Source organism: Paraburkholderia atlantica (assembly GCF_000092885.1).
GTDB classification, from domain to species: Bacteria; Pseudomonadota; Gammaproteobacteria; order Burkholderiales; family Burkholderiaceae; genus Paraburkholderia; species Paraburkholderia atlantica.
This window is the reverse complement of record NC_014120.1, coordinates 346,029-401,920: the sequence shown is the minus strand read 5'-3', so window position 1 is coordinate 401,920 and position 55,892 is coordinate 346,029. Positions and strand designations below refer to the sequence as shown.

Genomic DNA, 55,892 nt, shown 5'->3' with positions numbered 1-55,892 from the left:
ACTGGAGAGTGAAGTGGAGATGGAAGTCGAGAACGACGCGATTGTTCTGCGCCGTCCGAAGCACAAACCCCGTGAGGGTTGGGCGGAAGCGAGCAAGGCTGTGGCCGAGAGTGGCGACGATGCATTGGTCATGGGCGAGTTTTCGAATGCCGATGACGCGGAGCTTGCATGGTGATGCGCGGGGAAGTCTGGTTGGTCGCGCTCGATCCGACTCTTGGTAGCGAGATTCAAAAGACGCGTCCCTGTGTCGTCGTTTCGCCCCCCGAAATGCACGACCACTTGCGCACAGTCGTCGTCGCGCCGATGACTTCCAAGGGGCGTCCTGCGCCGTTTCGGATTCCCGTGACGTTCAAGCGCAAACAGGGCTTGATCCTTCTGGATCAGATTCGCGCAGTAGACAAGGTGCGCCTGGTCAAGAAAGAGGGCACAGTGGCCGATAAGACGTTGTTGGACACCCTGCGAACCTTGCAGGAAGTCTTTGCAGAATAGGGAAAATCGGAAAACGACATGTACACCGTTGACGACTTGGAAAGGGCACGTGCTGCCGTGGCAAACGCGGAGCGCCGCCTGGACGATTACGACGGAAACAACCCGAACAAGCATCGAACCGAGGTGGCCGAAGCGAGGGAGCATGCGTACAGGGTCGAACGAGCGCTGAAGCGGGATCGCCTGATACCGCTGACACCGCACGACGAGGTGGAGTTGGCTTTGGACGAGAAGTACCCGAGAGCAGGAAGCAAGACCACGGTCGAATACGAGGGCAAGCGATACGTCAAGACGTTTCGTCCCGGCGCGCGAAGCTTATCTGGCGGCGTCCGTTTTTGGATTGAATCTTGGGCTGAGGCCAGCTAAGAATTTCTAAAACGACGGCAAGCCGTCTTAGGAGAGCGACATGAAGACAGTGCCGGTTTTTAGCGCCACTATCCTGCTGGCAGCTTGCGCGACGGCGACAGAAACTACGGTCCCGATGGGCGACCTGCATATACGTTGAATTGCTCGGGCGCGGCGCTGTCTTGGGGCGAGTGTGAATCGAAGGCTGGCAATATCTGCGGAACGCGCGGATACGCGGTCGTCTCACGCAGCAGCGACCAAAATTCGACTGTCGGCGCGGGTGCTGGCGGGCTTTTTGGATCGAGCGCCAACAGCCGGTCGATGACCATTCAGTGCAAGAGCTAGGAAAATCGGAGAACGCAATGTCAGTTCAGCAACGGACCGCGGCATCCAGTTTCAGCGGGACCGACGGCGCGGGATGGTTGACGTTTCCAAACCGGTACGAGTGCGCGCAGTGTGCCTACGGGGTTACGTTCAGTACAGCAGCGTTGGGAGCGGCGAGCGCCCATCGCTGGCAAGGCGTCCGTGTGTCAAAGCTTCACAGCAAGTTTGTCGGCGCTTTTGACGACGTGAGCAAAGCATTTTGCGACGGAGATCCAGAGCGCTTCGTTTTGGACTTTCACTGTCCGAAGTGTGCGATCGCCACGACCATCGGTTTTGAGCAATACGAGTTTCACATGGCGGCCTACAAGTATCGACCGCTGCTCGTGTGGACCGCGAACACGTATCCATAACGGCTAGGAAAACAGGAAAACACATGAAACTACATGCCGTCATCGTTTGTGCGCCGACCATCGTTGATATCGGTTTGGCGAATGCGCAAGTCCCGATTGCCAAGCCCGAAAAGATGGCTGAGCTTGTATCGCAAGTTCAGGCGACCGCAGACAAAATCGCGGCGGTGCCGAAAGTCAGCAGCGCGGCGCACGCGCAAGCTGGCCGCTACGTTGCGACGGACGCAGATAGTTCGGCTTCGCAACTGGTATCGCTCGATGGTCGAACCGTGAAGTGGAACGCCACTGGCGATTTCCCGCTGCACAATGCGGCCCGGTTGAACGCCAGGGGACAACTCGCCACGGCTGCAAATCTCGATGACGCCTTCGAGCGGGTCGCGAAGCTCGCGCACGAAGAAAAGCCCGAGGCACCGGCTCTGTTTGCCTGCGCGTACCAGCATGGCACGGTAGCTCTGGAAGTCCGCGAGGTCGGTCAGCCTGAATGCGGCAAGCGGCTCAACTGACATCGGAAAATAGCGCGGCAATTTTCGCGTGCGCGAAACAGGAAAACGAAAAGAAGATCATGAAATCAAGCTACCGAGGCATCTACGCCCACACGCTGGCCAACGGAACGATCCACGAGATCCAATGCGCAGACGCCACAGGTAACGGCATCACGTTACCCTTAGCGGAGTATCAAGCTCGGAGCATTCAGCCAGCGGCCGAATCTCTCCCGGATCAGCATCGTTATGCCGACGACTGCAAGATTCATGAGATCGCGCTTAGGGCTATCTACCCGGCTGCTGCGGCGATCTTTGGTCGTCCAACAGGACACCCGGATTCACGGGTCGATATGGAAACTATTAGCAAAGCAGTGGAAATCGTTGCGCGCCTCGGTGGCACAGTGAGAAAGATGCCGATCGTGCCAGGAAACCCAAGCATGGGTGAGCAGCCAGTGGTGTGGGACGGCAGCGGACACGCTGTTCCAAACAACGTGCGCGTCGTCTAGGCAAACGGGAACAATGAGAACCGCCGCATACATCGTTGCGCTCGTTGTGGCGATCGCATATGGTTGCAGCCAGCATCAAGCGTCGGACGACGCTAAAGAGTCGCAGTTGTCGGCCGCTCGTGCCGCGAACGAACAGATTCAGATGGCGATTGCAGAGAGCAAATGCGGCAACTCAGAAGGGCCGCAAGGCCTGTGGAGCACTTGAAGCAAGCGCAAGCAGACGTTGACAACATGATATATCGCATAAATGGCGGTAACGAACAAGCGAAGCGGAAAACATGAGCGGAATATGAAGAGAGATTGGGACTTGCTGCGCAAGCAGCTGACCGACGTAGAATCAGGCCATGACGTGCTCGCGGACTTTCCAGACGCGCCGAAATGGACAGATGACTTGACGTGGGAAGCCTACGATCAACTCGCCAAAGAACACCGGTCCGTCGAGGAGCGGCTTGCGGGACACCTGGAGTTGCTCATCGACAGTGGCTATGTTGATGGGCTTCAGGTCCTTCGTGGTGCGGACGGTCGCTTTGCATACGGCAGGTCCGGGCCGCGCCTCACAATGGCCGGCCACGATCTACTGGATACCATGCGATCCACCACGATCTGGGAATCAATTCAGCAGACCGCCAAGACCAAAGGCATTGAACTCACGTTCGACGCGATCAAGGCGCTTGCAGGCTACGCTTTGAAGCACGCGTTGGGCATATAGGAAAGCAACATGACTAACTTCAGCATCTGGCACTGGACGATCTTGGTGCTCCTGCCAATCATCTACCTTGTCCCGGCTGCGCGGATTCTGCGCAAGGCGGGCTTTTCGGGCTGGCTCTGTTTGCTGCTGCTGGTGCCGCCTGTCAATCTGGTCATGTACTGGATTTTTGCCTTCGTTCGCTGGCCTGTTGAACGCACCGCCGAACGGACTACGGCATAGCATCGGAAAACAAACGGATACCTTGAAAACTGCAGGACACGTAGGCTGATAGGGTTGGCGGCATCTGCGATAGCGCTCGACTTCTGCTGACCCAATGCCGACGAGCCACGCGGATCTGGGCGATAACAATCAATTAAATTCGAAGGGGTTTTATGCTGCAAAGCGCGAGGGTTCAGCGATTCAAGTCCATCTCTGATGCTACGGTCCCGCTCGGGCGCGTAACGCTTCTTGTTGGCCCCAACAATGCCGGCAAAAGCAGCTTTCTCCATGCTATTCAGTTCGGAGTTTCCGTCGCTCAGAGCCTGCGCCTAGACAACGTTGCGATATGGAACGGCGAAGACCTATCGGGCAGCCTTGCTGCGCAGCAGCTTGTGTATACGCCGCTTCGCGACGTCCATGCACTAGCAGCAGGAGGGAATCTCCGGCAGGACGCGAACCAAGCTATTTCGGTAGCGCTGACGACAAGCGATATCGGTTCTGCGACCATCCAGGTGAGACGAGGGAAAAACAAGAACATCGCGGTCAGTATCCAAGGCAGCGCTCTCGGCAAGCGGCTTGAATCAATGGAGCGGCCATTCAGCGTAGTCGCGCCCGGGTTGGCAGGTATTCCTGCGTTCGAAGAGTTTCGATCACCGGGGATAGTGCAGCGAGCAGCAGCAAAAGGGGATTCCAATAGCGTATTTCGAAATGTGCTCTGGCTTTTGAAACAAGATGCGGCTGCTTGGCAAACATTTAATGCTCGCCTCGAGTCGATTTTTGGCGGCCTTAACATTGATGTATCATTTGATGCTGCCGTCGACGAATTCATTTCGGCGCAGGCAGTCAAAGCGGACAGCAATCTGCCGATCGACTCTTGCGGTACTGGTGTTCTCCAAGCGATACAGACGCTCGCGTACATAGGTGTCTACAAGCCAAAGCTTCTCATCCTTGACGAGCCAGACTCGCATTTGCATCCGGACAATCAACGTCGTATGGCCCGTCTGCTCGACTCAATTACCCAGTCGTCGGACCTCCAGGTGTTGATTTCTACACACTCGCGCCATTTTCTTGACGAGTTTTCTGACCTAGGAGCAACGGTCCACTGGTTTTCCGAAGGCAGTATTCATGCAGACAATACGGATCGAGTGTCGTTTCTACTGGGCCTCGGAGCGCTTGACGCTGGAGATCGCCTTCGTAATGGAAGAACGCCTCTCATAGTGTTGACTGAGGACTCCAAGCAAGAGGGCCTTCGAATTCTGCTACAGGCGTCAGATTTGGGAGACGATGTATGTCAAGTCTGGTCGTATGCCGGCTGCAGTAACGTCCAGTCGGCCAAAGTCTTAGCGAGCTTTATCCGCGATCACGCGCCTGGTACGGTGGTTTTGGTACATCGAGACCGGGACTACCTGACTAACGAAAAGGCCGAAACATATTCGCGAAACTTGACTGAAGCCGGGATGGAAGTGTTCCTGACTACCGGCACCGACGTCGAAAGCCACTTTCTAAACGTTGAACACATCGCCTCGCTAGTTCCAGAAATTGACAGAGCTGTCGCCCAACAAGTGATTGACGAAGCTACTGCTGAGTCGCGTGCGGCATCGGTAGAGCGATGCATCAATCACTGGAATAACGATGCGCAACGAGACCGAAACAAAGGCGGTGGAGAGGTCAACGTTGGTCGTATCGCGGCGGAAGCTAACGCGGCGTACGACGGAGACCCAATCCGCTATCGCTACGGGAAGCGTGTTCGCGGCGTGGTTGCATCGAAGCTTCAGGCCTTAGTCGGCCGGAACATCGACATCGTACAAGCGTCGGCTGCGTTGCGTGTTCCCCAGCTTCAAGAGATTGCGCGCCAGCTTGCGGGCGGTGCAGACGCAAACGATTAGGAAAACGCGAAAATGCGTCGTCGCGCGGAGAACAAGTTGACTCGCCTGCTGTCCGTAGCTGTCTCGTGTTTCCTTACTTCCTTATGCGTTTCGGCTCGTGCGGATTCGTGTGACGAAGACACGTTGCAAAGCAAAGATGACGACGGCACGTACCTGATCATGCAGTCGGGAGCCGTCTATGAAGTATTGGCGGGAGATAACGTCGACAGTGCGCTCTGGTTGCCTGCGGAAGACGTGATGGTGTGTTCACGGACGATTGTGCATCAGGGGCGGTCGGTACTGATCTACGACATCATCAACAAAGACGAGAACGAGAAGGTGAGCGCGGTCCGTCGTCACTAACGCCTTCCCATAGTAAAATTCGCCGCCACGAGCGGCACTGGAAAACAGCGCGCCGCTAGCGCGCCTTCCCAAAAGGTTGAAATGAGTAAAGCGAAATGCATGACGGAGATGGTCCAGCCAGAGATTGATGACGGAGGCCCGACCATCGAAAGTCCGTATTTTCTGGCTGGCCTGTTGGCCGACGAGGCGGACTCGATGACGGACAAGCGGCAACTGGCTGAAGTACTCGCAAAATGGGCTGTCGCCTACGCGAAAACGTGGGACCAGGCGGTGCAGGAAAGGCGAGCGAACGATGCGAAGGCACCGCGATAGGAAAACGTTCCATGACAGACACGCTACGCTGCGCTTCCTGCGGACGACTCGATGGGCCTCGGCCTGAAGGGGCGGATTCCGTCGTTGCTCATGACGGAAAGCGGTATTGCTCGTGGTGTGCGGCAGTCCGTGAATCGCCGTCAGGATGTATGTCGGTGCAACTGCCCAGTCCGGGCTGCATGACCGACAGCGGTAGCGATGACCCTTTAGCGGCGTGGAACGACTGCTACAACGTTAAACCGAAGAAGCGAATACTGAAGGAAGTCGCCAAAGCGGAAGTTCAGCGGGCCTGGCGAGACTGGTCCGGTGACAAGCGGTCTTCGGCAGCTAAGCCATTGTTTTACTCATGGCTTTGTCGGCATCGCCCTTACTTCATGACGTTTCGCACAAGTGGCGACCGCTGGCAAGACATAATGAGTTGGATCGTCCAGTGCCAGGATGGCAGAACCGACGACCCTAAAAGCAACGGCCGTTGAGAGCTAGGAAAATTACCCATGCTTCGCGCGACTCAATGCTCGACCGAGGTCAAGTTCGTTACGGACTGCCCCAATGACATGAAATCCAACATGATGCACCGCTGCCTTGCAGCGATTGAGACGGGTCGAACCGCAGCCGTGCCGCCTCTCTACCAGCAGTGGGTTACCGTGACCGAAAAGCGAGTTGATGGCTTGATGCTGCCGTTCATCGGATTCGTCCCTGACGAACGTATCGCTCAGATTCGTGCGCGCCTTCGTCGGGCCTTCGGCAAGTAAATGCACTGGGAAAAGAACGCGGACCGCTTATGGATGATCTGCCGGATAAGTTGAGGCGCAATGTAGTAGTGCTGTCGGCTGCAATCGTTGCAATCACCGTGTTTAACCTGACGTTCAGGCCAACCGGCACGCTACTGGGTTTCGCCGAGGTCGGCCATCTTACGCCGCTGAAAATCTGGCTTGCACTCTCGGCCGTGCTCGCCTATATGTTCCTGCGGTACTGGTTCTATGAGGGCACCGACCAAGAGCGTGCGCTGCTAGCCCAGGAGTTCCAGGGCCGACGCTACGCCATGATCAAGCGCCACCTAGAGCGTGCGCTCGAGCGGCATCTCGTGCACAGTCAAGCGCTTGCCTGTGTCACCGATTTCGGCAAGTTTCCGGACGCGCAGCTGGCGGTGTGTTTCGCGGACCGCGGGCCCGCAATGCGGGCCGACGCCGTCGCGACCGTGGAAGCAGATCAGCATTCGCCTTGGCGGGGAAAGGTTGGATACACGTTTGATCTCCAGTGGTCCACTGGCAATCACTACAGCAGCAGCGGCGGTCAACGTTTCGACTTCCATCTGGCGCGGTGCTTTGCGGTGTGGACCGTGCTGCGATGTGCTTTGGGGACCGCCACTTACTCTAAAAGCGCGGTCGACGTGCTCGTACCGATCGCCTTGGCGGGCGTCGCTGCAATCATGTGCCTCTACCAACTCGTGATCGCAGGATTCCAACTGTGGTCGTGATGGCGGAGTGGGCGACCCCATCGGAAAACAGGATAAATAAAAATGCTTGAAAAACAAGATGTGTTCCTGGTCTTTGAGCGCGAAGACGAGCGCGTTACTGAGATCTCGATTTGGGAAGGCCGTGGCGTGGATGAGTCGGATGTCGTATCCGAAATAGCTGACTCGCATTACTGTGTTCGGCTTTCGGACTATCAGCCGCGCATGGAAGACCTTCACATGATGGTCGCGCGAGGTGTTCAAGCGGAAAAGCCTAGCCTTACTGCACAACAAGCGCTGAGTGCGGACTATTCTGACGTTCTAGTCGCTATTCGCACTGACCATCCCGGACTTGAGATGGCGCTCGCGCTTCGCAGATCGCACTCAGATCCAAGCTACGGGACTATGGAACTTGAACTCACGGTCGCGCTGAAGGCCGGGATTCTGGCCTTGGGCGTACATGCGGGTCAGGTAGAGCCCTACGGCGTTATTGACCCGGATGGGATCGTGGTCGAAGACCAAGTCTCGGAAACCCGCACCTACCACCGCGCCAAAGAAAAGCTCGTGTCACGAGTCTAGAAATGGCGCTCGTTTCTGTTCTTGATCTGAAAACGGGGAAGATGGTTCATCAGCTGCAATAGAAGAAGAGGAAAAAATGAACCGGGCGTTGGAACAGTTAAGGAACGAACTAGCTACGCTAGCGCAGGCAGTCGCCGCAAACGCAGAGCAGCGGCCTTTAAGTATCGCGTATAACCAGTTCGGGATGGCCGCAATTGATCGTGACCAGATAAAGGCGCGCGCGCAGGACCTCGCAGATTGGATTGGCGAGACCGGATCGGACGATGTGTCGACTGATCTCACATCGAAGTTGGCAGAGTACTCCTCGCGGCTTCAGCACTTGCGTACCGCGACGGTGCCGCACATCTTCAACGGTAACGCTCAAACGGCGCTGCCAGCGTACCTGATCACGCTGGAAAGTCTTGAGCGCTTCCTGCGTCCTATTTTGGCTCCGAATGACGAAGATCTCCGAGATGCAACGAGGTCGCTGAGGAATCTGCAGCGCAAAGTCCGCTCATTGACGGCTCAATCCACAGCGATCGAGCCGAAGATTGAAAGCCTTCAAAAAATGGCAGACGAGATTCTCCGAGCTCACGACGCGGCCGACCGCCTTCCGACAGATCTAGAGGCGCTCGACGAGTCGCGTCGGCAAATGAAAGAGATGCATGCCAGTGCGCTGCGGCGGCGCTCGGAAATGGACGCGATCGTCGAAAAATCTGACGCCGAAACAAATCGACTGTCCGCGAGTGCGATGGAGGCAGAAAAGATCATCGCACAGTGTGAAAGCGCAATGCGTGCATCGACAGCTGTCGGGCTCGCTGGCGCATTTCACGATCGAGCCGAAGCGCTTCGTAAATCTTTGTGGCCGTGGGTGCTGGGCCTAGTGGGCGCTTTGAGCGTCGGAGCGGTCGTCGGAGGATGGCAATTGCATCAGCTTTCAGAGACGATTCAAGCATCGACGGCACCGACGATCGTCTGGACACGAATCGCCGTGTCGCTACTATCGGTTGGTGCTCCGGTTTGGTTCGCTTGGCTCTCGACCAAGCAAATAGGCCAGCGCTTTCGACTATCTGAGGACTATGCTTATAAGGCATCAATTTCGAAAGCATACGAAGGATATCGCCGTGAGGCAGCACAGCTCGACGAGGATTTTCAAAAGCGTCTGTTTGCATCCGCCCTCACTAGGCTTGACGAGCAGCCATTGCGGTTTGTCGAAAATGAGACGCATGGAAGCCCTTGGCATGAACTTCTTGCATCTGACGTTGTGAAGGACGCCATTCGGATTGCGCCGCAACTAGTTGCTGAGTGGAAACAAAAGGCGACCGATACGGTGGTCGCGGCAAAGGCACGGCGGAGGGCGACTAGCAAAGCAACGACGGAACAGTCGTCGGCTCAGAACGATCCCGCATAGCCAAGCGCACTTAGCAGAAGCGTATCGGAAAACGCCTTGCTAGCAGTTGATTGGAGGTCGATGTGCATCTTGGAAAGATTGCCGCCGCTGTAAGTGGCGTAGGCATGGCATGGTGGATAATCGGGTGCTTCTGCGACGATGTGTTGCACCTTCCGAAGGCCACGACGTTCACAATTGCAACGGGATCAGTGTTGTTCACGAGCGGGTGCGTCGGAGCAATTTGCTTTGGCGGCCGGGCAGGCGACCGAGAGAGGCACGAACGGGCGGCCCAAGTTGAGCGAGCGCTTTGAGCTGATCAGAAAAAACGCGAGAATCGAAGTATCAGGGGAATCTGATGGTGAAAGTTGAAATTGAGACGGTGCAGAAGGTGGTCGCAGCCATCAAAGACGAACGTAACCCGCAGGCACAGCTCGAAGCGATTTCGATGCGCGAACGGTGGCTTGCGGAGGTTGATGCTGGGCTGCTTCAAATGAGCGACGAGGCGCGCGAAATTCTCCAGGCGGCCTAACAGCCATTGTTAGCAGCGAAGGCGCTCGCGCCGGTGGAGCGGGCGACACAGGAAAACACTACGGGAAGTAAGGAACGATGTACGGAGCACTGAAGGGTTACGGAATGTCTTTCGATGTTGCGACAGCCTGCCTCGCGGTCACATCCGCAGCATTATGGCTTGCGTCGTCTCGGGTCAATTTTACGTTCGGCTGGGACATGGACCAGGCGCTGGACAAGCAAATGAAGCTCGCCAGCAAGCTCAATGCAGCGGCAGCTTCCGTCGCAGCGCTGGCTGCTGTCGCGCAGGCCGCTAAAACCTTCTTCGTCGGGTAGATCGGAAAATTGAAAGTGTTCGGGGCATGGCAGACGGAAATCGAGACCCTCTAAAAAGGGCTCCGACGCGCGACTCGGTAGTGCAATGGACGGGCCGCAGCGCTTACGCAGTCGTATCACTCGTTTTCGCGGCGGCCATCCTACTCGCTTGGATTGCCTCGTTTAACGGTAAGCCAGCCGAGATCAGCCCGGATTACTGGCGTTGCGTCGCAGTGGTGGGGATACCGGCTGCGTCCGGCATCGCGTGGCGGGTCCAGAAAGCATTGGTTGGATCGTGGTACAAGCCCCGCTATGCATCACAAGAGCGTCAGATGGGAATCGGCGAGGCGTGGGCTACCGGGGCGATTGCAGCGGCAGTTCTGGTCATGTTCGGGGCAAGAGCGTTCGCCAACGTGATGAATCAGGTCATCGGGGTATCGTACATCGCAAAGTATGACGTCGTGAACACATACATCCGGAAGGGCAAGCGGACCTGCTATGGTTTGGTGATTGTCAACGTCCGCGATCCGCTTGATCGATTCGAGTTTTGCGTGACCAAGTCAGAACACGAGGGGACAGCCGTTGGCGATAAATTACAGGTGAGCGGCCGGCGCTCGAAATATGTTAACGAAGTACTTGGATACTCCACAGCCCAATAATCAATCGGAAAACTTGTTATCCAGCGGGAACGCGCTAAACCATGAGAAAAATCATTCTTCTCGCATCAACCGCTTTATTGGCGGGCTGTGTTTCTCCTGAGTCCGTGCAGCAGCGTCAGCCTTTGTTCGTTGCCGAGACGACAAAAAGCGCCGCTGACTATTTCAACTGCGTTCACGAGCACTGGGCCGAACACGCTCCCTATTCGCAGAAATTTTCGCGACCGAATGGCAGTTACCGCGTGCGGCACTACGGAGGTAATATTGTCGACGTAACGCCGACTGCGACCGGCGCGCACGTCGAGATGCGCGAGCCCCCTCCTCATTTCAACGCTCCAGAAGAAGAGGCGCAAGCCTGCCTATAGTTAGATTGCGTCGGAAAACAATGGGCGCGAAAGCGTCCCGCACCGGCCGGACGCCGGTAACACTAAGGAACACACATGGTTCGGGGAATTATTTTTTCGCTCGCAGTCGGCGTTGTCGCAATTCTGGGCGGCTGCGGCAAGAAAGACGGTGATCAGTTTGTGGGCAAGTGGGAGAACCAAAACCGGAAGGAAACCGTCGAAATCACGAGAAATGGCGACGGATACTTGATTGTAGACACGCATCCCGATCACTTATTCGGGGGCACAAAGACCGACAAGATTCCGGCGATATACCAAAACGGCGTGCTCCAAGTGGCGACAGGCTTCGGGTCAGCGAACGTCGGTTACGACAAAGCGCACGATACCTTGCTCATGCCGACGATGGGTGGAAGTGCCGAGTTGACCCGAATCAAATAGGGGACCTTCACCTCCGGGCGAACGAAAAGAGTATGGGAGCGACTGTGGCGACTGTCACCTGTGATTATCCGTACGCGGTCGACGAACGAAAATTCGCCCGCATCAGTCAGGTTGCACGCGGTGTGACGAATATTCCGAACTTGCAACCAACGTGGACTCTCCGTGGCGATCGCGTGTTTGTCACGATTGGCGGTCTCGGTTCCACCGAAGCAATCCAAATCAGGCTCGCCTTGGCCAACGACCATGTCAACGTCAAATGTAGCGAGGATTGACAGGAAAATTGCGGAAAGCGGTAATGAAGCTGAGTTCGGAACTGAGGTGGGCAAGGAGCATGGGCGCATAGGGGAGAAGACATGCATACGCTCACAGTGCTAGCTATCGCAGCGGTAGTGATACTGGTCTGGCGGTGGTATGCCCGGAGCGAGCGCATAGTCAAGGCGGCCAACAACGCTGTCGCAGCTAAGCTGACCTTCAGCCGCTTGGACAGGGCCTCGCAAGCAGAGGTAGCTGGTCGCGCGCTAGCGATCTGTCATCATTTGCGAGGTGAGCCGGCGGACTTAGAGAAATTCAGCGAGCCACAACAACTCCTTTTGATGTCTCTCGCGATGTATGAACTCCACATTCCACCGGCTATCCCATATATGAAGACCTGGAACGTCGTGCGAAACCCGTTTCTCGCTATTCCGCCTGACAGTCGAACCTTGGATATGGTCCTTTCAGAGTCGTCATCGCCTGCTTCGCCTCGTTGAGGGTCCGATTCTTGCTTTTCGCGACCGGGCCGGTGGCGCGACATATCGAAGAGCATACATCGCGTTCTGGAAGGGAGGAACATCACAATGTGATCCCAACACCCTGTCACCGGAACTCACATTTGGCCGGCGCTTGCGGGAACGCATCATTGTGTCGTCCCGGAGATCGCCTTTGCGGGCACGCCGATCGAAATCGTCAACTGCGTGACGCCGACGCCGGAAGGCAGCGGGTTGCTCGCGCAGTGCAACCTCGAGGTGACCATCCCGGACAGTCGAGGCCCCGCTTCCGCGCACGGGGTTCCACAAACTGTCGCGATCAAGCTAGGTGCGCCGCCTCCGCTGGGCGTCGCGACTCGCATACGACTCGAAATGGTCCTTACTAACCGCGCCGTAAGCCGGCGCTGTGGTCGCCGGGGGTCGAACGACTGCAACTGGTTGAGAGTACGCATCCGCTGGAAGTGAACGTGACATTCGCGGTTATAGGGGATCCGCCTGGCAGCAAGGGGAAGGCGGATTCAACCGGTCGATGCAATAGTTCGATGGAATCGTTCAGCCGGGGTTTCGTGGTCCAGCGTTTTCCTCGATTGACGGCACGGAATGACCGCTCCGCATCGGGCTCCCGCCCTTGGAAGTTCGGCGGCTCGACCGTCTCCAACGGGTCGATCAGCGACGCTCGCGGCGCACGCCCCAAGCGCCTGGGAGTACGAAAGAACCCCTTTATTGACGGCACCCCAATTCACATGACGGTCGCGTCGCAGTCAGATAAATCATAAGGGCTGACTCCCGTGTAGTCAGCTGGCACCGACCAGCGTCTTCAGTCGCTGAGCAAGGGCAAGGGAAGTGCCAATCGGTACCACCGTCATGCCCTCCTCGATAGCTGCGTTCACCTTGTGAAATCCTTCGATCCAGTGCAGCCCGCGACTCCTCGGAGCAACCAGTGGTACCTCGAACAGGCCTTTTTTGAGCATGCCCTTGTGCATGGCGACCTTCGCGGCGCTGTAGTAATAACATCGTTCGATTCCATCACGGCTTTTACCTTCTTGGCATCAGCGAGAACGATTGCCTGAGCTTCGCCGTCGCGGAACTCGCGGGCGGCGAACCCAATTCACAGAGCGTCGACAGACGCTGTTGTCAACCAAAAAAAGCCCTGCCTCACCAGGCGGGCTTAATCCAGTTCTTGGGGAAGCTGGAGGAGACGAGCTAAGTATAAAAGCCTAATCTCTATTCATGCAGCGTCCGTGAGGCCACCCCTTGGACTGGATATTGCATGCTAGTTTTCTGGAGGGAAAGATCATGATTAGACTATTCGGCGTATTGGCTCTAGGGGCTGGTCTCGCCGGCTGCGTCGTCGCTCCGCCGTACGGTTACGGTGATCCCGCGTACGGATATGGCCCCGGCTATTACCCGCCGAGCACTAGTATTGGAATCGGCGTCGGCGGCGGCAGCTTTGGTGGTGGTGTGGGCGTCGGTGTCGGCCTCGGCTTCTGAACTCGCCGACAGCCTTGGCCGTGATCGCCTGTGACCGGTTCCGGTCGCAGCCCCGACAGTTGCGGCGCAGTCCAGCGGCGCCCCGACAGCAGCATCACGACAAGCGTCTTACGGGATCACGCCCGCCGAGGCTTCCTACACCCCACGGCGCAATGACCCGGTGACGCGATCAGCGGGCATCGATCGCCAAGCCGCGCCCACCCCGGAACCGACTCGATCCGCCAATGTGGATTACCCCGTAGCCATCGTTTCGCCGCGACGCCCGCGGTCGCATTAGCGAGGCTGCGGCGCGCGCGACGATCTTCCCGCACGTCGGTGGGTCACGCTCCCCTACCCGGCCACGGTGCCGGTGATCAAGCCCACGCCGGTGTCTGAGACTGTCGCAGCTGGTTATCAACTGTTCATCGACCGCGTCAACGCCCGTCGCGGCTTCTGGAGCGAAGCCGGGAAACCGGCCAGTGCGGCCGGCCGATACCGTCACGCGCTGTCAGTTGCGGACCGGACGTGGCGCCACCACGGGTTGGACTAGACGGCGCTCGCAATCGGACGGAATCTGTTCATCCACGGGCAGCGCCGGGCGGTAGTAACAAAATTGGTTGAAAAGTAGTAACAGAATTAGTTGTGTGAGCGATCTTGATGTCCCGACGGTGACGTGTCCGCAAATGAAGGCCCGGATAGCCCCAACTATCGACCCCTTCATCTATTGCGCGGAGAGCCAAAGAGCCGGCGCGATGAGCGTTGACCAGTAGCAATCGAATGCGCTGTCGGCGCCGTTTTCGCCTTTCTTGAAAATCCTCCTTAACCTGTATATATATACAGTATGTGCGCATATACAGCCATCCTTCGGAGGCGTCATGGAACACCTAGTGCGGGTACAGAATGAACGGGACCGCCGCACGCTCGCGTGGCTGCGCGGGCACGTCGGTGATGCGGCGATCGTGGCGGCGGTGAGCCGTTACAACGGTCCCGCCAAACCGTACCTGTCGACCCTGTGTCGGCTGCTGGGCGTGACGGCGCCGCCCTTCGGGGCAACGCGCCGGAGCGCACCGAGCGCAGCAGCCGAACGGTCACTGACCGCGATCCGGCAGATCCTCGCGTCGGCGAACGCGCGGCGTGCGCCGGTGGACGCGCCGCCGCGCCGCCCGTAAAACCGCCGTTGCACGCCGACCGGCCTCGCGAGAACAGCTGGATCGCGGTGAATGGCCTGAATCAAGCCGGGCAGTTTCTACCTAGAAATTCCCAGCATCCGGGGAACCGCGCGACGCAATCAGGTAGCGAAATGAGCGCGATGGGGCGCTATTACGAGGCCGCAAGTGGGCGACAAGCCGCGGAACCCGCGCGGACGCAGTTCTCGCGCAGGCGGCGTTGCTTCATTGCCCGGTGGTCTGCGGGATAAGTCGGCGATGAACCCTGATATCAGCTCGGACGCATACCGCACCGCGTTCGATGGCCCACCTAGGAACTCGCAAATGAACAGACGCGCCGACCTAAACGAGAGCGCCGCGATCGCAAGTAGGACTCACGGACGCGTTCCACGACGTCGGCTGTTCGGGCATCGTTTTCCGACGGCTTTCCCGCGCGGCGACGAATTCGTCCAACTCCCGCTCGAGATCAGCCTCTGCGGCACCTGGATGCCACGGTGCAGCACCATGCTTCCTTCGGGTCAGGCGCGACAATTCGAGCGCGCATTTCGCCAGCTTCGCGCACTGGAATGCAAGTTCGTCGCAGACATCCGGAACCGGTGCGAATTCCCATGTCGTGGTCACATGTTCACTCGCGTAGTGGACGGTCGCCGGGAAGTCGCGCAGCACGGACGTTATCTTGTGATCCAGCAATGTCCATTCGACCGTGGGATAAGTGAAGTCGGGCACCTGCACGCCATGCACTGGCTGACCGCTGTTTGTGCGAATCGTGTCCTTCGATGCCCAGTCCGCCCGATGCATCATCGCGCGGCAGGTTCGCACGTATTTCTCCAGCGAGAGCGCCACTTCCAGTGCAGCGTTCCGCCGTTCGCGACGATGGTCACGGCGGTCCCTGCATGAATTCCAGCCGATCGCCACGATCGAGCTGATGACGCCCGAAGGTAGGGCGACCCTCAGCGCGCCCTGCCAGTCGAACTGCCGTACCACGTCAAACCATACCAGTGTCATGTCCCTCTCTCCGACGCCACGTGCCGCATTCCTGGTTCACGCCCGTTTTGCAAGGGATTGTACGGGCGGCGCGAGCGACAGAGGTTGTGAAAAAGCCGCACTGGTGCGCGACGAGCCGCATCCCGAAAAGGCTCACCTCAACCGGCTCCGGCGGCCATGTCGAATGACAAGACCGACGTGGAAGCTCATCCTGCCGCGTTGGCGCAGCGCATGGATTTGCCGGAAGAGAAGGTTCGCAACATGCTGAAGGTCGCGAGGCAACCCGTGTCACTCGAGACGCCAGTGGGCGAGGATGCCGACGCGACGCTTGGCGACATGATCGAAGGTCCGATGGGGACATCGCCCGCGGATGCGGCCGTGCAGGCGAACCTGCGCGACGCAATCAACGAGGCGCTCGATGCATTGTCGCCGCGTGAAGCGAACGTGTTGCGCGTGCGTTTCGGATCGATACCGCGTCTGACTATACGCTCGAGGAACTGGGCAAACAGTTCGATCTGACGCGCGAACGGATCCGGCAGATCGAGAGCAAGGCGATGCGAAAACTGACGCATCGGAATGGCGCCGCCAGGCTACGGCCATTTCTCAAGAATTAAGGCGCTGACTCGTGCATTGGCTGCTTGTGCCGGTCCGAAGGGCGGCATGGGCAGTCAATTGTCGACCGGATAGTTGCGGTCCGATACACACCGGGCCGGGGTGGCCCGATGCCCGTCGTGCTCCATGGGACCTGGTCATCGCCCGCTATCGCATACTTACAACTGGACTGCCTGCTGAAGCAGTTCCAGGGCCTTCAATTCGTCCAGTCGACCGGTGCGTGCTTTACCTGCCAGCGTCTTGATCAATGCTTCTGCGATTGGCGCTATACCTTGGAGATTGTCCAGGCTGGTGACCGAAGTAGGGGGCGGCGCGAGGTCCTGCTGGGAAAGTGCAGCAGGCGCAAGCGGCTCAGGGGTTGCCGATGTGACTGTCGGCACTTTGCCATCACGTCCTTCAGAAGGGCGATCGGAGGCCCCGGCAAGCACCCCGCTTTAGTGGTCCTGCTGGCCGGCGACAATCGCCTCTTTCTCTTCCGCGACAACCCCTGAAGCAGGCGAAGCGCTTTCCGGCCCGGCCAGGACGCCCGTCCGCGTGCGCCGCGTGTGCGCCTTTGCAGTGACGGGTTTCTCTGGCGTTCCATCGTTCGTCGCGGCCTCGAACGGCTCGTGCTGTTCAACGGATCCCCGACCGCGCGGGGCGGGGGTCAGCAAACGCGACACCGACTCGGGAATCTCGGCTTCCGAGCGCGGCGTGTCCAGCCAGCCAGTTGGCAAACCAAGCCGTTCCGTAAAACGGTTCGCTTCGACATCGTCCATGCGTTTCTTGCCATAGAGCCGATGGGCCATGTTGGACCCGGTCATCTCCAATACCACCGCGAGTCTTGCCTTGGATCCGTTACGACCCGTGAGTACGTGCAGGTTCTGCCGTCGAATGTTTTCGACTGTGGCGCTGTCGTCTAACGCCAGCGGTTGCTGCCGGGTCGCTTCAGAAGAGGCTCCGGATTTCGAAGATGAAACTTTTCCTCTCGTATGCGCGTCAGCCTGTCTGGCCATCTGGCTTCGACTCTTTTTGACTGCCCCTGGCGTCCCGCCCGTTGTTTTCTTTGCCATTTCCGTTTCCTCGGACAGGTTATTTTCAAGAACTGGTTGCTGGCCGCCGTTCCGGGCGGAAGCCGGCATGGGCGTTTCAGACTCAACCTCGGGCTCGTCGTCTGTCTTTACAAAGTCGAGCGGCGACTTCAGGCGGGCGATGGTTTCAGGCGCGAGGGCAGGGTGGGGCTGGTCAAAGAAACCATGCGGCAGTCCAAGCGTGGTTTCCATATGAAAAGCGGTTTCCGGCGTGAATCTTTCGCCCTTCATCAGTTCCGCCACGCGAGTCATGTTCGAGTCGAGTCCGAGCGCGATATTCTCTGCGCCCACGGTATCGACGAGAAACTGGAACGATCGTGTCTTGAAAATCGACGCAGTCTGAGTGGACTCTCGAGGAGGTGCCTTCACGTACGACTGCCCCTGCCGGTTGTCCGGATACTGCTTCACGTGACGAGGTTGGCGCTGGCCGCTGTCCTGAGGTCCCGCATATCGTCCGCGGGGTTGACTCATAAAATGGGGCTCCGTGCGATCATTGATGTTCTGGCTCGTGAATTATAGACGAGGGGCAATGTGTGCATCCAATGCGTTAGCCTGTCCATATGGCGGGAAACACACATACGCGGCGCACGGCTGATAAGGAGCCGAATTTATCATTAGCCGCGGTTGGTCATGCGATGCCAATATTGTTCTTCGTCACCATGACGCTTTGAGCCGGCAAGACGGATTACTACCGCACCTTCGCTGGCTGCGTTGCTACCTGGTCTACGCGTCAGGTTATTTGAGTCGGTTACGATCGGTCAATGAAGTTAGGAATACAAATCTATGACATGCAGCCAGCGCCGACGGTGCCAGCCAGCGAGAGCCGGTCGTGCTGCAAGTGTGTCACGACGTGGATGCGATGCGACGACGCGGGCCGCATGAGGTGATTGCTGGATCAGGTACGGTTCCAACACCTGCAGGATGAGGCGACAGGCGCTACTTCCGCACACTGACTCAAGGAATATGCGCGGGCTGATTGTAGAAGGGACATGCTGAATTTTACTTCGGGTAGGCCCACGGTGGGCAACCCGCCCGATTTTCGCAAAGCCAGTAGTAACAGGCCGCTTCGTGAGAGGCAAAATCGTCTCCACGCTCACGAAGGCACTCGCCATTGGGCAACGTCCAGTATCGAAGCATGCGCACCGTCGGCGGTCCAGAGCGCCGACATCAAATACTTATCTACTTCTATCGGCGTCCCATTAACGATCACCGTGGGAATTGCCAGAGATTCAGTCAACACGGACCAAGTCGCACTCGTAGATTGCCGTAGTGTGACGGTACGCCAATTGCCACCGCACGTGTTTGTTCGTAATGCATTGGTTTCGGACACCCAGAAGCCTTAAGCTGCAACACATTGCGGGTAGCCGAGATGGTTTTGTCGGCAAGAGCGGCGCTGCGGGAGGGCGGGGTCGAAAATTGGAGTCGCGTATGCGTCAGACGATGTCTTTCCCCATATATCGGGGAAACTCCCTGGACTCGCCGCAGCAATACTCCGGCTTCACAAAGTTAGAATGAACTCTCTAAAGCGGCGCCAGACCGTCTGGCCGGCCAACGGCCCGCGTGGGAACGACCTTGACGAATCGCAGTGGCAGCGATCGCCGCGTCCGCGAGAACCTGAGGGATATTCTGTGAACAGCCCAAAACAGATGCCATTTACCCTATCGGTCCCGACCGACGTGTCGCACCTGCCCGGCCAGCTTTTCTCCGGCTTTTGCGCGCTGATACGGCTGAACATGGATACGTGCCGATCCGCGGTCACAGGGGCCGCGCTGCATTGGGAAAGCGTATTGCGCGCCCGGACACCCGAACAGTTCATCAGTTGTCAAGGGGACGTGATGCCTTGGCTCGCCCACCAGTTCGCCGGATACACGCGCGGCTGGTTGGAAATCGTGTCGGAAACGATCAGACCGTGCAACGCCGGCAGCGATCACGACGACGGGCAGGAACTCCAGGAAGAGACCATGACCGCCGGCGTGTTCGCCTGCGCAGCGGGCGCCGACGCCATGACGCCCAGGGCCGTGTCGCCGGAGCTGCAGCCGGACGGCGAGTCCGTCGCCGAGCCTCACGTACTGGAAATGATCCGTGACATTCTCGAGCGCGTCGCCAAGCCGACCCCTGACCCTTCGGAACAGCGAAGTCCGCCTCGCGCGCGTCACTCGTCAAGCCGATAGACGACAATTTTCCACACAATCTGCCGGGTCCGGTTTCGCGTGCTGCCGATGCAGCCGAGGCCGGATCTGATCACCCGTTCTTCGTTCCCGCGGTGAGGTAAACGACATGTTGAGCCCGCACGAATTGGCCACGTTGTTGCTGTTGAAGGATGCGCCTGAACGGATCGATTCGGATCGGGCAGAGCTTGGCGCGCTGCGCGAACTGCAATTGATTGCGAATGAGCCAACTGGGTCGGGATTCTGTTTTCCTCGCGTGACAGCGCGTGGCGACGCCGTGCTGCGTGCGTTTGCACGGGTACTTTGACTGGTGCACAGACGTTCTGTTGAGACGAACTATAGTAGTCTGTCGAGCCGTCTTCGCTGGCGGGTGGCAATCCGGGTGCATCTGAGGAGGCTGACGTGGACCAATCGTGGTTGGGTATGGCTGTGGGCCTGATCGTGTTGGTGATGGCCGCATGTGGCGTGATTGCGCACTACCGCCGTGAACGGCGCCGTGCTGATCTCCTGCGCAACCTTGATCACCACGACTGGTGTCGCTGGACCCGGTCGCGACACTGAACGTCGCCATCGGGACTGCGGTCACACACTGTCTCGCCGGTGAAAGTCAACGGCGACCAGCCGGCACGCGAGGTCGCAGCACACGAAGGCCGTCAGGCGGTCCCTAGTTGCCGTTCGACCCGGCACCACGTTCAACGGCAGCTTTCGAGGATCCAACGGCCATCCATGAGCCTGGAGCGGCCGGCAGATTCTCAGCTTTTTGCTGGTCGGCGAGCGCACGGTTTTCGGTGACTTGACTATGATGATCTGGTAACGGCCTCGATTCTGTGGCAATACGGGGAGATCTCCAATCGGCGATTAGGGGAGGCGCAATGAGCGAGCGACAAAATGTTCAATTGGTGCAGCAAGCATACGATGCTTTCAGCAAAGCCGACATCGGGGGCGTCCTGAAAACGGCGTGGGACCGCAGACGGCCGCCGTCTTGATCGCTGTCGCCGGCGACAACCCCGAGCGCTTGAAAAGTGAGGCGGCACTGGCAGCGCTTTGTGGCACGAGTCCCTTGCAAGCGTCATCTGGCAAGACGGTCCGACACCGCCTGAACAGGGGCGGTGACCGATCCGCCAATAATGCCTTGTGGACCATTGCCATGGTGCGCATGCGCAGCGATCCCAGGACACGGGCTTACGTCGAGCGCCGGACAAGGAAGGGATGTCGAACAAGGAAATTCATCGTTGCCTGAAGCGCTATATCGTCCGGGAACTGTACCCGCTCATCCTGGCCGATCTGACCGAGTCGACGCGTGGTTCTTGACATAGGAGCGTCAACGCGCTGACCGAAAGCCTGTGGGGTTCGCTGAAGGTAGCACGCATGCATGGACGACACTTCGTCACGCGGCGTGCCGCAATGGATGAGGTAATTGATTGGCTGGGTTTTTAATGCGCGCCGGTTACACTCGACACTCGACTACGTCAGCCCCATGACGTTCGAGAAAAACTGGTTCGCGGCTCAGCAAGGAAAGGTTGCATAACACCCTCTGCTATGGGATTCGTCAAACGGGGGCAAGGTCAGGTTCGGCCTCGTTACGTAGCTCCTCGCGAGCAACATCGCCTTCTACGAATTCGTGGATCGGCGCGGGATCTTTGCCCGGTTCATAGAGGCGGAACTGTCCAGATGCGACCCTGAAAAAAAGATCGTCGCTAACGTTAGTGGAAGAGTGGTGCAATCGATTTCGATCGTTCGTCGATGCCTGCACAAGATGGGCTGTAATGCTCCCTGCTTTTAGTTTTGGATAATGTGTTCTGAACCACTCGACGGCTCTGGACGTCGTAAAGACCTGACACCGGCCGCCCGAACCTTTACACCTCCGTCTGTTCGGCCATTTCTAGTGCGTCATCCACCTCAATACCCAGGTAACGCACGGTACTTTCTAATTTGGAATGGCCAAGCAACAACTGCACGGCCCTCAGGTTCTTCGTGCGACGATAGATCAACGACGCCTTGGTCCGGCGCATTGTGTGGGTACCGTAGGCAGCGTCGTCCAGGCCGATTGACGCGACCCACCGATGAACCAGTCGGGCGTATTGTCGCGTCGACAGATGCGGAGAGCCGTGAATTCTGCTCGGGAACAGGAAGTCGGTTGGACGCAATCCCGCCTGCCTTATCCATGCCGCCACGCTATCACGGGTCTGCTCCGTAATTTCGAACTGTACGGGCCGCTGCGTCTTCTGCTGCATGATCGTCGCGCGGCTGGCGATGTGCTCCCCGTGACAGACGTCCCGCACCCGCAGCTTCGTCAGATCGCACGCCCGAAGCTTGCTGTCGATGGCGAGATTGAACATGGCCAGATCCCGCACGCGGGACGAAAGCTGCAGCCGCACGCGGATCGCCCAGATCTCCTTGAGCTTCAGCGGCGGCTTCTGGCCGGTCAATCTTCCTTTGTTCCACGGCACCCGCGACGGACTGGTGTTGGTTAATGTGTTCATGGCAATCTCCTTTCAGTTGAAGGGAGAGCCAGTGTGCGTCCGGAGCAATGGGCGCTACCCGACCCGAAGCGGTCCTTCAGGTTTACCAACAACGGCCGTTCAACAACCGCGGCCAACGTAAGAAGCATTTCTTGCTCTTTCCGCTCCACAGCAGTTCATCAGCCGGGCTTATCAGTGCCTTGCCGGGCAATCGAACCGCCTGCGAGAGCCTTCGATCCGAGGGACAGCAGCACCACTGTCGATTTCGTCCGCACGATCTGCTTCACGGCACTTGCAGAAAGCCGACAGTGGCGACGCCGCGCAAACCATATCGCCGCGCACGCAACGCGCAATCTACACGCCAACCAGCGCTGGCAACTCCAATTCATACGACGTGCGCGCGGACCGGCGGTTTGTCAGCGGTTGAGGCATCGCGTGGATCGGATTCAGCGCACTATCGACGCGGCTCTGTAAGCGCGATGGATAGCGAGCTTTTTTCTTGTCGAGAATAGCCCGACTCAAAAACTCAACGCTATACGCCTTCAGCAAGTGCGCATGATGCGCCTCGATGTACGCGGCAATCTGCTCCTGTTCGTCGTGAATCGCGGCCAGCGACGTCAGCGTGCGCTGATCCCAACGGAAGCGCAGGCCGAGTTCTTCGAAAGCGCCGTTATAGGCACAAAGTTGCGCCTCGACTTCCGCATCATGCGCGCTGTCGCGGGCATCGAATTGTGAGGTGTTCATCGTCGTCTCCTTCCAGCATTTGGCACGACCAAGAATAGAAGAGCGAATGGATAAACAATAATTAAAATTTTTTGAAAAACGATAGCTCGTTACTTATACATTCACTCTCCTGCTCCGCAGTCGCGACGCGGAAGGCGCGGGCTCTCGCGGTGCACTGCCCGCCAGTCGAGCACCAGGGGAAATCCGAATACGTCCCAAACACGGTCCCAGAGGTTCGTCGCAGGCGGGGCGGAGCCTTGTATTAGCGATGTCTAATGCCAACCATAAAATGTTTTAACTTTCGCTTATCGTCGTTCTCGCGCAGCATCCCCTCACACCCGCTGCGCGTCCAATAGCTTTCACCCCACTGCTGGACGCTCAACGAGTAAACGCTTTCGTTAGTGCGCTTTTGCTTTTCTCTGGCCGACCATTGGCGCTTCTTTGCTCGCAGACATGCCAGCGACGAAGCGATTCGATCACATAAGTCCAACACGCCGCTCGAGCGCGACAGAAAGTACAGGAGACGCAGACATGGGAAATTCCGACGTAGCGGAGACCAGCCGACCAGCGTTCTGGCATCAACGGTGGGTGCAACTCGCGATCGGCGTGTTGTGCATGGGACTGGTCGCGAACCTCCAATACGCGTGGACGTTGTTCGTCGTACCGATAGACAACGCTCACCACTGGGGACAAGCGGCGATCCAGACCGCATTCACCATCTTCGTCGTCACCGAAACGTGGCTCGTTCCCGTAGAAGGCTGGCTCGTCGACAGGTTCGGACCGCGCCCGGTGGTAATCGGCGGCGCGCTCTGCGCGGCTATCGGCTGGATGATCAACGCTCATGCCAGCAGTCTCACCGAACTCTACATCGCGGCAGTCATTGCCGGTATCGGCGCGGGCTCTGTGTATGGCACCTGCGTCGGGACGGCACTCAAATGGTTCCCGGACAAACGCGGTCTCGCAGCCGGGTTAACGGCGGCAGGCTTCGGCGCCGGCGCGGCGATCACGGTGATTCCAATTGCCAACATGATCCAGCGTTCGGGCTACGAGCACACGTTCATGTTCTTCGGCATTTTCCAGGGCGTCTGCATCCTGTTGCTCGCCACCTTGCTTGTGAGACCTAAACCGCCTGCCTACGCGGTCGCGCCTAAACGTATCGTTGCGAGCAAGATCGATTACACGTCCCGCGAGATGATCCGTTCGCCGCTGTTCTGGGTGCTCTATCTGATGTTCGTATTCGTCGCAGCCGGCGGCATCATTGCAACCGCCCAGTTGGGACCGATCGCCAGGGAATACGGCTTCGCCAGAATGCCGGTCAACCTGCTGGGCATCACGCTACCGCTGCTCACGATGACGCTGTCCATCGACAATCTGTGCAACGGCTTCACTCGCCCGCTGTGCGGCTTTCTATCGGACCGCATCGGCCGTGAAAACACCATGTTCCTGATCTTTCTCGGCGAAGGCGTCGCGCTGCTCGGACTGATGCAGTTCGGCCATAACCCGTATGCATTCATGTTCTTCGCAGCCGCCATATTTTTGTGCTGGGGGGAAATCTTCTCGATCTTCCCGGCGACTTGCGCGGACACGTTCGGCAGCAAATACGCCGCGGCGAATGCGGGGACGCTCTACACCGCGAAAGGAACTGCCTCGATGCTGGTGCCGATTGCATCGGTGCTGGCCGCGAACGGCGGCTGGAGCACCGTGTTTATTTTAGCGGCCGTGATATCGATCGCGGCCGCCGTATCCGCGAAATTCATTCTCGCACCCATGAGAAAGCGCTGGATCGAAAACTCAGGCGCGCCAACCGGCGTGACCGTCGCCGAGGCACGGCTGCAACCGTCGTCCGTCCGCTCGTCTAAATGAATGCCGCCGTGAGCCCGACGCTCGCGATCCAACCCGTCACGCCCCGCTACCCAGGAGAGATGCCATGGCAGAAGCCGACCAGTCCACAATAGATATCACGTCACAACGACAGGCGAGCGAAACGACCGATGGATTCCATCTCGTCATCGACGCGCTCAAACTGAACGACATCAACACCATCTTCGGACTGGTCGGTATTCCTATCACCGACCTCGCGCGGCTTGCGCAAGCGGAAGGGATGCGTTTCATCGGCTTCCGTCATGAACAGCACGCAGGCAACGCAGCGGCGATTGCCGGCTATATCACCAAGAAGCCGGGCATCTGCCTGACCGTGTCGGCGCCGGGCTTTCTCAACGGCTTGACCGCACTCGCCAACGCGACCACGAACTGTTTTCCGATGATTCTGATCAGCGGTTCGAGCGAACGCGAAATCGTCGATCTGCAGCAGGGAGATTACGAAGAAATGGATCAGTTGAATGCGGCCAGGCCTTACGCCAAGGCCGCATATCGGGTGCTGCATGCGGAGGACATCGGCATCGGCGTGGCGCGTGCAATCCGTGCGGCGGTGTCCGGCCGCCCGGGTGGCGTCTATCTGGACTTACCGGCCAAGCTGCTCGCTCAAACGCTGGACACCCTGAAGGCGCAACAGTCGCTGGTGAAAGTGGTCGACGCCGCGCCGAGTCAGTTGCCGGCGCGGGAGTCGGTCAAGCGTGCGATCGACGTGCTGAAAAGCGCAAAGCGTCCGCTGATCCTGCTCGGTAAGGGCGCGGCGTATGCGCAGGCCGACGCGGAAATTCGCGCTTTCGTCGAACAGAGCGGCATTCCCTATCTGCCGATGTCGATGGCCAAGGGCCTGTTGCCCGATACGCACGAGCAATGCGCATCGGCAGCCCGTTCGTTCGTGCTGCAGGAAGCCGACGTTGTCGTGCTGATCGGAGCGCGTCTGAACTGGCTGCTGTCGCACGGCAAGGGCAAGACATGGGGCGGCGCGCCGAAGCAGTTCGTGCAGGTCGATATCTCGCCGACTGAAATCGACAGCAATGTTGCGATTGCCGCGCCGGTGATCGGCGATATCGGCTCGTGCGTGACGGCGCTGCGCGGTGCTCTCGATGCGAATTTCGTCAAGCCGGGTGTCGAATGGACCGGTGCGATCGCCGAACGCAAGAATAAAAATCTCGCGAAGATGGCCGCCTTGCTCGACAAGAACCCGTCGCCAATGAATTTTCACAGTGCTTTGCGTGCGATCCGTGATGTGCTGAAGACGCGCCCGGACATCAACGTCGTCAACGAAGGCGCCAATACGCTCGACTACGCGCGCAGCATCATCGACATGGCCGAGCCGCGCAAGCGCTTCGATTCGGGAACGTGGGGAATCATGGGTATCGGTATGGGTTTCGCGATTGGCGCGGCGGTCACGACAGGCCAACCGGTAGTCGCGATCGAAGGCGACAGCGCCTTCGGATTCAGCGGCATGGAACTCGAAACGATCTGCCGTTACAACTTGCCGGTCTGCACGATCGTCTTCAACAACAACGGTGTCTATCGCGGCACCGACGTGAATCCGACGGGCGGCAAGGACGTCGCGCCTACCGTATTCGTGAAGGGCGCGCGCTACGACAGGATGATCGAGGCATTCGGCGGCATCGGCTACCACGCGAGCACGCCGGAAGAACTGACGCAGGCACTGCTTGAGGCAATCGCATCTGGCAAGCCGAGCCTGATCAATGCCGTTATCGATGAAGCCGCCGGCACCGAGAGCGGCCGGCTGACCAATCTGAATCCGCAAAGCGCGGCAATGAAAAAGTAATCGGATCAACCACGGAGATACCAAAGTGACCAAACCTCTCGAAGGCATCAAGATCATCGACTTCACTCACGTCCAGGCCGGTCCCGCATGCACCCAGTTGCTCGCCTGGTTCGGGGCCGACGTGATCAAGGTCGAACGGCCGGGTTCGGGCGACGTCACGCGCAACCAGTTGCGCGACATCCCGGATGCCGACGCGCTGTACTTCACGATGCTCAACAGCAACAAGAAGTCGCTGACGCTCGACACGAAGAAGCCGGAAGGCAAGGAAGTGCTCGAAAAACTGATCCGCGAATCCGATGTTCTCGTCGAGAATTTCGGGCCGGGGGCATTGGACCGGATGGGCTTTTCGTGGGAACGTCTGAACGAACTCAACCCAAAAATGATCGTCGCGTCAGTAAAGGGTTTCAGCGATGGTCACCACTACGACGACCTGAAGGTCTATGAAAACGTCGCGCAATGCGCGGGCGGAGCCGCGTCCACCACCGGCTTCTGGGACGGTCCGCCGACCATCAGCGCCGCTGCGCTCGGCGACAGCAACACGGGCATGCATCTCGCGATCGGCATTCTGACTGCCCTGCTGGGGCGCGACAAAACCGGGAAAGGCCAGAAGGTCGCGGTGTCGATGCAGGATAGCGTGCTGAACCTGTGCCGCGTGAAGCTTCGCGATCAGCAGCGGCTGGAGCGAGTGGGATATCTCGAGGAATATCCGCAGTATCCACATGGAGAGTTCGGCGATGTAGTGCCGCGCGGCGGTAATGCGGGCGGCGGTGGGCAGCCGGGCTGGGTGCTCAAATGCAAAGGCTGGGAAACGGATTCGAATGCCTACATCTATTTCACGATCCAGGGCCATGCATGGGAGCCGATCTGCCACGCTATCGGCAAGATCGAGTGGATCGATGACCCGGCCTATAAAACCGCTGAAGCGCGTCAACCGCATATCTTCGAGATCTTCAACACCATCGAAGTTTGGCTTGCCGACAAGACCAAATTCGAAGCGGTCGACATCTTGCGTAAGTTCGACATTCCGTGTGCGCCGGTGCTGACGATGAAGGAACTGGCCAACGATCCTTCATTGCGCGCGAGCGGGACGATTGTCGAAGTACCGCACAAGAAACGCGGCTCGTATCTGACCGTCGGCAGCCCGATCAAGTTCTCGGACATGAAGCCGGAGGTCACTGCGTCGCCGCTGCTCGGGGAACATACGGATGAGGTGCTGACGGGCCTTGGCTACAGCAAGCAGGAGATCTTCAATCTGCGCGAAGTCAAGGCAGTTTAACGGCGTCACGCAGGCCGGGACTCTGGCTTTGATGTGCCGACGCGGCGCTTCTGACGGTGCCGCGTTCGATTCAATTCCGCATGTTTTCCTTGGAGAGGCGCCGTGCAATCTGCCATCGACTTCCAGCAACTTGCCAACGCAATCGGCGACGCGATCATCATCTCCGATGCCGGCGGCGGCATCACCTTCTGGAACCCCTCGGCCGAACGCATGTTCGGCTTTACGCAAGGCGAGGCGCTCGGCAATTCGCTGGACCTGATCATTCCGGAACGCTTGCGCGGCCGACATTGGGACGGCTATCACAAAACCATGGCAACGGGCGAAACCCGTTACGGTAATGATGTACTGCGCGTCCCGGCCGTGCATAAGGACGGTCGATCAATGTCGATCGCCTTTACCGTTGCATTGCTGCATTCGCCGCAAAATGAACTCACCGGCATCGTCGCGGTGATTCGCGACGAAACCGCCCGCTTCAAAGAGGATCGCTTGCTGCGTCAGCGTCTTGCGGAGCTGGAAGCATCCGCGGGCGCGTGAGCGGCTGGATGAAAGCGCAGTCCTCGTTCCGCCGTCTGCTGCCAGGGCAGCGGAATTGGGCTGCTACGCACCAGCATTTTTGCCGGATCGTCGACGATCTTGGGGAGGTTGTCGAATGACCGGTCATGGCCGACTGTACTCATTCATAGAAGTCGCCCGAAAGCGGCCGTCGACGATTTCAACGGCCGCTCTACGGGACCTTCATTGAACTGGTGCTCTCGGCCACTTTCTGCCGTTCGCCTAAGCCATGCAGAAGTGGTCACTCGAACGGCTGGTCCACCCCGAAACTCGCCAGATGCGCGACGCGCGCGTGCCTTAAGGTTTGTTCGACGCCTGCCCATACGCACAGGACCGTGCGGCGCTTGCGAGCAGACGTCGAATCAGCCCAGCGCAACGCCTTGAGATTCGCGCCCGTCGAACAGCAAAACGCGGTCGCATCGCGACGGCCGTGATCGATCGGCGACGTCCAGGAGAGGTCTGGTTCGGTGCCAGGCTCGTCCACAGCCCCGGCACAGCACATATGGCTCGCCGCGGTGATTTACGAACATTTCATTGAGGTGCCAGCTTGAGCCGGGGAACGCCGCAGCCGATCTCGTCGAACCATCCGGCGCGCTTGACTGTCCTATCAGGACTGGCCTGCGCCATGACGATGCGTGATGTATTTACCGCAAAATGCCAATATTTTTTTCACGTCGGATTTGCGATAGTCAAGACGGCTCAGGGCCAGGATCATTTGAACTAGACTGGCTTCATCATCGAACGGCGGTAATCCGAGAAACTGTTCAGCCACGTCGACAGAAAGCCGTGACAGGTCAGAGCGTTCCCGGGCACCGCAATTGCCACCGTTAGCGGAGAGCCAAAGCAGTACAGATTCGCAGACATGCGCTGCTTCAAGCCATTGCCCCGTTCTTGCTCGCGCGATGAGTTGAACAACCACCAGGTACCCTAGCAGTTCAGTTCGAGCTTCATCGTCCAGATTGTAGGGCAGAAGCTGCATTTCCATGGCGCCGTTTCCTGTCGAGCCACTTCGATGAAGCCTTCGACAGCCGGACAGAGTTATCAACCTGATAATTTAACCCGCTTGTTCCCTGAACAACAGGAGATCTGTAATCGTCCATATCGAGTCCCCACCGAACAACTGCTTCCCTTTGCGAACAGCTTGCCGCTGCGAGACATCAGAAGTCCGCTCAGGGTCGACAACGGTTTCCCAGTGCGAGGCGGGCGGTCGTCGTTTTACGGGCGAACGTGCCGGATTCCTCGGCCATCGCGAGCTCGGCGAATCATTGGCGGCAGGAGAATGGCAGCAAGCCCCGCGAAGCCATGCTTTACCAACGCTCTCTATCCAGCGCGTGCCGCCATGTGTCATGCATCAGAATGGCGACGCGCATAAGCGCTTCTCAGTGCAGCATGTAGACAGTCTGCCGCCCCTCGGCATAGAGGGTCATGGCGACCTTCAGGACCTCATTGCGATGCCGGTCGAAGCAGGCCAGCACGCCGGCTTCGTCCGAACCGAGAGCGGAGTCGAAATTCTTCAGTACGCGATCTTCCACAAAGAAGGTAATCTCGCGTGTGTTGTCGTAACCCCAGAACCACACGCCATGCCTCGTCCCATCATAGCTTCGGCTGGGGTTGGAAAAACAGAGTGCCATGTGTCGTCCTGCGTTCTACACCCTGGGTGGACCGGATTGCACGCTCAGTACCAGCGCGGAGCGCTCCCGCTAGTGCGTATCGCCTTTCATGCTCTCGGCTTCCATCGCGGCATGCAATTCCTCATATGCCTCGACTGGCTCCATGTCCTGATCGACGAACGCGGCTGCGCGCTCCGCGGCGGTCAACGCGTTGCCCGGGATTTCGCTCTGGCTGTCGTCCTCGGTACTCGGCGGCAGCAGCATGTCCTCAAGCATCCCGCGCAGCTCGGGAGTATTCCATGGCTTGCCCAGCTTGGCCTTCCTGTTCAGGTAGTGACGAATTTCCGAGTCTTGCTCGGCCGTGAGCGGAAGCCCGCGAAAAGTGGGGTCCGAGTTGTGATGGATCATGATGCGCCTCCCGAAGCGGCCTGCGCTTTCAACGTGGAGATATCAATTTTCTGTGGTGAACGTTACAAGTTGCGTGTGATCATTGTGCCGCGTGTGTCCGTGGCCAACCGATTTACTTCTTCTTGGCGACACCTTCGTTCCCAACCCGCGAATGGACTGTGCTGAACGGGGTTGCCGGCACTGACGGCTTCGTGGGCTGCTTGGGCTTTTTCGCTTCGCGAGTGCTGCGTGGTTGACTCTTGGCCATGGTGTTGCTCCTAGCGCGTTGCGTGCCAACGTGGCATTCTCAGCATACGCGCTTAGAAGCTCTAACCAAACGACTTTCATGACTTTTATGACATGGCGCCAGCAGATGACCCAGCAAGCGGGAAGGCTTCGTGAATGATGGCCAGTCGAGGCCGAGAACTGATTGCACTTTCGTGAACTACCCGCCGAGCATGGTGAATGCCCGCTCAAGCCGGTAAACACTCACCACGGAATCGAAAACTGTATGGCTGCAATGGGGAAAAGACTCAGTCGCATTTGCGACTCGCGACGTTGACCCCTACCCGTTGTGGACGTCAGTGAAGCGACCTTCAGCGGTCGCACGCCGTCTGAGCGGCGACCGGCCGCTTTGGCCGAACTCTGCTCGTTCAAACCCAGGGTTGAATGACCGTAACGCCCCGGACAGCCGGTCGTCACGCTGAACCATACACGTGAGGGCGGAGGGGAGGGCACCTGCCCGATCGGCAATGAGCCAAACGGTCGCAATGGGGCGCCCCTCTGTGCCGCCAGGAGGCTGTGCTCAGATATCGGCGTGCGCTGCGTCTGTATCAGACGCCGGAGACATCGCCCATCGGACCGTCTGCGCTGCAGCAGGCTTACGCCGACGCAGCATTGGTGCCCAGCATGGTGTGACGGCATCCCGATGCGCCGCAATGACACCTGTACTGGGTACGAATGTCGTCGGTGACCGCGCCGTCGACTGACAGACAGTAGTCGATGAAGAGTTCCTCCCCGGGTGCGATAGCGGCGAGCGCGTGAATGAACACCCGCTCGCCCGTCTCGATGGCTTCGCAGTTAGGGGAGCAGGCATGATTCAGGAACCGGGCGCTGTTGCCACCCCGGCTGCCGTCAATCACACGCCCATCAGACAGACCGAACACGAACGTGTGGCCAGCCTCGGAGCGTTGGCGGGCGGCGGCGCGCCGCCAGCTGGTCAATTCCCCCTTGTACTCGATGACCCGTTCGCCTGCGGCGATTGGCTGTAGCGCGAACAGTCCCATGCCATGTACTGGAGAACGTCGTGCGGTGATGCGTCGCAATCGCATAGTGTCACTTCCTTCGGGTGTGTCGGGGTTGTGTGTGATGTGTTGGAGCGTGGCGAGCATATCGCCACGGTCGCTGCCGTTCAATTTCTTTCGTCCAAAGCGCAACTAACAGTCATCGTCCTTCGCGATCACACTCGGGCTTCGCCCCAAAAACCAGCTCACAAAAGGTGACCAGCCCGGGTTGCCGTCGCGGTGGGATGCACGTGGTTAGCACTGGATAGTACGCTCTTCATCAAAGCGTCTTCATCTGCGAGCCAGGAGCACGTCGCTCGACCAACTGCAGACTGGTTGCGCGCGCTGTCGGAGTCGATTCTGGCATGTGAGCTGGAAGATGCACCACAGGCGGAAACCGGTATCTCAGGGGCGCGAGAAATCTGTCGGTGTCAGCTCAAGTCGTGCTGCGGGATGGGCAAGCAACTTCCGTTCAGCAATCGCGCGGATGCGGCCGTAGCCATCGCGAAAGGTTTTGAGGATGCGCTCGTCGCCTGCGCGTGGCTCCAGCCAGAAATACGCTTCCAGCGCCGTGATCGTGATGATGCATTCGACCGGGCGGTTCTGGAAGACCAGAGAAAATGTCACGCCAAGGCGACTGGCGAGCACCTGCGGTTCAAGTTCGGCGGTTTCCATGGGTGGCAAGGACTGCGCTTCTGACCAGGTACGAGGATTTTTGCACAGGTTATGCGTTTCGGATACGGGCGAAGCTGGCGTGGTGAGGTCATGGCGCGTTGCTTCGAACCCCGTGGGAGCCGTGGTTCTCAACGCCGGTTGCGTCCTGGCTACCGGCGTCTGTCGGAAGTAAAAGCCTCCCCGATCTGTCGGGCCCGCTTCACCTCATCACTGTGCAGATAGATCGACGTCGTCGACACTGAAGCGTGCCGCAGGTTGTCCCGCACGGTGGTCAGTTCGGCGCCGCGCCCGAGCGCATGGGTCGCGTGGGTGTGGCGCATCCAGTGCGGACTTGCGCACCGCAGCTTCTCTGCCAGCGGCGGATGATCGGCTTCGATACTCTTCGCAGCCACAAGGAAGAAGCGCCTCAGCACACCCCATAGCCGCACGCTGCTGATCGTCGACTCGCTGTCTGCCTCGAGGCTGCCGATGACCGGCGTTTCCGGCCGCCAGCGCACCGGCGCGATCGGAAGTTCGCGTTCGGCGAGGTAATGGGCAAGGGCGTCCCACGCGAGCGGCGGCAGCGCGACGCGCGCCAGCTTCCTGCCTTTGCCCGTCACGCGCAGCCAGTGATCGCCGCGCGCATCGGTCTCGATGTGTCCGAGCGTGGCGCCGACGAGTTCGCTCGCACGCAGCCCCGTCGCGTAGCCGAAGTCCAGCAGGAAGCGCAGCCTGTGTGCGGCCGGGGCTGACCAGCCATATGACCACTCGAGTCCATCGGCGATCGTGCGCACGAGCGCCCATTCGCCTTCGGTGAACGCGTGCGAGGTATCGAGCACGTTGGCACCGGAGGCTTCGCGCACCTTCACGCCGGCAAATGGATTGGCGAGCACGTAGCGCTGCTCGATCAGCCAGCGGAATAGCGCGCCCAGAATCGACAGCGCATGCGCGACCGAGCGCGCCGACAGGCTGCCGTTGAACGGGCGCCAGTCGGGTGATGTGCGAGGACGCACCGGACCGACCCAGCGTGCGTGAGGCGCCGGGTGGCGCAGGAACGTGCGATACGCGATCGCATCTTCCGTTGTGAGCGAGGACAGCGCGCGGCCGCGCTCGACGATCGCCCAGAGGATCAATCGCTCGGCCTCCTTGCGGTAGGTGCGCTGTGTGGCGGGGGACTCCTGCAGGGCAAGCCAGGTCTGCACCGCTTCATAGTCGTTGCCGGCGTCGAGCGCGCAGGTGGCCTTCGGCGCCCGAAATGTCCCCTGGGAGCCGTCAACTTCATGCGGTACCTGCAGCGATTCCCACGGCACGAGTTCGGCGCGGCGGCTCGCGAGCACGAGCGCCCGCGCCTTTTCCGTGAGGGCGGGCCAGGCCGCGAAGAATGTCTCGATGGCGCGGGCGCTGGCGACGCCTAGGCCGGGCACCGCTTTCCACCACTGGCGGCGGCGCGGGATGCGCACGGTCAGATCGGCGAGCGTGCGGAGGCCGTGGGCGTGCAGCACACGCACGGCCCGCGGGGCGAGCCACTGCGCGACGTCGTCGGTGATCTGTGGTTCTGGCGGGCGAGCTGTGCGCAGCGCTTCGATGGCGTGCGCGACTGCCTTGGCGTGCCGGGCGCGATCTTCAGCGGGATGATCGAGGAGGGCGGCCAGATCGTCACGATGCGCGGCGCGCGCGATGGCCTGCAGCCGGCGCCGGATACGCCCGAGCACGCCACGCGCGGATTTGCCGTCGCCCAGCAAGGCGGACTGATAGCGCTCGACCGCCTCGCGCACGGGCAGTCCCGCATACCATGCACGCAGCACGGCGAGTTCGTCGGCGGCGGGGAAGCGGGGCGGGTCGTCGGGCTGGGGGGACGGTATAGAGGCGCGGCGCGTTTTCATGCGCGGAAGTTTAACCCGGAAATCGGTGCCTTTCGATAAGAAAGATTATCTCAATAGCTGCGCTGAACGTCGCTTTTTTGCGGAAAACTGCAGCCGTTCACAAGTTGGTACCAAATTTCAACTAAAATTGGTACTACTGAGGTGACGGCGAGGCACCGATAGACCAACTTTTGTTGAAGTGCAAATCAGGCTTCGCGCCTTATAATTTGGGGCTCTCGGGGAAAAATAGGCCGCGCTTCTTTTGTATCAACTTTAGTTGTGTAAGCGCATCATAAGCGGCGGCGCGACGATATATTTCGTGACTCGTATCTAGTTTCATGTGCATTCTGCAAAGCGGGCAGCTACTATGGGGGACCGTGCTCGTCCTGTTTAGATTTAATGAGCCCGCTCAACATATCATAGAGCCGGGCTGGAGGAAGTGGCTTATGGATTTGTTGATAGCCACTTTCATTCACTTCTCTCAGACTCTCGGGCGCCGTCTCACCTGTAATCAGAACAGCAGGTATATCAGTTCCGAACCGTGCCTGCAGGTTCCGGATGACGCTGACTCCTGATACGCCCTCTCGCAGTCGATAGTCGACCAGAAAAGCGTCTGGCCGTCGACCATGATGGACGAGTTCTTGGGCAGCTTCCTCCAGTGTCGCGGTACAGACAGCTTCACATCCCCACTGCACCAGGAGGTTACGCATCCCGTCGAGAATTTCTAGTTCGTCGTCCACGACGGCGATCAAACTGCCCTTCACAGCGCTTCTCGAAACCTCGACTCGAGGGATGCTTTCTTTGCTCGTTGACAGTCGCGCATGCCCGCTTGGTATGTCGAAACTGAAGACGGAACCAGATTCTCGCTTTGATGCGACGTGCACATCTGAGCCGAGCAGTTTGGCCGTGCGTTTCACAATTGCGAGGCCCAGACCGAGGCCTTTTCTGCGGTCACGTTCCGGGTTGCCGATCTGATAAAACTCCTCGAAGATTCGCTCCGTCTCGTCCGCCGGAATCCCAATGCCCGTATCCCAGACCTCCACCCGAAGCTTCTGCCCTCGACGTCGGCAACCTACCAGTACTCGTCCACCACAAGGGGTGTAACGAATTGCGTTAGATATCAGATTGCGCAGAATTTGCTCAAGAAGAATCGTATCGCTGAAGACCTGCGCCTTACTGGAAGTAATCTTCAAGGCTATTCCTTTTTCCATCGCCATTGGCTCATACTCAGCTCGCAATCGGCGAAACAGCGCTTCAATCGGGAAGTGATTTAATACAGGTTGGATGATGCCCGCATCGAGCTTCGACAAATCCAGTAGCTCGTTGAATAGCTCTTCGAGTGTTTCAGTGCAGTCATTGATCTTGGCGACGATCCCGAGCACGGAGGGCTCGCGAACGGCAGAAGTAAGGCCCGCAGCGAACAGGCCAAGTGCGTGCAGCGGTTGGCGCAGGTCGTGACTGGCGGCCGCGAGGAACTGTGACTTGGCCCGATTCGCGGCTTCCGCTTCGCGTCGGGCTTCGACGTGCTTCTCGATCTCCCGCTCCAGCGCTTCGGTTACATGCTGCAACGCCCTGAGGGGAAGCACACGTAGGACAAAGAATACGGCCACGCCCAGCATTAATCCGAGTAGTCCCACGGCGACCGTGTTGCGAACCACGGCGCGCATTGAGCGAGTGACTTCAAGATAGCCGGTCAGCTTGCCGGCGTCGTAAAGTTCGACTGTGCGCACGATTTGTGGCCATGAGGGAGGCTCCCCTGCGCTTGCCACGACTTGCCGGTTCAAGTTCTGTATCCGGTTGAATTGTTCCGACCGCAGTGGTGGGTCGCGAGAAAGCGCTTCGTGCAGATTGTGCTCGTAGAATGCCCACAACTCAGGATTGGCGCCAATGAACTGGCTTAAAAAGCCGGCGCGGATTTGAGCTTCCGTTTCGGTTTGACTCTCGAGTGCACCGTACGCGACCTCGAAATAGCCCCACGGGAGGGCAACCGTCAAAATCAGCGCAACAATGGTAGCTATCCGGGTGACGGTGACGGCGACTTCGTTTCGGACCATGTTCTATGACATTGCCTACTACTGTTTCGGTCTGTCGACCACGGCATGCCCGGTTTCGGCGAGAATATCCCGGCCGTCCTTCGACTTGACGAAGGCGATGAACTCCTGCGCGGCGGGGGCAGATCTGGAGCCGGTGATGAGGAAAACGGACTTGTAATATGGGTAGCGGCCATCTGCAACAGCCTGTGGGGAAGGTTCTACACCGTCGATGTTTAGGGGACGGATCTTGCGGTGCTCCGTCACAACGAGGCTCAGGGTCGAGGTGCCAAAGGCTCCCGGAATGTCCTCGATCGCTCCTGCATTGTCCTGGGCAGTGGACTCGACAATCATGCCAGGTCTTTCCTCGAGCGCTGTCATGGCCTGGTCGATTTCGGGCGAGATCCTCTTGATGATCGCATTGTCCGATTCGTTGCTCGGCCGCATGATGATTCGAATTCGAGGAACGGGCGCGTTATCGTGTCGGAGATTTTGGTCTACATAGCTCGACCAGTCAGGATCCTTTTTTTGGTAAGTATCCCAATAGATATTCTGCAATTGATGGGTGCTCAATCCACTGACCGGTGTGTTCATTCCAACCGCGAAAACAAACGGTGTACGGGCCACCTCGGTTTCGGTCGCCCCCTTATTGTGCTCGTTTTCGGTCAATGGTACGCTGCTGACACCGATGTCGATCGCGCCCTCCGTTGCTGCCCGGATTCCGCCTGCAGAACCCAAACTTGAAGCCAGTACCTTGATCTTCGGCTGATCGTGGGTCTGGTTGTAGCGTTCAGCGAGAAGGCGCATGGTTCCCATTGCGGGGCCGGCGCCGCCGATCTTGATCTCCTCCCCTGCGGCAAGCGAAGAGACTAGCAACGTGCAGGCGAGTGCTGTCTGAATGAGCAGCGTGCGCCCACGCAGTTTCGAATCCGGTTGTTGCAGCATGTCGTTTCCCCTGTCTCAATACTCGTGCGCGAACCACTCGCTCGTTCGCGGATCGCGAACATTAGGCTCGTTACATTTTTTGTAGTTTAGATTCGCCTTTGATGGTGAAAATAGTCCTTTTGGCCTAGAACGACAGGTGGTAGACATTTACGCTTTTGTCGACTACAGCGCGTTGTCCAATGGAGCAAACTCGCCGAGCGCACTCGATGAGACTCCTGCTGAGAATGCCGCGATGGCGCCGTGATGGGGGATCGGCGGAAAAATGCGATGCATGCTGGTTGACTTGTGTAATCGCGTTTCTACAATGTTCTCAGCGATTAATAATTCTAACCGGTGCAAAAAATATCACATCGCTCATTGTCTTGATTGAAGGCTTGCAGTTGCGAGCCTCGGGAAACCGTCAACTATGGAAAGGTTTAGCCTTCGGATTGAAGGCAGTTCCAATGGCAAGGCATAAACAAGCGCAGGCGATCGGGATCCCGGCGGTGCGGCAGGCGAGAGACGATCTTGCTACCAAACATTTCGCAAGCGGTAGAAGAGATTCCCAGCTACTCATTGTTTTGATTAACGGTTTCTCATTGCCAGCCTCGGAGGAAAAGCCGTGAATAACTCCCCACAGGTCAATATTAAACACTTACGGGATTTTGTGACTGATGTCAGCGCGGCGAACGGTTCAGGCTTCGACCGCAAGGAGATCCAATGGGAGGGTATAAGCGACCCGCCTTTAATCGTCGAAGTTCTTTCAATCGCGCCCGGCAAACAAACTGATCCTATTTATTACGCCGACCAGGTCGAACTCGTGATTTGCTGGCGTGGCCGGGGAACCGTCTCGGTCGAAATGCAGCAGTCTGACGGTCCGGGCTGGGAACCGCGCGTTGTCGATGCACCGGATTCGGCCGGCATTCGCATAGCGCCCGGTGATACTCTGGTCTTGCCAAAGTATGCGTTGCACAGCTTCACCGCTCTCGCAGAAGAACGAAAGACTGTCCAGCATCCGTTTCCGAAGGCAGGTCAAAACCCGCTACTGTGGTCCGTGGAAAAACTCGTTCTTTTATTGGTTCGTATGCCGGACATGCGCGGCATTCTGCCCAACGGCGGCGTGCAGAACAAGGACGAACCGAATAGCAAGATTGGATCGTTTTCGAATGGGTATCCGCAGGTGTTAAGCGGCGATGCCCTGACGTCGTATAAGCGTGCGATCCCGGACTACCTCGGTTTTGAACGCGACCCCGCGTTGATTTGCGTCAGGTCCAAGATATGGGGAAAAGAGGGACTCGTCGCTGGGGGGGCAACGGATTTTGCCAAGCCAGTGTTTCATTTTACGGCGTATACATTCATACCTTCTCAGGAAAATCCAGAACATTTTCATCCAAAAAGCGTTGAACTAGTTCTATGCTGGCAGGGGCGCGCGGACATGACGGTCAGACCATCGCTCAACCCTGACGCTGCCGGAAATGCCAAATGGTACGACGCGTACGAAAGAAGAGAACTGATGGAGGGCGATCTCGTGCTTGTTCCAAAGGGGGCACTGCATTGGTACGCGACTTCGGGCAACGAAGATCTGGTGCTGCTTGCGCTGCAGACGCCCCATCCTGTTCTGCACGTCCTGGAAGATGATTCGCCCGGTAGCACCCTGGATGCTTAGCCAGGTCGCGGCCCCGAATGCGCAGAAAGCGCGGTAAGTCTTTCCGCTCTGTGCTGTTCCGACGCAAGAACTCCTGCCTCTTTCATTGCGGATACGTCGATGATCAACGAAAACGCGGACGCGGGTACGAAGGTCACCTTCGAGATCTACCCGTCAATCGGGATCGCCCGTCTGGGTAATTCAGACTCGTACTTTATTGGTCCGGAACCTGGATGGGACGCAGCCCATGATATGTGGGTGACACGAACAACTTTTGAAACAGAGACGGGTGTCGAGCCGCCAGAGACTTTCAAGTATCGCGATGATGCAGGAAACTTGAAGCGCCAGGCTGCGCGTTTCAGGATCTTCAAATGCACGCGGGACAGTGAAGACGTGTTACAGAATGCGGAAGAAGTTCGCTGTGGCGAGCAGGTGCAGACAATCCGATGGACGGTGCAGCTGAGAAATCGCAAGGGAGCAGCGGCACAGTTTGAATCGTCGTCGGATGCGGACCGAACGGCTTCCAACATACCTCTACGCAATTCAGATTGCAAAGGCGACCAACGCGACAGCCTCGTCATTGATCCCGGCCCTCGCACTCTGCACGTCGGAATAGGCATGGCCGGCGAGACCAGGGCGGTATTCGATACTGGGGCGTTCGGCGGCCGGTCAGTGTATCTAGGGGAGATCCGTGCGGAGCCCTCCTCCGACCGGTTGTTGGTTTTGGGTGGGAAAGGCAACTCGTTTGCGACGTCGCCCTCCCGACCGCTCGGCAACTTTGCCGACAATGATGGCTGGTGCGACGATACATCGGATGGGCCGGTGACCGCAAAAATCGTGCTGAAAGACGGCCATGAGATTGACGCAGAGCCGTCTTGGGTTGTGGTCGCTCCGCCCGACTATGCTCCAGGTATCAGCAGTTTCGTAACTCTGTATGACGTCTGTCATCAGGCGTGGATGGACAGGAAGGGGCTTGAACCACTGGAGACCAACTTTTACAGCGACGTGTTACCCATTCTCAGACGTGTAAGAGGGTATCGGTGGGTTTTCGCAGGGGTGATGCGTTCCGAGGTGCCCGACAAGCACGGTTCGTGGAGCGACGAAAGCTCGAAACTGTTTGCCGCGCTCGCTGAACCATCCAACAATGCCCCGGCGCCTGGCAGCGTATCGGAAAGGGCAATTAGAACGCGGCAGATGCTTTTTGCTCACTTGCGCGATCCCCAGAATGATGCGCCGCCGCGTGAAGTCGCGATGCCGAGGCTTCACGACGACGTCAAGAAGAAAACTGATGCGACGGAAGACAACAGTCCTCCTCGCGAGTCGGAAGTGCTTGCTCTTACTCGATGTCAGTATTGGCATATGCGCAACTGGGCAAACGGAACATTTTCAAAAAATCGCAATCCGCCTCACGAATTCGAATGTGAAGCGCTTGACCGTATTGTTTTGCAGGCATGTTCAGGTGGTCCGTTTTTCCCGGGAATGGAGGTGTCGCGCATCATGAAGGACATGCGCCTGTATAAGGCGCGATTCCGAATCGACCCTTGTTCCGAAATTTGGTGCGGAGAATCCACCGAGACGAATTGTCCGGCTTCCCACATGGATGGTGGAGCAGGTCGCGTTACAGAAGGCTTGGCGGTGCCATGGCAGGCCGACTTTTACGAGTGTCGGATGGACGGGGACGCGACTTGGTGGCCGGCCACACATCCAGACAAGGTGCTGGTCGTGCGATATGCAGATCCGAATCATAAGAATCTGGATCGACCAGCGGACGTCCTGTCGGAACAGATGGAGTTGTGGCATTTCGGTGTCAACGGCAGGGGCGAGATGGTGAACAAGTGGACGCGCTTGGGTTTTGTTAGGGCGAAGCGACTGACGAGAGATGCCGGTTGGAGGATTCCGGAGACGGCCGAAGATATCCGTCGGGATGAAGAGGGCGAAATCATCAGCGGCACTGTCTATGTCGAGCAGGAGCGAATCGAAGGCGGCGACGGCGACGGCAACAGTCTTGGACCGCGTAGGAAGTCCGCGGATGGCGAAAAAGATGACAAAGACCTTCCTGATCGGCCTTCAGAGCCACGCACCATACGCGCTAACGAGAAGCGCCCAAAAGCGAGCCAGCCATGAAGGAGGATTGGATTGCGCGTCACGAGCGCGTATTACCGCGAACGCTGGACGTGACCGTAATGGGTGGCGGCCCCGCTGGATGCGCTACAGCGATCGCGCTGGCGCGCCGTGGTGTGGTCGTCGCGATGCTGGAACGCTCGTGTTATGACGCCCCACGTGTTGGCGAAACCTTGCCACCAGAATGCCGCGCCCCTCTCGCCGCATTGGATTCCCTGGAACGCTTCGAGAACGACACTCATCTGCCTAGCAGTGGCATAGCTTCCGTGTGGGGAGAGGAACGCCTTTACCAGAACGACTTCATTTTCAATCCGTACGGCCACGGCTGGCATCTCGATCGCTGCGGCTTCGATGCGATGTTGGCGCGACGGGCCGCGGACGCCGGGGTACAAGTGTTCCTTTCCAGTACCGTGCAACATTGCAGACCGGCCTCCGACGGCTTCGAGGTCGAGGCGGCTCGCGCGCATGACAGGCCCCTGCGCCTGCGAACCCGCTTTGTCGTCGATGCGACTGGGCGTGGTTTCTCTCCGATGCCTGGACCACAACGCCGCATCACCTACGATAAGCTGGTCGGCCTTGTCGGCTTCGTCATCCCGCCGTTCGGACAGCGGGATTCGCGTACCCTGCTGGAAGCGGTTTGCGAGGGATGGTGGTATTCCGCCTTGGTGCCGAAAAACAGGCGAGTAGTCACCTACATGACCGATGGCGATGGATTAAAGGTTCATCGTCGCGATCTCTTGCGGTTTTATATCGCTCGATTACACGAGGCACCTCATACTCGAGAGCGGGTCGGAATGCCTTCAGACCTGGAAAGTCTTCGTCTTCTCGGGGCCAGCACCTACCGTCACACATCAGTGCAGGGCCATCGATGGTTGCGGGTAGGCGATGCCGCTTGTGCCTATGATCCTCTATCCTCATCCGGCTTGTTGAAGGCGTTGGAGTCTGGGGTGGACGCCGCAGCGGCCATAGAGGCCTGGTTCGGGGGAAACCCTGCAGCGCTCTCTGACTATGCCGCACGGGTCGAGGAGCGCTTCTCGGCATATCTTAAGACGCGAGCGTTCTACTACGGCCGCGAGTTGCGCTGGCCGGCGTCGCCTTTCTGGCAACGTCGCCATTGAGGATGGCAAGGATATTTCCCGGGCGAGAATCGAAAAGGGTGCGAGCGTTTCGAGTCCCCGGACGGGAATCATCTAAGGAACGGCGATGAATATTATGTTAGTCGACGACCACGCGCTGTTCCGGGAGGGTCTGCGGCTGGTCTTGACACAACTCGATCCCGGCACGGAAGTCATCGAAGCCGAAAATTGCAGTCAGGCATTCGCAATCGCGCGGCAAAGAACTGATCTGGATCTAGTCCTATTGGATTTATCGCTACCGGACATGTCGGGCATGGAGGCATTACGTCAGATGCGCATTCAATACGCTGGTCTTCCCGTCGTCGTCTTATCCGCCAGGGACGATCGGACGACCATCATCGAGGCATTGGATGCGGGCGCGATGGGATTCATACCCAAGTCCTCCACCAGTCGCGTGATGATGAGCGCATTGCAACTGGTCCTTGCCAACGGCGTCTACGTTCCGCCAGCAGCGTTGACGGCGTCCGACGCCCGGCGATCTGCTACGAACGCCTACGCCAGACTCGATGCTGCACAGCATACCCCGCGTTTGCTGGATAAAGCCCTAACCGAAAGACAGATGCAAGTGCTCGAACTGCTCGTCCAAGGCAAGCCGACAAAATTGATCTGCCGAGAACTGGGTTTGGCGGAAGGGACGGCGAAGGTGCATATTGCATCGGTGCTTCGTGCGCTCCGTGTCGCGAATCGAACGCAGGCCGTGGTTGCAGTCAGCCAACTCGGCATTACCTTCAGACCTCGCCGGGAGGGTTGACCATCAATGCCAAACGCGATCGGGTTTCTTCATGCTGCATGACGTTCGACAGTCAACTGCGGCCTGTCCGGTTGCGCGGGAAATACTTTCCAACCGTTGTCATGTCGAAAGAAGAAGAGCGAGTGTGAAGTCAGGCGATCACTGGCTTCGACACACACGTAACGCCTGCCGTCCGAACGTGTCCGGCTGAAGACCGTGACGTGCACTCCTTGTGTCAGGGTCGGCGCGAGCCATTTGTCGACCTGGTACCGCAGGGACTGTTCTTCAGCGGATTTCATGCCAACCTCCAGATTCACGTTTTTCAGGTCGTCAGTGCGCTGCATTCATACGCGCGCATCAAGAGCGAGCAGATTGAGGACGATCAATATGACTGGACGGTTTTCGTGGATGATCTCGATGCCAAGCGTATTCATCATCCAGCTGCCGATTTTTGTCATGGCGAAGTCGTCGGGATTCGCGGACTTCCTTAAGGTGACGCCGAGCTTTCGTGCGTGATAGTGGTATGACGACAGCCGATACTGATCCGCAATACCTTTTAGCCCTCCTTTGATGCGACACGAGCCTCCAAGACTGGCTGCTAGAATGATCCGCTCCGATTCATCCAGTGAACTGACGAACGACCGCGCGGCCTGTCGCGTTCGCCGTTCGTCGAGGCCGTACTCTGCAAGAATCGATTCCACGGGATCGTTGAGCGGATGCGCATGGGCGTCGACGTGGGCGGACACGCCATCAGTTTCGATGGAGACGTTGCGACGGTGGCTTGCAGTGCGCAGACAGTCAATCAGGTAGCGCTGAAAGTACGCGCAAACGGCGAAAGCGCTAAAGGGTGCGCCGTTGAAAGACCCGTGCGGTTTGGTGCGATCGGCATTCAGTCTCAGCACGCGCGAAAAGATGAACTGTGCGACGAGTTCCTCTTTGTCTTCAGCCAGCGCGCGCAATTCGGGTGGATAGTACCCGCGCAATGCTCGTCGCACGAACGAGTAGACATAACCTATCTCGACGCTGGAAAGATTGGAGCGATGCTGCCAAAGATCGGTCAGCGTCGCAGTGTCGTCGCCAATTCCCGCGTTGTAAGGGTAGGTCAACTCGGTCATGACATTCTCCATGAAGTTGGGGCGAAGTAGCCTGGACGCGAGGGCACACGAACGCCTTCTCTAACATCGACTCGCGATACAGCGTCGCGCCACCGACGGCTGCGCGATTCCGGAAAGAAAGCGGAATAAAGAATTTCATGACGTCTTCCGGCGCTTGCAGAATAGGGCTCGGTGAAGCGCGCGCCTATCGACCGGACGAACTACAACCGAGATCGCGGAGGGCTGTTCATGATGCGACGGGGGCGGAGGAGTGTTCTCAGCCGAACTGGCATCGGCCAAGCGAATTACGCCGGGCGTCTTAAGCACCCGTGAAAGCGCCGTGGAAAGAGGCTATGCAGTGCGAGGGCATTCTTCGATCGACCGTTGGGATTAGGCCCGACGGTGTAGGTCAAACTGACACGCGAGCGGTGGGATCATTTACCCAGGGGTTGTTCGGCTGCACGCGCACGTTGAGCATGCGCGTGCAGCCTTGGAGGCGTGCCTGCCTCGGGCACCAGAGGCCTCGGGTGATTGAGCACGCAGCCGATATCCCGGTGTCCTTTGAAGGATCGTGCTGATGCCTCATCGCCCATGACAGGTCATGCCGCCGCATTCGAATTTCAAAATCGCCATCCCTGAAACGTTCTCGGGCCACGCCTTGCACTGCTTCGACGATGCATTCAAGGTTGGATCGGCAGCGAAGGCCGCCGACTTCGTGGGACATCAGGAGACTTAGCATCATGTCGGACATACCAACGCTTGACGTCGCTTGCCATGCTTGTGAATTTCTCTGGGTGGATCTGATGCACGATCCTAACGCGTCGATATTAAACGCGGTCCGCGATACTTACGAGGTGTGCAGGGTCCGGGAGTTGAATCATGTGTCTAGCGCGATTCGTCTTCGCGCACCTGCGTTTGTGTGCTTCGAGGTCGACGACCCTGATACGCGCGTTTTCGACTCGCTGATGCGGGTGCGCAACGACCATCCGGAGCTGCCTGTGCTGGTGATCACGGATCGGAATTCGATGGTGGTGGCTAAATGGGCGGTACGCCTGAGGGTGTGGGACTTACTCGTGAAGCCGCTGGGACAGGAGGAATTGAGCGAGACCATTTGCTCGATTGCTTCGAAAACGACGGAGCGCGACACGGCGATCGGTAGCGGCGGCGCCTTGTCTGCGTCGAGTTCATCGTGCGATGTGCAGCGGTGCAACACACCGGGTCATCTAAAACGTACGTCGGCGGCAATTTCGCATTTGAAAGCGAACTTCGCTTGCCGGATTAGTTTGGAGACGGTCGCAGCTGCCTGTCGGCTGAGTCCATCGCAGTTTTGTCGCGTGTTCAGGAAAGAGCACGACGTGAGCTTCGGCCAATATCTGCTGTGTTTTCGAATGGATCGGGCTCGCACGCTGCTCGAGAATGAAAAAATTCTCGTCAAGGAAGTCGCTTATGCCGTCGGCTTCACGGATCTGTCGTACTTCACGCGGTCATTCAAGCGACACTTCGCTGTATGCCCTACCGCATACCAGGCGGGCGCCCGGCATGCCTCCGAGTAGAACGCGTAAGCCGGCTGGGAGGGCAAGAGTTACCGCACCGATCGCGCCCGCAAGTGTTAGCGCGAGTCGTCTGGCGAAACTGGCTGACCTTCGACTCATATCACAGGCGACCCACCGAACACACGTATCACGGCATCGATCGCAATATCTGCCAAGCACGAGTGCTGTGGCCGGCATGGACCTTATCGCATCCCGTTGGGCGTGCGTTGGCTCGATTCTGGCGATTCCGGACACGCATAGGCGCGACGATTGCGCGGCGCATTGAGTGCCCGGAGTCGAATGCGATGAGCCACGGGGCGCGCGCTGAGAGTCTACTTCCGAGCGCTCCCGCACACCATTGATGCGCGCGAGCAAATGTCGGAAGGAAGATCTCCTGATAGAGGGGGACCGGAGACTCAGCGCCCATCTATCGACGGTAGCAGTGTTCCTCATGCGCCAACCGCTGTATCGGAATCAACAGCCCTAAAGCGTCAGGGCTCCTCGACCATCACAACCCCTTCAACATGTCCGGCAAAAATTGGATCAGTGGTGCCGCTTTTGTCGGTCGCACTCCGAGTCCACGGCCACACGCCGCCCTGGTTTTCCATTGTGCGGAGCGCGTCTGAATGCGCGCTTTCGGACCGAAAGTAGAGAGTTGGTTTTTCAGGGCGGATCGGCGATTTCCGCAGGACGATTGTGCCTTGGGGGGTTTGATTGTTTGTACCGCATGTGCGGCGGCGTCGTTGATACACTTCAATGGGAGGGGCGCCGACCGCTCGACTGAACGGTACATTGACCGACCTCGCGTTGTCGACGATTGTCGTCCATCGCGGGCGCGTGCGGAGGTTTCGTTGACGTTTCGTCATTGAGGTGCCTTGGCCGTGTCCATGCGCGTCTGTTGCCGCTTCGGTGCGACGCATGCCGCGGACTCCCCGCGAACGTGCACCCGTGCCGGGAAGATCGCGCTCACGAGCCTGTCGACAAAAGCGAAGAATTTGTCCGATGCGTAACCCCCGACGAACGCCACCGCCAGTGGCGAAAATTCGATTCCTTGGTCCAGCAGCTTGCTGAACAGGCCAATGGAGATGCCGACGATCACAGCGGTCGTGATATGTGCGCGGTTGGCGACCACCGAGTGCTCAGGATGAAACAGGCTGGCTGACGTATCTGCGTTGAGCTGCCTGAGAATCGCCGCGCAGGCTCCGAGCCATGCATAGAGGACCGGCAGAAGAAAGCTCGTGATTGCCCCGACGAACGCCAGAATTACGTCGCGGTCGTTCGTTGCCATCGCGCGTATGTCCTGATACACCGCGATCTTTTGAAATCCTTGTTCGACCACATCTTCCGGTCGCCATGCTCTCTCTGGCTTTGTGGAGCCTGCCTCTTTGCTGGAATCTGTCGCGAGCAGTGGAAGATCGACTTCGAGTGCGCGCCGACGACTATCGGGATCGCAGTTCCAGTCGGCGGTCGTCGGATCCGCCTTGTTGCCCGCTTTCGACGCCGCAATCGGAGTTCTCCCAAGGTTCACGTTTATCCCACCGCTGCGCTTGTCAGCGGATGCCCCGGTGGCTATGCACTTCGGCTTGTACGGGCTGTCGGCTTCGCCGATAAAGAAGAACTGTCGAATCGCCTCGGTGCGCTTCACATCCGCATAGAGCTGCCGGTTGTTAGTCGCGAACTGCTGCAGCAACTGCTTGATCTGCAGTGCCAGCTGCGAGTTCTGCAGCTGCAGCAAGGCATCCTCGCCGCCATCCTTCGCGGCGATGATGCTCGCGCGATGAGCCTGTAGCAGGTTGTGCATCGATAGTGCGGCAGCGTCGTTTTGTTCGACGACTTTCGACACGTCGGCAGAGATCTGGTTAACGACGAAAAGCAGACACGACAGTGACACGACCAGAAACGCCAGCCCGAACGACGCCCATGTGTAAGCCTTGATAGCTAGCCGCGCGCCCTTGCGTGCTTGTGCGCTCGCTGTTTCCGCAATTATCGGCGCTACCGCGCGTGCGATGCGGCTCATCCCTGCATAGAAGATTGCCTCGGTCATGGCATTCCATGCGAGCTCCTGTCGAGCGGCTCGAGCCACCGACAGGCAAGCGATGTCGCTCTCCGATAGCGGCTTACCCATCTGCGCTGCGTGGGATACAAGATCGCCACACCGATCGAGGTCTTCGACGATGCGCGGATCCGGATACTGCACGGCGCACGCAATGCGGTTCATCGCGGCATGAAGTGCGCTGCGGATAGGGGCGCTCATGACACCCGTCTCGAGCGACCGGCGGGCAGATCGAATGGCATCGATGTCTGCGTCGCGGACCGGTACGCCGATTCGGGCCGCGTGCGCAACGAGCCTTTCACACCGGTCCACATCTACCGACAATTGGGTAGACGACGTCCGATCTGTGGACGGATCACCCGAACCCTGCGGTTCCTTAGTTTTAGGTGTATCGCTCATGAGATTCTCCTCGTCGCCGGCAGCTCAGCTGCACAGGCCGTCTAAAAAAGTGATGCGCTGGCGCCGAATCGGATGGCAATCGCACTCAGCTCCTGTCGATCAGTCGAAGTTACATGTTTGGCGTTGCCTACAAAGGTTCGGATATGTCTGGGCCCGGCCCGAGGCAATTGCGTTTCGGCATGCCCGCGCAAGCAAGGAGACACGTCGCCCGCGCTGCGGTCAGCGGTGTAAGCGCGACGCCGGTCTGCGACGTTCGGTCACTTGTCATGGACCGCCATATACAGGTCCTTGTCCTCCGGGCGTGAGTGGCAAGAACCCTTCGCTTTGAGCTGCGGCCGCCATCGGAACCTCTCCTGTAGCCGCGGAGAGGGCCGCTTGGACCGGCGCTCGAAGCGTGAGGAGGCCAGTGGAGGGGATCGGGACGTTCGGCTTGGCGAGTAGTTCGGTTTTTCGCGCAGACCCGGCAGATGTGCCGAAGTAGTATCCGATGATGCTCACCCACGCTGTACCGAGCGACCCAAGAATGACGTTTATCAGGTCTCGATTTTTGTCGGGCAGTCCGTGCACGGCCATCAGGATGAGCATGCCGAAGAAGCCGACCGTGACGGCCATCGCTAGCGCTTTGGGAACCCAGTCACCCGTTTTTTCTTCTTTGGCCCGTGCGTCGGCGCGATCCGCCGCTTCCACGCGGGCGAGCTCTATCTCGTGCGTGAGTTGCGCCTGCGCCGCCGTCACGGCCAGTTGTTGAAGCTGGATCGCGTTTGCGCTCTCCGCCTGCCGCACCTTATCGAGTGCGGCGGGGTCCTCGAGTGCGGCAGATACCGACGTGGGATCGTTGGCGGTTCCGAGTACGTGTGACAGGATCGTCGATGCGGCCGTGACGCCAAGACCAACGGGCCCACCAATCAGCCCTGCGAGTAGCGGTGCAGTCCCGCTGATAGTAGATGCAACTTTCGACCAGTCCATTATGCTGCTCCCACTAAGAGATTTTTAGCCATCCGGTCCATCCAGCCGCGGCTAAAGTTCGGCCAGGTGTGAAGCCCCTTCAGGTAACGGACGCGATACGCTGCGAAACGCATAATGAATTTGAGCGGATCGGCAGATTTCACGGCGGCGACGGTGCCTGGACCGAATTTGCCGTCCGGCTCGGCGCCCGACGCCTTTTGCATCCAGAGCACGACCAGTCCGCCGTTGTAGTTGGCATCGAAAATCTGAAAAGCGACACGCGAGTCGAATTCGTCGAGATTGAGCGGGTCCCAGTACTTCGTTCTGGCGATCTGCTTTGCCGTCTCCAGTGGAAGTTCCCGCATGGGCCCGGCATACCCGGAAGCGCGCGCAACGTACGCGGTGACTCCCCACATCGTTTCTCCGCCGGGATCTGCCGGATTGAACGAATAGCCGCCTTCACTCCCGATCAGAGCCTTGAATGCATCGTCGAAGCTGCTCATGAATCCACCTCCTGACAGATCATGTTTCGGTTTCCAAATCAGCACTGCAATGCTGCGCTACTGCTGTGCTCCTACAGTTGAATCACCGGATGGCGGCATCGGCGGCATAACCTGACACATCCAGCCGACAATCTGGATGCCATCCGACGTTAGCGTCTCGTCATTGAACTGGGCGTCAAGAAGCGAAAACGGGCCGAAGCTTGCGGCGTTCTGTACGCAGAGACGATCTTCCTGCGTCCACTGCGCCTTAATCTTCAGCTTCCTGACGACCAGCATCTTCACGGGCAGATAGGCGAAGCGTTGCGGCGATAGCCTGTAGGTGCCGTCGCTCCACGATGATGCGGCGCTGCCGGGCACGTACCAGCCGGCGTGCGTAAGAAAGCCACCGGAAATCCAGGGCCGCGACAGGGACACGAGGCAGTAGTCAAAAGACAGCTCGAACTGATCCGATGTCGGTGAAACCTGTGGCAGCGTTGTCGCGACCAGCGACGACGGATTTATGAGCACCGGCCGCATCACCCGATTAATGACTTTGATTTGCGGGCCCCCGTTCGCGTTCGTGTTCTGTTGCAAGCCGGTTGTCGTAAGAGGGCGGGCTAGCGCTAAGTTGCTGGGTGCGGTCTCTTTGAGCAACGCCGGACTCGCTGTGGCGAGGAGGGGCGCGTGGTTCGTCACCGGTGGCGCATCGACGGCGCTGCGCGACAGCGGACGTAGCGCGTCAGCCCGCAAGGCAACCAGTGCCGGGCGTGCTTCGTCGCTGATGACGCTCCATTTCCAGTCCGCCACCTTGACTGGTGGCGGGGACGGCGGCGCGGCGGTGGGACTTGACGTCAAGGACGAATAGATGCTCCAGATCTGCGCATCGTCTCCGTCGAACCAATGCTGTGGGGTGAACTGTACCGGCCAGAAGTCGATCAGATCGACGGTGCATTTCTCCTCTTCGAAAGCGCGTTGCGTTTCCCCCTGAAGCGCCATGAAAGACGCGAGGCTCGCGGGATCGGCCGACAGGTAGCGCGACGATTTGACGAGTTCCTGATAGGCGCCCTGAACGGTCAGCGACAGATCGCCACGCGGCATGATCGCTCCGTCGGAACTGAGTGTAACGACGAAGTCCGCGAGATGCGAGCCGAGCTGGGCAGCGAGCGCGTCGTTGAAAGTGGTGTCCGTGTCGTTGAGCTTGAAGTCGTTCGGCGACACGTTCGTCGCAATCTGCTCGAACGCGAGAAAAAGATTTCCGGCGACAGGTGTTGCTCCTCCGGGCAGTCCATAACGGCCTTCGAAGTAGGTGTAGACCTGATTCACCAGCGTATTGAGGTCTGGCATTGGGTTCTCACTTGATCGTAGTGGTTCGGGAAGACCGCGCCGGCTCGGCATGCGGCCCATCGGTTGCCGACGTGGAAGTCGACCACCGCTTCCACGTCGTGGCTCGTCGCTTCCGCTCAATTGGCGGGCGCGTCCAGCGGCGCAGATGCTGGCACGATTTCGTTTAGCCACGCGACGATCTGCGCCCCGCGAACCTCGAGGGTTTGTCCGTCGAACGACCAGCCGAAGTTGTTATCGCTGTCGTCTTTCTCACGGCTGCTGAAGCTTGCGTCGGCATGCGTCTCCGAATGACTACCGCCGCCGCCGATGGTCAGAAAGCCGATGCTGAAGCCTCCGCCGCCGCCAGCATTCCAGCTGCTGGAATTGGACTGACTGTCCGTGTACATCTGGTGCAGTGTCGCGCCGTCACCGCCCCAGTCCTCAGCCTTCGCACTGATCTTGACGTTGCGAATGACCAGAAATTGCACGGGAATCATCGGCATCAAGTGCGGGGTCTTGTCGCCTAGCATGCCTTCAACGGTGCCGTCGCTGATCGCTTTTGCCTTGTTGCCGACCAGATACCAGTCGTTCATGTAGAACAGATCGCCGATGAAGTACGGACGATTGATTGTGCACAGCGCGTAATCCACTGTAATCGTGAGATTCTTCGCGTCGTTGTGGAACTGATAACTTGTGCCGCTTTGCGCTTTGTAGGTAGCGCTCACGTCAGCAGACGAATTGCCGCCTGAAGCGTAGGCGCCGAAGCCGAAGTACGACGCACCCGCGCTTGCGCTGTTAGATGAGGAATCGGAGTGGAAGTGGCTGTCGACGAAGTTCGCGCTATGAAACTCGTTGTGACTGTTGTACTGTTGGCTCGTCACAGTGAGCTTTTGCCATCCGTCGTCGTCTGCTAGAGGGTCCGCCCACGCGGTGGGTGAAATATAGGCGTAAGGCGTCGTGTCCGCCACGCCCGACAAGCCTGCGAGATTCCACAGGTCGAAGGTCTTCCGAGCCTTCGCGATCATGTGATCCTGCATACTGATGCCAACCGATTCGATAATGTCCAGCGCTCGTTCGACCTTGTCTGCTCCCTCGGTCTTGAAGGTGTCGTACGCGTCGTCCACTTTCTGCTTGTAGCTCGCGGAGAGCAGCGGCCAGGAATGCGCGAGCGTGGGATCGGTCAACGCAGTGTTCTGCGCGATAGTGAAGTCGGTCTTCGCCTGAGCATATGCTTCCGCGTTTCTCATATAGTTCTTGTAGAGCTTGGTCTTGCCGACAATGCTTCCGTCATCTGGATCGAGTTCGTACAGAACCTTGGTCGCATCGTCGATCTGCTTCTGTACATCCGGTGCGAGCGGTGGCATCGGCTTGGCCTGCATGCCGTTGATGATGCCTTCATACGAGAAGCTGACGTGGCGGGCCGTTGGATACTCCTGGTACGAGTCGTCGTCAGTCACGACTAGCATCTGGTCAACAAGCCGAGATGTCTTCCACGTTGCGTTTATGCTTTGCTGCAGCTTGGGATCGACGGCTACAGCCGTTCCGCCACCGCCGTTTGCCGAGGCCGTAGTGATGTCCGGTTGATTGTTCTTCGCGTCTTGGATCGTGCCGCCGGCGCTAGGAGACCATGTATTCATATAGTCGCGCGGATCGCAGGGCATGCCGAGGACCAGTTGCGAGTAGACGAAGCCCTGTGTGAGCGGCTTTCCGTTCGTGCGCATTGGGCGCGATGATTTGATGCGATTGATAAGTTCGTCGAAGAGACTGAGGACAAGCTTACCAGGTTCTGAATAGGCGGTAGTGGGCATGAGTGGGCTCCAAAAGATGCGTGGTGTCGTCAGCCAATCTCGCGTCGAAAGGGGTATCGCGCGTGGCCGAAGCGAAGCACGCGATCCTGCGAAGTATTTCCGGTCGGGAGCGTGCGTCGCCTGATGAGGAGAATAGATATTCGGCGCAAGCGCCATTATGACAATCTTGCGTTTCGATTGGACGAATCGCGCGTGCGGAGAAACTTGGAGAGTTTTGCGCCATCGTGATCGAAAAATTCCATCGGTCAGCAAGATCGTCCTAATCGCAATGACATAGGTAAGCTAGAGTCCGTTCAGGAGCACACCATCCAAGCGTTGCTCCGAACCTGAATCGCCGAGCATTGAAGCAACATATGGCGCATGTATATTTCGATAGGAGTTCACGATATGGGTACCGCACTCGATGTGACAAAATTCTTCTGGGACATTTTCAAGGATGGCGCCAAACTTTCGACATCGTCTACGCGAGTCAATGCAATTCCGCAGGGAAGTACCGTGCAGGATTTTCAGGACTGGCAAGGTCCCGTCTCCTATGCGGAGCACTACGAAGAGTTGTCATTTCTCTTCAACAGCGATATCTGCAATTTCACGTTGACACCGTCGTGGCAGTACAACGGACAGTACATTGCCAACTTTACCGTTGATGTTGACGGAACTCTCGATGTGCTGTCGAGCCTGGATGTGCGCGCCGAGACCAGCGAGGCAACTTATGACGACGACGACGTCGCGCAACTACCGTATCGGATCAATGTGACGTTCCACAACGTGACCGGTGGTACGCGGCAGACGACGTTCAAAGGCATCGCTCGAGGGGATGGTGGCGGGCTTAATGTCGAATAATCGAAAAATAGGTTGCGCCGAACGTTGTACTTCTTCAGGGACGTTCGGCATACCTATCCTTCACTTTGCCTAATTCGACTGATCACGCACAGGCCTTCATGCGACAGCGATTTGTCGGCGGCAAGTGCCTTTACAAACGCCGCGAATTCGTGGAGTTGGTTCGGCTCTTTTGTGACTCTGTTGAGATTTGAGTGGGTTATGCCGCATGCAGGTTGATCGAAGTGAAGTCGAGCTCGCCGGCGATCAGGAACAGCACGGTCCGCATGGTAGTGAGGTTGGCGTAACCGCGCGCGCGTCGCTTGGCGGCCTGAAACAGGCCGTTGAGAGCCTCCAGGAAGCCGTTGGTCTGACGCGTCTGGGTCCAGGCGACGATGCCGTCGAAGTGCTTGCGGATCATGCGCGCAACCTCCTTCATGGGTTCGACCTTGGAGCGCATCACGTTGATACACCACTGCTCGAGCATCTCGGAGACGACGTTGATCTGCTTGCGATCGAGGATGTCGCGCAATTGCTTTTGGCGCTCGCGATTATTGCTAGCGATGTTCACAGATGCTGCTAGCGGCAAAATCCTCGAAAGCCCCGTCCGGCAAGGCCTGCAGCGATCATGTTGGCGGATCGGCTGTGTTGCTCTATCGCAACAAGGAGATCGATGAATGTTCGCTAATTCTACTAATGCGCCTTTCGTGCTCGTTGTTTTCGCTAGCGCCCAAGAAGGTTGTTAATGAACACGTCGCCCCGTCATCAGCGCGGCTTGCCATGCTATCGGTGAGCTGAGATATGTTGTGCACACAACGGCATCGGTAACAGAGCTGGACCATATTGAAACTTTAGTGCCTGTTTTATGGGCTGACCGCGGCTCTGGACGCTGCAGACAGAGCACCCGCCTGTGCCGCGCGGCAAGTGTAGTGCCGAACTCAGCGCACTTCGCTAAAACGCCAGGTCGGTGGTCTCCCGCTGCTCGTCCTCCCAGCCACCCTTCGTCGCCCTGCGCTAGCAGAATTAGTGGACAAATTAGCGCTTCTATGAACACGATTAGCGCCAACTACGAGCTGCAACAGCCGCCGTGCGTTACGGCGGTGGTCGCTATCCCCGCGTCCAGTCCGAAAGAATTCTCGAAGAAACCGTGACACCGGTTTGTAGCCCCAGCTATCGCGAGAAAGTCGGCGAGCTGACGAATCCGGCTGGCCTCACTCGTTGCACGCTGTTGCACGAAGACCGGATGTTGGCCAATTGGGAACAGTGGTTCGCTTATGCAGACGTGGATAGAAGTCGCAGGAGCCGAGGGCCTGCATACAGTCATGGAAGCATGGCAATCGAGGCGGCCATCCGTGGCGAAGGCGTAGCACTCGGGCGCAGTGCGCTGGTAGGCGATGACATCGTAGCCGGACGCCTTGTTGCGCCGTTTCCTGACATTCGGCTGAAAGTCGAGCGCGGCTATGATCTGGTCTATCGTGCCGGCAATCGCGATCATCCTAAGGTCCGTGCGCTGCGCGACTGGTTAGCAGCTGAAGTGCGGCGATTTCTCGCAGACACGAGATGAGCGATGACCGTCGGCTCTTCATTTCCACGACCGGTATCCAGGCGAAAACCGTCGCCTTCGGCCTGTGCACCGACCTGCCAAAACGGGTCGAGGCTTGCCTGGCGATTCGGCTATCCGGGCGATACCAGGAACCCAGAACATATTTGCTCAGAGCAAGGCCGAAGCTCATCAATATGGGTTACGGATAAAAAAATCGCTCAATTCCACATAATTGGAGTTATCCGGGCCTTCATTTCGGGACAGGTGAAGAAGAGGGCGGAAAAAACGCTCACGCAACTAATTCTGTTACTACTTTTCAACCAATTTTGTTACTACCGCCCGGCGCTGCCCGTGGATGAACAGATTCCGTCCGATTGCGAGCGCCGTCATCTAGTCCAACCCGTGGTGGCGCCACGTCCGGTCCGCAACTGACAGCGCGTGACGGTATCGGCCGGCCGCACTGGCCGGTTTCCCGGCTTCGCTCCAGAAGCCGCGACGGGCGTTGACGCGGTCGATGAACAGTTGATAACCAGCTGCGACAGTCTCAGACACCGGCGTGGGCTTGATCACCGGCACCGTGGCCGGGTTCGGGTAGGGGAGCGTGACCCACCGACGTGCGGGAAGATCGTCGCGCAGCGCCGCAGCCTCGCTAACGCGACCGCGGGCGTCGCGGCGAAACGATGGCTACGGGGTAATCTAGATTGGCGGATCGAGTCGGTTCCGGGGTGGGCGCGGCCTGGCGATCGATGCCCGCTGATCGCGTCACCGGGTCATTGCGCCGTGGGGTGTAGGAAGCCTCGGCGGGCGTGATCCCGTAAGACGCTTGTCGTGATGCCGCTGTCGGGGCGCCGCTGCACTGGCCCCAACTGCCGGCTGCGACCGGAACCGGCCACCGGCGATCACGACGAAGGCTGTCGGCGAGTTCAGAATCCACGGCCGACACCGACGCCCACACCCC

The 55,892-nt window shown here is 58.5% G+C and carries 56 protein-coding genes and 7 pseudogenes (1 of these 63 only partly in view); 40 read left to right on the top strand and 23 right to left on the bottom strand.

Annotated features, from left to right (window positions below):
* The 21 genes from BC1002_RS35080 to BC1002_RS34980 form a co-directional block, all read left to right on the top strand.
* Nucleotides 1–175, top strand: the 3' portion of a protein-coding gene (locus BC1002_RS35080; protein WP_013094684.1) for an AbrB/MazE/SpoVT family DNA-binding domain-containing protein. 74 nt of this gene lie to the left of the window's left edge; 175 of the gene's 249 nt are visible here — the last part of the coding sequence; its start codon lies beyond the left edge, outside the window; its stop codon occupies nt 173–175.
* Complete coding sequence (locus BC1002_RS35075) at nt 169–489, top strand: type II toxin-antitoxin system PemK/MazF family toxin (protein ID WP_013094683.1); 321 nt, start codon at nt 169–171, stop codon at nt 487–489. The genes BC1002_RS35080 and BC1002_RS35075 overlap by 7 nt, the downstream gene beginning before the upstream one ends.
* A gap of 18 nt (nt 490–507) precedes the next feature.
* Nucleotides 508–852 carry a hypothetical protein gene (locus BC1002_RS35070; protein ID WP_013094682.1) on the top strand — a complete coding sequence of 115 codons (345 nt, stop codon included), beginning with the start codon at nt 508–510 and terminating at the stop codon, nt 850–852.
* Nucleotides 853–1,193: 341 nt separating this feature from the next.
* Nucleotides 1,194–1,565 carry a hypothetical protein gene (locus tag BC1002_RS35060; RefSeq protein WP_013094681.1) on the top strand — a complete coding sequence of 124 codons (372 nt, stop codon included), beginning with the start codon at nt 1,194–1,196 and terminating at the stop codon, nt 1,563–1,565.
* A gap of 23 nt (nt 1,566–1,588) precedes the next feature.
* On the top strand, nt 1,589–2,065 hold the full coding sequence (locus BC1002_RS35055; RefSeq protein WP_013094680.1) for a hypothetical protein: 477 nt from the start codon (nt 1,589–1,591) through the stop codon (nt 2,063–2,065).
* A complete protein-coding gene (locus BC1002_RS35050) occupies nt 2,044–2,550 on the top strand; it encodes a hypothetical protein (RefSeq protein ID WP_013094679.1) in 507 nt (168 codons plus the stop codon). Before BC1002_RS35055 ends, BC1002_RS35050 begins: the two co-directional genes overlap by 22 nt.
* Nucleotides 2,551–2,839: 289 nt before the next feature.
* Nucleotides 2,840–3,259 (top strand): DUF2513 domain-containing protein, encoded by a 420-nt coding sequence (locus BC1002_RS35040; protein WP_013094677.1) that lies wholly within the window; start codon nt 2,840–2,842, stop codon nt 3,257–3,259.
* 9 nt (nt 3,260–3,268) lie between these two features.
* Nucleotides 3,269–3,478 carry a Sec-independent protein translocase family protein gene (locus BC1002_RS35035; RefSeq protein ID WP_013094676.1) on the top strand — a complete coding sequence of 70 codons (210 nt, stop codon included), beginning with the start codon at nt 3,269–3,271 and terminating at the stop codon, nt 3,476–3,478.
* A gap of 152 nt (nt 3,479–3,630) precedes the next feature.
* Complete coding sequence (locus BC1002_RS35030; RefSeq protein ID WP_013094675.1) at nt 3,631–5,343, top strand: AAA family ATPase; 1,713 nt, start codon at nt 3,631–3,633, stop codon at nt 5,341–5,343.
* Between the two features lie 123 nt (nt 5,344–5,466).
* Nucleotides 5,467–5,685, top strand: coding sequence for a hypothetical protein (locus tag BC1002_RS35025; RefSeq protein WP_184144030.1), 219 nt, complete (start codon nt 5,467–5,469; stop codon nt 5,683–5,685).
* 81 nt (nt 5,686–5,766) lie between these two features.
* On the top strand, nt 5,767–5,997 hold the full coding sequence (locus BC1002_RS35020) for a hypothetical protein (RefSeq protein WP_013094673.1): 231 nt from the start codon (nt 5,767–5,769) through the stop codon (nt 5,995–5,997).
* 494 nt (nt 5,998–6,491) lie between these two features.
* The gene (locus BC1002_RS35015) at nt 6,492–6,749 is read left to right on the top strand and encodes a hypothetical protein (protein WP_013094672.1); all 258 of its coding nucleotides are present in this window, start codon (nt 6,492–6,494) and stop codon (nt 6,747–6,749) included.
* 29 nt (nt 6,750–6,778) lie between these two features.
* Nucleotides 6,779–7,474 carry a purine nucleoside phosphorylase YfiH/LACC1 family protein gene (locus BC1002_RS35010; protein WP_013094671.1) on the top strand — a complete coding sequence of 232 codons (696 nt, stop codon included), beginning with the start codon at nt 6,779–6,781 and terminating at the stop codon, nt 7,472–7,474.
* Between the two features lie 42 nt (nt 7,475–7,516).
* Nucleotides 7,517–8,029 (top strand): hypothetical protein, encoded by a 513-nt coding sequence (locus BC1002_RS35005; protein WP_013094670.1) that lies wholly within the window; start codon nt 7,517–7,519, stop codon nt 8,027–8,029.
* Between the two features lie 76 nt (nt 8,030–8,105).
* Nucleotides 8,106–9,419, top strand: a complete 1,314-nt coding sequence (locus tag BC1002_RS37390; RefSeq protein WP_013094669.1) for an MlaD/PqiB family protein — start codon at nt 8,106–8,108, stop codon at nt 9,417–9,419.
* Between the two features lie 334 nt (nt 9,420–9,753).
* Complete coding sequence (locus tag BC1002_RS38245) at nt 9,754–9,927, top strand: hypothetical protein (protein ID WP_013094668.1); 174 nt, start codon at nt 9,754–9,756, stop codon at nt 9,925–9,927.
* 104 nt (nt 9,928–10,031) lie between these two features.
* On the top strand, nt 10,032–10,241 hold the full coding sequence (locus BC1002_RS34995; protein WP_157874888.1) for a hypothetical protein: 210 nt from the start codon (nt 10,032–10,034) through the stop codon (nt 10,239–10,241).
* A gap of 311 nt (nt 10,242–10,552) precedes the next feature.
* Nucleotides 10,553–10,879 (top strand): hypothetical protein, encoded by a 327-nt coding sequence (locus tag BC1002_RS38240; protein WP_157874887.1) that lies wholly within the window; start codon nt 10,553–10,555, stop codon nt 10,877–10,879.
* Nucleotides 10,880–10,920: 41 nt separating this feature from the next.
* Nucleotides 10,921–11,241, top strand: a complete 321-nt coding sequence (locus tag BC1002_RS38235) for a hypothetical protein (protein WP_157874886.1) — start codon at nt 10,921–10,923, stop codon at nt 11,239–11,241.
* Between the two features lie 75 nt (nt 11,242–11,316).
* Nucleotides 11,317–11,658, top strand: coding sequence for a DUF3876 domain-containing protein (locus BC1002_RS34985; protein WP_013094664.1), 342 nt, complete (start codon nt 11,317–11,319; stop codon nt 11,656–11,658).
* A 32-nt stretch (nt 11,659–11,690) separates the two neighbouring features.
* Nucleotides 11,691–11,930: a hypothetical protein gene (locus tag BC1002_RS34980; RefSeq protein WP_041736306.1), complete on the top strand. Its 240-nt coding sequence runs from the start codon at nt 11,691–11,693 to the stop codon at nt 11,928–11,930.
* A gap of 1,268 nt (nt 11,931–13,198) precedes the next feature.
* On the opposite strand, the gene BC1002_RS34975 is transcribed toward BC1002_RS34980, so the two are convergent.
* A complete protein-coding gene (locus BC1002_RS34975; protein WP_013094661.1) occupies nt 13,199–13,387 on the bottom strand; it encodes a hypothetical protein in 189 nt (62 codons plus the stop codon).
* 313 nt (nt 13,388–13,700) lie between these two features.
* Between BC1002_RS34975 and BC1002_RS37375 the strand changes: the two genes are divergently transcribed.
* Together BC1002_RS37375 and BC1002_RS34970 are read left to right on the top strand one after the other, a co-directional pair.
* Nucleotides 13,701–13,895, top strand: coding sequence for a hypothetical protein (locus tag BC1002_RS37375; protein WP_013094602.1), 195 nt, complete (start codon nt 13,701–13,703; stop codon nt 13,893–13,895).
* An 854-nt stretch (nt 13,896–14,749) separates the two neighbouring features.
* Nucleotides 14,750–15,043, top strand: coding sequence for a CppA family protein (locus BC1002_RS34970; RefSeq protein WP_013094660.1), 294 nt, complete (start codon nt 14,750–14,752; stop codon nt 15,041–15,043).
* 339 nt (nt 15,044–15,382) lie between these two features.
* On the opposite strand, the gene BC1002_RS34965 is transcribed toward BC1002_RS34970, so the two are convergent.
* The gene (locus tag BC1002_RS34965) at nt 15,383–16,045 is read right to left on the bottom strand and encodes a hypothetical protein (protein ID WP_013094659.1); all 663 of its coding nucleotides are present in this window, start codon (nt 16,043–16,045) and stop codon (nt 15,383–15,385) included.
* A gap of 168 nt (nt 16,046–16,213) precedes the next feature.
* Here BC1002_RS34965 and BC1002_RS38230 point away from each other — a divergent pair.
* Nucleotides 16,214–16,638: pseudogene (locus BC1002_RS38230) on the top strand (sigma-70 family RNA polymerase sigma factor); the annotation flags it as partial.
* Between the two features lie 156 nt (nt 16,639–16,794).
* Here BC1002_RS38230 and BC1002_RS34955 read toward each other — a convergent pair.
* A pseudogene (locus tag BC1002_RS34955) lies at nt 16,795–18,177 on the bottom strand (hypothetical protein).
* 1,157 nt (nt 18,178–19,334) lie between these two features.
* On the opposite strand from BC1002_RS34955, the gene BC1002_RS34950 reads away from it, so the two are divergent.
* The 4 genes and pseudogenes from BC1002_RS34950 to BC1002_RS38225 all read left to right on the top strand — a co-directional run.
* Nucleotides 19,335–19,877, top strand: coding sequence for a phasin family protein (locus tag BC1002_RS34950; protein ID WP_013094657.1), 543 nt, complete (start codon nt 19,335–19,337; stop codon nt 19,875–19,877).
* Between the two features lie 106 nt (nt 19,878–19,983).
* Nucleotides 19,984–20,181: a hypothetical protein gene (locus BC1002_RS34945; RefSeq protein WP_013094656.1), complete on the top strand. Its 198-nt coding sequence runs from the start codon at nt 19,984–19,986 to the stop codon at nt 20,179–20,181.
* A gap of 660 nt (nt 20,182–20,841) precedes the next feature.
* Nucleotides 20,842–21,185 (top strand): annotated as a pseudogene (locus tag BC1002_RS37365) (transposase); the annotation flags it as partial.
* A gap of 12 nt (nt 21,186–21,197) precedes the next feature.
* Nucleotides 21,198–21,402 (top strand): annotated as a pseudogene (locus BC1002_RS38225) (IS3 family transposase); the annotation flags it as partial.
* Nucleotides 21,403–21,423: 21 nt separating this feature from the next.
* Here BC1002_RS38225 and BC1002_RS39960 read toward each other — a convergent pair.
* The 3 genes and pseudogenes from BC1002_RS39960 to BC1002_RS34930 form a co-directional block, all read right to left on the bottom strand.
* Nucleotides 21,424–21,699: pseudogene (locus tag BC1002_RS39960) on the bottom strand (DUF7669 domain-containing protein); the annotation flags it as partial.
* A 31-nt stretch (nt 21,700–21,730) separates the two neighbouring features.
* A complete protein-coding gene (locus BC1002_RS34935; protein WP_013094655.1) occupies nt 21,731–22,357 on the bottom strand; it encodes a tyrosine-type recombinase/integrase in 627 nt (208 codons plus the stop codon).
* 333 nt (nt 22,358–22,690) lie between these two features.
* Entirely contained in the window at nt 22,691–23,080 is a 390-nt protein-coding gene (locus BC1002_RS34930) for a hypothetical protein (RefSeq protein ID WP_013094654.1), read from the bottom strand.
* Nucleotides 23,081–23,590: 510 nt separating this feature from the next.
* On the opposite strand from BC1002_RS34930, the gene oxlT reads away from it, so the two are divergent.
* From oxlT to BC1002_RS34910, 4 genes are all read left to right on the top strand, one after another.
* The gene (gene oxlT / locus BC1002_RS34925; protein ID WP_013094653.1) at nt 23,591–24,922 is read left to right on the top strand and encodes an oxalate/formate MFS antiporter; all 1,332 of its coding nucleotides are present in this window, start codon (nt 23,591–23,593) and stop codon (nt 24,920–24,922) included.
* 64 nt (nt 24,923–24,986) lie between these two features.
* Nucleotides 24,987–26,729, top strand: a complete 1,743-nt coding sequence (gene oxc / locus BC1002_RS34920) for an oxalyl-CoA decarboxylase (RefSeq protein ID WP_013094652.1) — start codon at nt 24,987–24,989, stop codon at nt 26,727–26,729.
* Between the two features lie 25 nt (nt 26,730–26,754).
* Entirely contained in the window at nt 26,755–28,005 is a 1,251-nt protein-coding gene (frc, locus tag BC1002_RS34915) for a formyl-CoA transferase (protein ID WP_013094651.1), read from the top strand.
* Nucleotides 28,006–28,107: 102 nt separating this feature from the next.
* Nucleotides 28,108–28,539, top strand: a complete 432-nt coding sequence (locus tag BC1002_RS34910) for a PAS domain-containing protein (protein ID WP_013094650.1) — start codon at nt 28,108–28,110, stop codon at nt 28,537–28,539.
* A 472-nt stretch (nt 28,540–29,011) separates the two neighbouring features.
* On the opposite strand, the pseudogene BC1002_RS39955 reads toward BC1002_RS34910, so the two are convergent.
* The 9 genes and pseudogenes from BC1002_RS39955 to BC1002_RS34865 form a co-directional block, all read right to left on the bottom strand.
* Nucleotides 29,012–29,114 (bottom strand): annotated as a pseudogene (locus BC1002_RS39955) (IS6 family transposase); the annotation flags it as partial.
* Nucleotides 29,115–29,164: 50 nt separating this feature from the next.
* Nucleotides 29,165–29,542 (bottom strand): hypothetical protein, encoded by a 378-nt coding sequence (locus BC1002_RS34900; protein ID WP_013094649.1) that lies wholly within the window; start codon nt 29,540–29,542, stop codon nt 29,165–29,167.
* Between the two features lie 394 nt (nt 29,543–29,936).
* A complete protein-coding gene (locus BC1002_RS34895) occupies nt 29,937–30,188 on the bottom strand; it encodes a DUF1488 family protein (RefSeq protein WP_013094648.1) in 252 nt (83 codons plus the stop codon).
* Nucleotides 30,189–30,257: 69 nt separating this feature from the next.
* A complete protein-coding gene (locus BC1002_RS34890; RefSeq protein WP_013094647.1) occupies nt 30,258–30,575 on the bottom strand; it encodes a hypothetical protein in 318 nt (105 codons plus the stop codon).
* Nucleotides 30,576–31,435: 860 nt separating this feature from the next.
* Nucleotides 31,436–31,885, bottom strand: a complete 450-nt coding sequence (locus BC1002_RS34885) for an SET domain-containing protein (RefSeq protein WP_013094645.1) — start codon at nt 31,883–31,885, stop codon at nt 31,436–31,438.
* Nucleotides 31,886–32,242: 357 nt separating this feature from the next.
* Nucleotides 32,243–32,512 carry a DUF1488 family protein gene (locus BC1002_RS34880; protein ID WP_013094644.1) on the bottom strand — a complete coding sequence of 90 codons (270 nt, stop codon included), beginning with the start codon at nt 32,510–32,512 and terminating at the stop codon, nt 32,243–32,245.
* Nucleotides 32,513–32,661: 149 nt separating this feature from the next.
* A complete protein-coding gene (locus BC1002_RS34875) occupies nt 32,662–34,374 on the bottom strand; it encodes a site-specific integrase (protein ID WP_013094643.1) in 1,713 nt (570 codons plus the stop codon).
* Nucleotides 34,375–34,718: 344 nt separating this feature from the next.
* The gene (locus BC1002_RS34870; RefSeq protein ID WP_013094642.1) at nt 34,719–36,407 is read right to left on the bottom strand and encodes an ATP-binding response regulator; all 1,689 of its coding nucleotides are present in this window, start codon (nt 36,405–36,407) and stop codon (nt 34,719–34,721) included.
* 18 nt (nt 36,408–36,425) lie between these two features.
* Complete coding sequence (locus BC1002_RS34865; RefSeq protein WP_013094641.1) at nt 36,426–37,328, bottom strand: substrate-binding domain-containing protein; 903 nt, start codon at nt 37,326–37,328, stop codon at nt 36,426–36,428.
* Nucleotides 37,329–37,534: 206 nt separating this feature from the next.
* Here BC1002_RS34865 and BC1002_RS38220 point away from each other — a divergent pair, with 206 nt between their 5' ends.
* From BC1002_RS38220 to BC1002_RS34845, 5 genes are all read left to right on the top strand, one after another.
* Nucleotides 37,535–37,933: a hypothetical protein gene (locus tag BC1002_RS38220; protein WP_157874885.1), complete on the top strand. Its 399-nt coding sequence runs from the start codon at nt 37,535–37,537 to the stop codon at nt 37,931–37,933.
* Entirely contained in the window at nt 37,930–38,973 is a 1,044-nt protein-coding gene (locus BC1002_RS34860; RefSeq protein ID WP_013094640.1) for a cupin domain-containing protein, read from the top strand. The genes BC1002_RS38220 and BC1002_RS34860 overlap by 4 nt, the downstream gene beginning before the upstream one ends.
* Nucleotides 38,974–39,072: 99 nt before the next feature.
* Entirely contained in the window at nt 39,073–41,076 is a 2,004-nt protein-coding gene (locus tag BC1002_RS34855; protein ID WP_013094639.1) for a LodA/GoxA family CTQ-dependent oxidase, read from the top strand.
* Nucleotides 41,073–42,191 carry a lycopene cyclase family protein gene (locus BC1002_RS37360; protein WP_013094638.1) on the top strand — a complete coding sequence of 373 codons (1,119 nt, stop codon included), beginning with the start codon at nt 41,073–41,075 and terminating at the stop codon, nt 42,189–42,191. The genes BC1002_RS34855 and BC1002_RS37360 overlap by 4 nt, the downstream gene beginning before the upstream one ends.
* 85 nt (nt 42,192–42,276) lie before the next feature.
* Nucleotides 42,277–42,960, top strand: coding sequence for a response regulator (locus BC1002_RS34845; RefSeq protein ID WP_013094637.1), 684 nt, complete (start codon nt 42,277–42,279; stop codon nt 42,958–42,960).
* A gap of 29 nt (nt 42,961–42,989) precedes the next feature.
* Here BC1002_RS34845 and BC1002_RS34840 read toward each other — a convergent pair whose 3' ends face one another.
* Nucleotides 42,990–43,238, bottom strand: coding sequence for a hypothetical protein (locus BC1002_RS34840; protein WP_013094636.1), 249 nt, complete (start codon nt 43,236–43,238; stop codon nt 42,990–42,992).
* Between the two features lie 45 nt (nt 43,239–43,283).
* The gene (locus tag BC1002_RS34835; protein ID WP_013094635.1) at nt 43,284–44,054 is read right to left on the bottom strand and encodes a hypothetical protein; all 771 of its coding nucleotides are present in this window, start codon (nt 44,052–44,054) and stop codon (nt 43,284–43,286) included.
* A gap of 719 nt (nt 44,055–44,773) precedes the next feature.
* Between BC1002_RS34835 and BC1002_RS34830 the strand changes: the two genes are divergently transcribed.
* Nucleotides 44,774–45,586 carry a helix-turn-helix transcriptional regulator gene (locus tag BC1002_RS34830; RefSeq protein WP_013094634.1) on the top strand — a complete coding sequence of 271 codons (813 nt, stop codon included), beginning with the start codon at nt 44,774–44,776 and terminating at the stop codon, nt 45,584–45,586.
* Between the two features lie 841 nt (nt 45,587–46,427).
* Here the strand turns inward: BC1002_RS34830 and BC1002_RS34825 are convergent.
* From BC1002_RS34825 to BC1002_RS34805, 5 genes are all read right to left on the bottom strand, one after another.
* Nucleotides 46,428–48,017 (bottom strand): hypothetical protein, encoded by a 1,590-nt coding sequence (locus tag BC1002_RS34825; protein WP_013094632.1) that lies wholly within the window; start codon nt 48,015–48,017, stop codon nt 46,428–46,430.
* A gap of 264 nt (nt 48,018–48,281) precedes the next feature.
* On the bottom strand, nt 48,282–48,983 hold the full coding sequence (locus BC1002_RS34820; RefSeq protein WP_013094631.1) for a hypothetical protein: 702 nt from the start codon (nt 48,981–48,983) through the stop codon (nt 48,282–48,284).
* Nucleotides 48,983–49,465: a glycoside hydrolase family 108 protein gene (locus BC1002_RS34815; RefSeq protein ID WP_013094630.1), complete on the bottom strand. Its 483-nt coding sequence runs from the start codon at nt 49,463–49,465 to the stop codon at nt 48,983–48,985. Before BC1002_RS34815 ends, BC1002_RS34820 begins: the two co-directional genes overlap by 1 nt.
* Nucleotides 49,466–49,522: 57 nt before the next feature.
* Nucleotides 49,523–50,788 (bottom strand): hypothetical protein, encoded by a 1,266-nt coding sequence (locus BC1002_RS34810; protein ID WP_013094629.1) that lies wholly within the window; start codon nt 50,786–50,788, stop codon nt 49,523–49,525.
* A 116-nt stretch (nt 50,789–50,904) separates the two neighbouring features.
* Nucleotides 50,905–52,575 carry a hypothetical protein gene (locus BC1002_RS34805; RefSeq protein ID WP_013094628.1) on the bottom strand — a complete coding sequence of 557 codons (1,671 nt, stop codon included), beginning with the start codon at nt 52,573–52,575 and terminating at the stop codon, nt 50,905–50,907.
* Nucleotides 52,576–52,962: 387 nt separating this feature from the next.
* Here BC1002_RS34805 and BC1002_RS34800 point away from each other — a divergent pair, with 387 nt between their 5' ends.
* Nucleotides 52,963–53,415: a hypothetical protein gene (locus tag BC1002_RS34800; protein ID WP_013094627.1), complete on the top strand. Its 453-nt coding sequence runs from the start codon at nt 52,963–52,965 to the stop codon at nt 53,413–53,415.
* A gap of 196 nt (nt 53,416–53,611) precedes the next feature.
* On the opposite strand, the pseudogene BC1002_RS34795 reads toward BC1002_RS34800, so the two are convergent.
* Nucleotides 53,612–53,932, bottom strand: a pseudogene (locus BC1002_RS34795) (transposase); the annotation flags it as partial.
* 546 nt (nt 53,933–54,478) lie between these two features.
* On the opposite strand from BC1002_RS34795, the gene BC1002_RS37350 reads away from it, so the two are divergent.
* Nucleotides 54,479–54,955 carry a LysR substrate-binding domain-containing protein gene (locus tag BC1002_RS37350; RefSeq protein ID WP_238538103.1) on the top strand — a complete coding sequence of 159 codons (477 nt, stop codon included), beginning with the start codon at nt 54,479–54,481 and terminating at the stop codon, nt 54,953–54,955.
* Nucleotides 54,956–55,892: the final 937 nt, after the last annotated feature.

Excerpts from the sequence above, each read along its gene's own strand:
- BC1002_RS35075 (WP_013094683.1), top strand. The coding sequence starts at position 169 with ATGGTGATGCGCGGGGAAGTCTGGTTGGTCGCGCTCGATCCGACTCTT.
- BC1002_RS35070 (WP_013094682.1), top strand. The coding sequence starts at position 508 with ATGTACACCGTTGACGACTTGGAAAGGGCACGTGCTGCCGTGGCAAAC.
- BC1002_RS35060 (WP_013094681.1), top strand. The coding sequence starts at position 1,194 with ATGTCAGTTCAGCAACGGACCGCGGCATCCAGTTTCAGCGGGACCGAC.
- BC1002_RS35055 (WP_013094680.1), top strand. The coding sequence starts at position 1,589 with ATGAAACTACATGCCGTCATCGTTTGTGCGCCGACCATCGTTGATATC.
- BC1002_RS35050 (WP_013094679.1), top strand. The coding sequence starts at position 2,044 with ATGCGGCAAGCGGCTCAACTGACATCGGAAAATAGCGCGGCAATTTTC.
- BC1002_RS35040 (WP_013094677.1), top strand. The coding sequence starts at position 2,840 with ATGAAGAGAGATTGGGACTTGCTGCGCAAGCAGCTGACCGACGTAGAA.
- BC1002_RS35035 (WP_013094676.1), top strand. The coding sequence starts at position 3,269 with ATGACTAACTTCAGCATCTGGCACTGGACGATCTTGGTGCTCCTGCCA.
- BC1002_RS35030 (WP_013094675.1), top strand. The coding sequence starts at position 3,631 with ATGCTGCAAAGCGCGAGGGTTCAGCGATTCAAGTCCATCTCTGATGCT.
- BC1002_RS35020 (WP_013094673.1), top strand. The coding sequence starts at position 5,767 with ATGAGTAAAGCGAAATGCATGACGGAGATGGTCCAGCCAGAGATTGAT.
- BC1002_RS35015 (WP_013094672.1), top strand. The coding sequence starts at position 6,492 with ATGCTTCGCGCGACTCAATGCTCGACCGAGGTCAAGTTCGTTACGGAC.
- BC1002_RS35010 (WP_013094671.1), top strand. The coding sequence starts at position 6,779 with ATGGATGATCTGCCGGATAAGTTGAGGCGCAATGTAGTAGTGCTGTCG.
- BC1002_RS35005 (WP_013094670.1), top strand. The coding sequence starts at position 7,517 with ATGCTTGAAAAACAAGATGTGTTCCTGGTCTTTGAGCGCGAAGACGAG.
- BC1002_RS37390 (WP_013094669.1), top strand. The coding sequence starts at position 8,106 with ATGAACCGGGCGTTGGAACAGTTAAGGAACGAACTAGCTACGCTAGCG.
- BC1002_RS38245 (WP_013094668.1), top strand. The coding sequence starts at position 9,754 with ATGGTGAAAGTTGAAATTGAGACGGTGCAGAAGGTGGTCGCAGCCATC.
- BC1002_RS34995 (WP_157874888.1), top strand. The coding sequence starts at position 10,032 with ATGTCTTTCGATGTTGCGACAGCCTGCCTCGCGGTCACATCCGCAGCA.
- BC1002_RS38240 (WP_157874887.1), top strand. The coding sequence starts at position 10,553 with ATGGGAATCGGCGAGGCGTGGGCTACCGGGGCGATTGCAGCGGCAGTT.
- BC1002_RS38235 (WP_157874886.1), top strand. The coding sequence starts at position 10,921 with ATGAGAAAAATCATTCTTCTCGCATCAACCGCTTTATTGGCGGGCTGT.
- BC1002_RS34985 (WP_013094664.1), top strand. The coding sequence starts at position 11,317 with ATGGTTCGGGGAATTATTTTTTCGCTCGCAGTCGGCGTTGTCGCAATT.
- BC1002_RS34980 (WP_041736306.1), top strand. The coding sequence starts at position 11,691 with ATGGGAGCGACTGTGGCGACTGTCACCTGTGATTATCCGTACGCGGTC.
- BC1002_RS34975 (WP_013094661.1), bottom strand. The coding sequence starts at position 13,387 with ATGCACAAGGGCATGCTCAAAAAAGGCCTGTTCGAGGTACCACTGGTT.
- BC1002_RS37375 (WP_013094602.1), top strand. The coding sequence starts at position 13,701 with ATGATTAGACTATTCGGCGTATTGGCTCTAGGGGCTGGTCTCGCCGGC.
- BC1002_RS34970 (WP_013094660.1), top strand. The coding sequence starts at position 14,750 with ATGGAACACCTAGTGCGGGTACAGAATGAACGGGACCGCCGCACGCTC.
- BC1002_RS34965 (WP_013094659.1), bottom strand. The coding sequence starts at position 16,045 with ATGACACTGGTATGGTTTGACGTGGTACGGCAGTTCGACTGGCAGGGC.
- BC1002_RS34945 (WP_013094656.1), top strand. The coding sequence starts at position 19,984 with ATGTTGAGCCCGCACGAATTGGCCACGTTGTTGCTGTTGAAGGATGCG.
- BC1002_RS34935 (WP_013094655.1), bottom strand. The coding sequence starts at position 22,357 with ATGAACACATTAACCAACACCAGTCCGTCGCGGGTGCCGTGGAACAAA.
- BC1002_RS34930 (WP_013094654.1), bottom strand. The coding sequence starts at position 23,080 with ATGAACACCTCACAATTCGATGCCCGCGACAGCGCGCATGATGCGGAA.
- oxlT (WP_013094653.1), top strand. The coding sequence starts at position 23,591 with ATGGGAAATTCCGACGTAGCGGAGACCAGCCGACCAGCGTTCTGGCAT.
- oxc (WP_013094652.1), top strand. The coding sequence starts at position 24,987 with ATGGCAGAAGCCGACCAGTCCACAATAGATATCACGTCACAACGACAG.
- BC1002_RS34900 (WP_013094649.1), bottom strand. The coding sequence starts at position 29,542 with ATGGAAATGCAGCTTCTGCCCTACAATCTGGACGATGAAGCTCGAACT.
- BC1002_RS34895 (WP_013094648.1), bottom strand. The coding sequence starts at position 30,188 with ATGGCACTCTGTTTTTCCAACCCCAGCCGAAGCTATGATGGGACGAGG.
- BC1002_RS34890 (WP_013094647.1), bottom strand. The coding sequence starts at position 30,575 with ATGATCCATCACAACTCGGACCCCACTTTTCGCGGGCTTCCGCTCACG.
- BC1002_RS34885 (WP_013094645.1), bottom strand. The coding sequence starts at position 31,885 with ATGCGATTGCGACGCATCACCGCACGACGTTCTCCAGTACATGGCATG.
- BC1002_RS34880 (WP_013094644.1), bottom strand. The coding sequence starts at position 32,512 with ATGGAAACCGCCGAACTTGAACCGCAGGTGCTCGCCAGTCGCCTTGGC.
- BC1002_RS34875 (WP_013094643.1), bottom strand. The coding sequence starts at position 34,374 with ATGAAAACGCGCCGCGCCTCTATACCGTCCCCCCAGCCCGACGACCCG.
- BC1002_RS34870 (WP_013094642.1), bottom strand. The coding sequence starts at position 36,407 with ATGGTCCGAAACGAAGTCGCCGTCACCGTCACCCGGATAGCTACCATT.
- BC1002_RS34865 (WP_013094641.1), bottom strand. The coding sequence starts at position 37,328 with ATGCTGCAACAACCGGATTCGAAACTGCGTGGGCGCACGCTGCTCATT.
- BC1002_RS38220 (WP_157874885.1), top strand. The coding sequence starts at position 37,535 with ATGAGACTCCTGCTGAGAATGCCGCGATGGCGCCGTGATGGGGGATCG.
- BC1002_RS34855 (WP_013094639.1), top strand. The coding sequence starts at position 39,073 with ATGATCAACGAAAACGCGGACGCGGGTACGAAGGTCACCTTCGAGATC.
- BC1002_RS37360 (WP_013094638.1), top strand. The coding sequence starts at position 41,073 with ATGAAGGAGGATTGGATTGCGCGTCACGAGCGCGTATTACCGCGAACG.
- BC1002_RS34845 (WP_013094637.1), top strand. The coding sequence starts at position 42,277 with ATGAATATTATGTTAGTCGACGACCACGCGCTGTTCCGGGAGGGTCTG.
- BC1002_RS34840 (WP_013094636.1), bottom strand. The coding sequence starts at position 43,238 with ATGAAATCCGCTGAAGAACAGTCCCTGCGGTACCAGGTCGACAAATGG.
- BC1002_RS34835 (WP_013094635.1), bottom strand. The coding sequence starts at position 44,054 with ATGACCGAGTTGACCTACCCTTACAACGCGGGAATTGGCGACGACACT.
- BC1002_RS34830 (WP_013094634.1), top strand. The coding sequence starts at position 44,774 with ATGTCGGACATACCAACGCTTGACGTCGCTTGCCATGCTTGTGAATTT.
- BC1002_RS34825 (WP_013094632.1), bottom strand. The coding sequence starts at position 48,017 with ATGAGCGATACACCTAAAACTAAGGAACCGCAGGGTTCGGGTGATCCG.
- BC1002_RS34820 (WP_013094631.1), bottom strand. The coding sequence starts at position 48,983 with ATGGACTGGTCGAAAGTTGCATCTACTATCAGCGGGACTGCACCGCTA.
- BC1002_RS34815 (WP_013094630.1), bottom strand. The coding sequence starts at position 49,465 with ATGAGCAGCTTCGACGATGCATTCAAGGCTCTGATCGGGAGTGAAGGC.
- BC1002_RS34810 (WP_013094629.1), bottom strand. The coding sequence starts at position 50,788 with ATGCCAGACCTCAATACGCTGGTGAATCAGGTCTACACCTACTTCGAA.
- BC1002_RS34805 (WP_013094628.1), bottom strand. The coding sequence starts at position 52,575 with ATGCCCACTACCGCCTATTCAGAACCTGGTAAGCTTGTCCTCAGTCTC.
- BC1002_RS34800 (WP_013094627.1), top strand. The coding sequence starts at position 52,963 with ATGGGTACCGCACTCGATGTGACAAAATTCTTCTGGGACATTTTCAAG.